We start from the raw sequence: 54598 nt of genomic DNA on the forward strand, positions 1-54598 counted from the left end.
GACCTGGTGCTGACCGTGATCGTGCCCGAGGTGGTGGTCCGCAGCCGCTGGCACCGGCCGCTGCACAGCCGTGCCGAGCAGCGACTGCGCTCCGCGCTGCGGCCGCTGCCCGCCGTGGTGGTCACCAGCGTCCCGGTACACCTGACCGAGTAGCGGCCGGCCGCCGCCGCGCCACGGCTGGGTCAGACCTCGTGTACCTCCAGCACCCGGGCCTGCGGTGCGGCGTCGCCGAGCGCGGCGCGCAGCGCCACCCGTTCCGGGTCGGCCAGGAAGGCGTCGTAGCCCGCGCGGGTGTCGAACCGGATCAGGTGCACCTCGGTACGCCCGTCGCCGGTGCGCAGCCGGCGCTCCACCCGCCCGCCGTGCCGGCCGAGCAGGCCGAGCACCGCGTCCTCGTACCGTTGGCCAACCTCGACGGCCGCGTCGGCGAGGTCGACCAGCGCGACGACGCGGAGCGCGGCGGCCGGGTCGGTGCGCAGCGACTTCCAGAAGTGGTGGTCGACGTGGCCCCCCGGGATGCCCTCCCGGCGGCCGGTGTCGAGGTAGCCGTGGCGGCGGTAGAACTCTGGCGCCTGGAACGAGAACGACGACACCGAGACCTCGGTGCACCCCCGCCGGCCGGCCTCCGCCTCGAACGCCCGCAGCAGCCGGCCGCCCCAGCCCTCGGCCCGGCGGTCCGCGCGCACCCAGATCATGTTGATCCCGGCGCAGCCGCCCCACGTCCAACCGGTCAGCCCCGCGACCAGTTCGCCGTCGACGTCGGTGACCCGGACGTTGAGCTCCGCCTCGTCGTCCGCGCCGGTGGCCCGGTTGTTGAACGCGGTCAGCTCCCGGTCCAGCCGGGCGGTCAACTCCGGGTCCGCCGTCGCGAGCACGGTCAGGGTGTCACCCGACCCGGCCCGCTCCCGCTGGGTGGCCGGTGCGACCCCGGCGGTCGGCGTGGCGCCGGTCGATGGTGTGGCGGTGGCGTCGTTCCCCGTCGTCATGCGGCGGAGTATGGCAGGCGGCGCTACTCGGCGATGCCGACCGCCTTGGCGCTGGCCGTCCAGAGCCGGGCGGCCAGTTGCGGGTCGGCGGCCTTGCGCAGTGGCCGGCGCGGCCGCCGGTCGAAGTAGTAGCCGCCGTCGATCAGCCGGGCCGGATCCTGGTTGGCCAGCCAGACCAGCGTCTCCGCCCCCTTCTCCGGGCTACGGAACGGCAGCATCCGCATGCCGAGCGCGACCAGCCGGCTGTCGTTGCCGAACCGGGTGCGCACCATGCCCGGGTGGAAGCAGTACGACAGCACCTGCGGCCAGCGCCGGGCCGCCTCGGCGGTGAACAGGATGTTCGCCTGCTTGCTGGTGCCGTACGCGGTCATCGAGCGGTAACGGCGCAGCGGGGCGTTCAGGTCGTCCGGGTCCAGGGTGCCGCTGCGGTGCGCGCCGGAGGCGGTGACCACCATCCGGCCGATCCGGTCCCGCAGCAGGTTGCTGAGCAGGAACGGGGCCAGGTGGTTGGCCTGGATCGACAGCTCGAAGCCGTCTACAGTGGTCAGCGGCTGGAGCGCGATCGCGCCGGCGTTGTTGGCCAGCACGTCGATCCGGTCGTACGCGGCCCGCAGCCGCTCGGCCAACCCGCGTACGTCGTCGAGCACCGCGAAGTCGGCGCGGAACAGCTCGGGCCGTTCCCCGCACGCCTCCCGTACCTGCTCGGCCGCCGACTGCAACCGGGCCGGGTCGCGCCCGACCAGTACCACCTGGTCACCGCGGCGCGCCAGATCCACCGCCGCCGCGAGGCCGATACCCGAACTGGCCCCGGTCACCACCACGAGTCGGCGCCCAGTGACATCTTCCACAGGTCCATTCACCCCGGTCATGGCGCGAGGTTACCGTGGCGTCACAACGCCCTTTGGGATCGTTAAGTTCTCGGATTCTCGTCAGCTGGCGTCGGCGTGCCCGCCGCACGCTGGAAGGAGCGCACCCATGGCCGCAGTCGGTCGCCCCCGCCGGTCCTGCCTCGCGGTACCCGGTTCCAGCGTCAAGATGCTCGGCAAGGCCCAGGGCCTCCCGGCCGACCAGGTCTTCCTCGACCTGGAGGACGCGGTCGCCCCGCTCGCCAAGCCGGACGCCCGGAAGAACATCGTGGCCGCGCTCAACGAGGGCGACTGGTCCGGCAAGACCCGGGTGGTCCGGGTCAACGACCTGACCACCCCATGGACCTACCGGGACGTCATCGACGTGGTCGAGGGCGCCGGTGCCAACCTGGACTGCATCATGCTGCCGAAGGTGCAGAACGCGGCACAGGTGCAGTGGCTCGACATGACGCTCACCCAGCTGGAGAAGACCCTCGGCCTGGAGGTCGGCCGGATCGGCATCGAGGCGCAGATCGAGAACGCCGCCGGCCTGGTCAACGTCGACGCGATCGCCGCCGCCTCGCCGCGGGTCGAGACGATCATCTTCGGGCCGGCCGACTTCATGGCCTCGATCAACATGAAGTCGCTGGTGGTCGGCGCGCTGATTCCGGACTACCCGGGCGACCCGTACCACTACATCCTGATGCGGATCCTGATGGCCGCGCGGATGCACGACAAGCAGGCCATCGACGGCCCGTTCCTGCAGATCCGCGACGTGGACGCGTTCCGCGAGGTGGCCAAGCGGTCGGCCGCGCTGGGCTTCGACGGCAAGTGGGTGCTGCACCCGGGTCAGATCGACGCCGCCAACGAGGTCTACTCGCCGGCCCAGGCCGACTACGACCACGCCGAGCTGATCCTCGACGCGTACGAGCACTACACCTCGGAGGCGGGCGGCAAGCTCGGCGCGGTGATGCTCGGCGACGAGATGATCGACGAGGCGTCCCGCAAGATGGCGCTGGTGATCGCCGCCAAGGGGCGGGCGGCCGGGATGAGCCGGACGTCCAGCTTCACCCCGCCCGCCGAATAGCACCGCCCGGTCCTCCGCCCCTGCCGCCCCGGCCGAGCCGGGGCGGCACGGTGCGTCTTCAGTAACTGCTGCTGTTGTCGGACTGCGTGATGGCGAAGACGATGGCCGCCACGTAGAAGAGGATCACCAGCACCAGCAGGCCGGTGAGGATCCAGCCGACGATGATGGCGGCCTTCGCCATGCCCTCGCCGCCCTCGCCGGTCTGCCGGATCTGCTTCTGGGCCACGTGCCCGAGGATGGCCCCGATCGGGGCGGTGATGCACGACCCGACGCCGACCAGGGAGAGCACCAGCGCGGCGATCGCCAGGCCGTTGGTCTTCTGCTGCGGCGGGTAGCCGTAGCCGTAGCCGTAGCCCGGATAGGCGGGCGGCGGGTAGCCGGCGGCGTACGGGTCACCGGGCTGGCCGGGCGACTTCATCCCGGCGTACGGGTCGCCGCCGGGGTGCGGCTCGGCGGCGGTGGGCTGGGTGGGCACGGGCTGACCGCTGATCGGCAGGGTCGGGTCGGCCGGTGGGCTCGACTGCTGGCCCGACCACGCCGGGTCGTTCCAGCCGCCGGACGGCGGGGGATAAGTCATGCGTCTTCTCCGTAGGGGTGCGGGTGCGCGGTCAGGGTAGCCAGCGACGCGCAAACCGCGTGGTCCCGCCACCGGGTGCCGCGTTGCCCGGCCGGGGATAACCGGGCAGGATCCTGACATGGTGATTGACGCGCGAGCGGCGGACCGCTCCGGCAGCCGACCGAGACGGGACGCGAGCCGCCCCGGGCTGGCCCGGCGCAGCCGGGCGGGCGTGGCCGCGGCCACCCCCGGACTGGACGAACCGGCGCCGCTGCCGGAGCCGGTGACCATGCGGCTCGACGGGAGGGTCGCCCTGGTGACCGGGGCGGGCAGCCCGGACGGCATCGGGTACGCGACCGCGCGCCGCCTCGCCGACCTGGGCGCCCGGGTGGCCATCGTCTCCACCACCCGGCGCATCCACGAACGGGCCAGCGAGCTGGGGGTGACCGGGTTCGTCGCCGACCTCACCGACGAGTCCGAGGTCGGCGCGCTCGCCGACGCCGTGGCCGAGCAGCTCGGCGACGTGGAGGTACTGGTCAACAACGCCGGCCTGGCCAGCCGGGCCAGCCCGGAGGTGCTGCGCCCGGTCGCCCAGCTCAGCTACGACGAGTGGCGGGGCGAGATCGACCGGAACCTGACCACCGCGTTCCTGTGCAGCCGGGCGTTCATCGGCGGGATGGCCGAGCGGGGCTGGGGGCGGATCGTGAACCTGGCGGCGACCGCCGGCCCGGTCAACGCGCTGCCGACCGAGGCGGCGTACGCGGCGGCGAAGGCGGGCGTGGTCGGGCTGACCCGGGCGCTGGCGATGGAGATGATCGCCGACGGGGTGACCGTGAACGCGGTCGCGCCCGGCACCATCTACACCGCGGCGTCCACCATGGCCGAGATCAAGCAGGGCCTCGGTACGCCGGTCGGCCGGCCGGGCACGCCGGACGAGGTGGCCGCCGCCATCGCCTTCCTCTGCTCGCCGGCCGCCTCCTACATCACCGGCCAGATGCTGGTGGTGGACGGCGGGAACAGCGTCCGCGAGGCGCAGTTCCGTCAGTAGTTGGTGCTGTCGACGCCGGCGAAGGCGACCAGCGCGATCCAGCCGCAGCAGACGAGCAGGCCGAGCCCGGTGAAGACGTAGCTGAGGATCAGCCCCCAGGTGGCCAGCTGGTCGCCCTCCTCGCCGCTGGTCCGCAGCTGTCGCTTGGCCAGGTGGCCGAGGACGATGCCGGCGGGCGAGAAGACGAACGCGAAGACCAGCGAGAGGATGGCCAGCACGTTCGTGCCCCGGGTCGGTCCGGGCGACGGCGGGCCGTACTGGCCGTAGGGCCCCTGCGGGGCGTACGGGGGTTGGTGTCCCCACTGCGGGGCGTGTGGGGGCTGGCCGGGCTGCTCGTACGACGGCTGCCCGTATGCCGGCTGCTGCTCGTAGGACGGCGGCCCGTACCCCGAGCGCGGCTCCTGCCCCGGCGGCGGCCCGTGTCCCGACGAGGGCTCCTGCCCCGGGAACGGCTCCTGTCCAGGGGGCGGTGGCTCCCAGGGCGACGGCGGTCGGTCCGGATCCGGCGGACCCGGCGGTGGCTGGCTCACGGGTGTCCTCCTCCTACCGGTGGCGGATCACGCCCCTCTTGCCGGACGCTACCGGTAGCGGTGAACCTTTTCACAGCGGTTGTGTGGACTGGTCACCTTGGCGTCGCCGGTCGCGCGGCCGATACTGACCGAGCGTTCAGTTACCCATGAGTAAGGCGCCGATTCCCCCGGAGGCTGAGATGGCTCGACTCGCCCAGACGCCCGGCCTGACCGACGAGCAGCGGTCGATCCTGGAAACCGTCCGGGAGTTCGCCGACAAGGAGATCATCCCGCACGCCCAGCGGCTGGAGCACGCCGACGAGTACCCCAGCGACATCCTCGACGGGATGCGTGAGATGGGGCTGTTCGGGCTCACCATCGCCGAGGAGTACGGCGGCCTGGGCGAGTCCCTGCTGACCTACGCCCTGGTGGTGGAGGAACTCTCCCGCGGCTGGATGTCGATCTCCGGCATCGTCAACACCCACTTCATCGTGGCGTACCTGATCTCCCAGCACGGCTCGGCCGAGCAGAAGGCCCGGCTGCTGCCGAAGATGGCCACCGGTGAGGTGCGCGGCGCCTTCTCGATGTCGGAACCGGAGTGCGGTTCGGACGTCTCGGCGATCAAGTCGAAGGCGGTCCGCGACGGCGACAACTACGTCATCAACGGCCAGAAGATGTGGCTGACCAACGGCGCCTACTCGTCCGTGGTGGCCACCCTGGTCAAGACCGACACCGGCGCCGACTCGGTCTACGGCAACATGAGCACCTTCCTGTTGGAGAAGGAGCCCGGCTTCGGCGAGACCGCGCCCGGCCTGACCATCCCCGGCAAGATCGACAAGATGGGCTACAAGGGCGTCGAGACCACCGAGATGGTGCTCGACGGGGTGACCGTGCCCGCCACCGCCGTGCTCGGTGGCGAGGAGAAGGTCGGCCGCGGCTTCTACCAGATGATGGACGGCATCGAGGTCGGCCGGGTCAACGTCGCCGCCCGCGCCTGCGGCATCTCCATCCGCGCCTTCGAGCTCGCCGTCGCGTACGCCCAGCAGCGCCGTACCTTCGGCCAGCCGCTCGCCAGGCACCAGGCCGTCGCCTTCAAGCTCGCCGAGATGGGTACGAAGATCGAGGCGGCGCACGCCCTGATGGTGAACGCCGCCCGGCTCAAGGACGCCGGCCAGCGCAACGACGTCGAGGCCGGCATGGCCAAGCTGCTCGCCTCCGAGTACTGCGCGGAGGTGGTGCAGGAGGCGTTCCGCATCCACGGCGGCTACGGCTACTCCAAGGAGTACGAGATCGAGCGGCTGATGCGGGAGGCCCCGTTCCTGCTGATCGGCGAGGGCACCTCGGAGATCCAGAAGACGATCATCTCCCGCGGCCTGCTCAAGGAGTACAAGCTCTGACCCGGGCGGCGGTCGTCCGACCGGCCCGCCCGGTCAGCTCAGCCGGGTGAGGCCGGCGGCGGCGCGCTCGACGATCAGGCAGCGGTCCTCGACGTAGTCGATGCCCGCCTCGGTGGCGATCCGCCGCGCCTCGGGCGAGACGATGCCGAGCTGCAGCCAGACCGCGGGTGCGCCGATCGCCACCGCCTCGCGGACCACCTCGACCGCGTCCGCGGCCGGCCGGAAGATGTCGACCAGGTCGACCGGGTGCGGGATGTCGGCCAGCGAGCCGTAGGCCCGCTCGCCGAAGAGTTCGTCCACCGTCGGGTTGACCGGAATGATCCGCCAGCCGTACCGCTGCATCTGCAACGGCACGCTGTGCGCGGCCTTGCGGGGGTCGCGGGACGCGCCCACGACGGCGATCACGGCGGAGTCGGCGAGGATCTGCTGAGCGGAGCGCACGCGCCGACTCTAACTCTGCCGGGCGGCCCACCGCCGCCGAGCGGCCGGCTCGCACGGCGCCTCACAGCAGGGTGAGCTGCTCGGTGACCGGGAGCGCCGGCGGCTCGGGCAGGTTACGGTTCTCGCCGCGTTCGGTTCGGTGCAGGCCGTGCCGGCGGGCGGCGATCCGCACCCGCGCGGTCAGCTCCCGCTGGTACGCCTGCGGGGCGTAGGCGCCGGAGCGGTAGAGCTCGCGGTAGCGGGGCACCAGGTGCGGGAACTCCCGCCCGAGCCAGCGCGCGTACCACTCGCGGGCGCCGGGACGCAGGTGCAGCGCCAGCGGGGTGACGCTGGACGCCCCCGCCGCGGCGATCGCGGACACGGTGGCCTCGATCGACTCGTCGCCGTCGCCGAGGCCGGGCAGGATCGGCGCCATCAGCACGCCCACCTTGAAGCCCGCGTCGGTGAGCGCCCGGACGGCGTCCAGCCGCCGGCGTGGGCTGGGTGTGCCGGGCTCGACGGTCCGCCAGAGCCGCTCGTCGACGAAGCCGACCGAATAGGAGACGCCGACCCGGGTCACCTCGGCGGCCTGCCGCAGCAGCGGGAGGTCGCGCAGGAGCAGCGTGCCCTTGGTGAGGATGGAGAACGGGTTGGCGAAGTCCCGCAGCGCCGCGATGATCTGCGGCATCAGCCGGTAGCGCCCCTCGGCCCGCTGGTAGCAGTCGACGTTGGTGCCCATCGCGATGTGCGCGCCCCGCCAGCGCGGCGCGGCCAGCTCCCGCCGGACCAGTTCCCCGGCGTTGACCTTGACGATCACCTTCCGGTCGAAGTCGGCTCCCGCGTCGAGGTCCAGGTAGGTGTGCGTGTTCCGCGCGAAGCAGTACACACACGCGTGCGAGCAGCCACGGTAGGGGTTGATGGTCCACTCGAACGGGACGCGGGAGGCGCCGGGGACCTTGTTGATGATGGACTTGGCGTGCACCTCGTAGAACGTCATCCCGGCGAAGCCCGGGGTGTCGAAGGTGCGGACGACCGCGCCGGGCAGCGCCAGCGGCAGGGGTGGCGTCGCTGGCGCTGCCCGCCCGGGAACGCCCTCGTCCGGGGGAGCGGAGAGGTTGTCCCAGCGCATGGGCCCCATTCGAACATGCGTACGAGTCGAGCGCAAGCGACCCGCCGTGTTCCCGGCCACCTCGACCACCGGCCCGGGCGGGGGTGGGTGGAGGATGGGGGCATGGAGAGGTCGACGTTCGTCTACGACGGGGACTGCGCGTTCTGCACCCGCTGCGCCGAGTTCATCGAACGGCGGATCCCGACCGGCGTCCGGGTGGTGCCCTGGCAGTTCGCCGACCTGGCCGCGCTCGGCCTGACCGAGGCCGAGTGCGAGGAGGCGGTGCAGTGGGTGGGCGCCGACGGGTCCCGCGCCGCCGGTCCGGACGCGATCGCCAAGCTGCTCGGCGACAGCGGGCCCCTCTGGCGGGTCGCCGGCGCCGGCCTGCGCTTCCCGCCGGTGCGCGCGGCCGCCTGGCCGGCGTACCGCTGGGTGGCCCGCAACCGGCACCGGATGCCCGGCGGCACGGCCGCCTGCTCCCTGCCGCAGGAGGCGCGGGAGCGGCTCTACGGCCCGGCCGGCCGTCCCGGCGCCTGATCGGCGCCCGGCCCGGCGGTCGGTCGCCCGGCCCGGCGGTCGGTCGCCCGGCCCGGCGGGTGGCCGCCAGGCCGCGTCCTACTGTCCAGCCGGCTCCGGCTCCGTGACCGCCGGTCCGGCGCGCGGTGGCGCCGGTGGGGCCGCCACGTCGACGGGTCCGGTGTCCGCCGGGCCGCGCCGGCGGCCGACGAGGCGGCGGGCCCAGACCAGCGGGCGGACCCGCTCCAGCGGCAGGAAGCTGGTCATCGCCGCCAGGTGCGGGGCGAACGAGATGGTGATGGTCGCGAACGTCACCAGGTGGAACGAGTAGAAGAAGCCGACCGTGTAGAGCCGCCGGCGCTCCCGGAGCAGGAAGATCGCCGGGCTGGCGAGTTCGAACGCGACGATGCCGAACTGGGCGACGATCAGCAGGTAGGGCACGCTGGCGATCAGGTCGGCCAGTTCCGTGCCGCGGCGGATGATCGCCCGGGCCAGCACCGAGCCGGTCAGCCAGTCCAGGCCGCCGAACCGCAGCTTGGCCCAGGCGGCGAGGAAGTACGTGCAGACCACCGCGATCTGGGTGACCCGCAACGCCCACCCACCGGCCTCGGTGCGGGTCGGGTCACCGTGCCGGGCCCGGCCGGCGGTGGGCAGCACCGCGAGCGCCACCAGCAGGCCGAACCGGTCGTGGTCGACCTTGCCGTAGCTCATCGCGACGATCATCCACTCGAAGTACAGCGCGAAGACCGCCCAGCCGAGCAGCCGGGGCGCCCGACCGGTGGCGGCGAGCAGGGCGAGCAGCAGCAGCGCCCAGAAGATGACGCCGACCACCGCCGGGGTCGGGGTGGGCAGCGGCAGCAGCCGTCCGACCAGCAGCGGCTGGTAGAGCTCGCCGGGCACCGCGACCCGGGTGCGCACCCAGGGGGTGAACAACACCAGGTCCGCGGCGACGAAGAGATAGATCAGCGTACGGAAGGCGGCCACCCGCCCCCGGGGGACCGGCTCGGTCAACCAGCGGGTCATCGGGGCGCCTGCCAGCTCACCACGGTCTCGTCGGTCCACCGGCCGGTGGGCCGGCCGTCCCGGATGCCGTGCCAGCGGATCACGATGCGGACCTCGACCAGCCGCGCCGCGTCCGGGTTGCGTTCGGCGTACGCGTCGGCCACCTCGGCGAGCAGCGCGGGGTCGGCGGCGTAGCGGTCCTGCTGGCCCTCGATCTCGGCCCGGCGGATGCCGGTGGCCTGCTCGCCCAGGCCGACCACCGCGCCGGTGGCGTCGACTCCCTCCACCCGGGTGTCCGGGGCGGGGGAGCTCGGCGGGTTGGACGTCGAGTACATCCGGAACGGCCCGAACGGGAAGTGGTCGTCGGTGCCCCAGACGGTGCCCGCCACCAGTACCGCCAGCCCGAGCGCGGTGGCGGCGAGTCGCGCCGCGCGGCCGCGGGTGGTCAGAGTCTCCATCGGGTCGTGACGATACGCCACGCGCGCCGGCTCGCGGGGTGCCTCCGGCGTCCGCTGCGCGGCGCGCCGGCGGAGCACGACGACGGCCGGGCCCCGTGGGTGGGGACCCGGCCGTCGTGGTGGTCGGTCAGTGCTTGTGCTCGGCCAGTTGCTTGCGGACGTCGTCCATGTCGAGGGCCTCGACCTGCTCGATCAGGTTCTCCAGCGCCGACTCGGGCAGCGCGCCCGGCTGCGCGAAGACGATCACACCGTCACGGATAGCCATGATCGTGGGGATGGACCGGATGTCGAACTTGGCGCCCAGTTCCTGCTGCGCCTCGGTGTCGACCTTGCCGAAGACGATGCCCGGGTGCTTCTCCGACGAGCGCTCGTAGACCGGGGCGAACCGCTTGCAGGGACCGCACCAGTCGGCCCAGAAGTCGACCAGGACGATGCCGTCGCCGCTGGTCACCTCGTCGAAGTTTGCCGTGGTCAGCTCTACGGTTGCCATGGGAGTCCTTCCGATCACCGCGAAATAGCTACGTCTGGTGGAACGAGGACGTACCCCGTCGGATTCCCGCCCGGGGGGTGCGGAAACGTGCCCGGGAAGGTGATCCTCGTCATCGACCGCCATCTGTCCGAACGGCGTCGTGCGGTCCGCATGTGCAGTACGCATTTGCGTGACCCCATGTGATGGGAGCGTTTCCAAGGAGATCGGCACGGTTCCGCAACACCGATCGGTAACTTCACGCTTGACAAGCGGGGATTCGGCCCCTGGAGATCGCTTACGGCTCGACCCTTAATTGCAGAGAGTAGTGTTACAAAAAGATAAATGTGACCTCCGTCTCTGTCCGCTGCGGGTGGCGTCCGGCAGAATCTTTCGCATCAGAGCGTGGGCGGCGGGTGCCGGGGAGGGCCCCGCCGCTCATTGCGTCTCCCCTCGGGTCGGCCGGTGTGACATTTCCCCACGGCCCACGCCCCGCTCATCTCCTTAACCCTCGATAAGGCATGCTGTGCCGAACTCCATCGCCGCCCGTCGAAGGGGACAAGGATGCAGTTCGGCCGCTACTACGAGGAGTTCGAGGTCGGCGCGGTCTACCGGCACTGGCCGGGCAAGACGGTCACCGAGTACGACGACCACCTCTTCTGCCTGCTCACCATGAACCACCACCCGCTGCACATGGACGCGCACTACGCCGAGACGGCGAGCCAGTTCAAGCGCAACGTGGTGGTGGGCAACTACATCTACTCCCTGCTCCTCGGCATGTCCGTGCCGGACGTCAGCGGCAAGGCGATCGCCAACCTCGAGGTCGAGTCGCTGCGGCACGTCGCGCCGACCTTCCACGGCGACACCATCTACGGCGAGACCACCGTGCTGGACAAGCGGGAGTCCTCCTCGAAGCCCGACCGGGGCGTGGTCGCGGTGGAGACCCGGGGCTACAACCAGGACGGCACGCTGGTCTGCGTCTTCCGCCGCCGGGTGATGGTCCCCAAGCGGGAGTACGCGGCCGGCGCGGTGCCCGAGGGCGTCGACCCGGAGCGCCCGAGCTTCCCCGAGCCGCGCTGACCCGGTTCCGCCGGTCGCACTTCGACGACGGGTCCGCGACGCGACGGGCCCCTTCCACCCCGGTTCCGGATGGAAGGGGCCCTTTTCCCGATCCGGGGCATATGCTGGCGCCGGAGGTCCCCATGAGCCACTCCCTCGCCGGAGAGCCGCCCTCTGCCGGTCGCCGTACCGCACCGCTGACCACCGCCGTCTACTCCGCCGCCGAGTGGGATCTGCTGACCGACCTGCCCGGCCGGGTCGTCGTGGCCGCCGCCGCGCCCGGTCCCGGGCGGCCCCGCCGGGGCGTCGCCGCCGGGCTGGCCGGCCTGGACGCGGTCGCCGCCGGCCGGGCCTTCGACAGCGACCTGGTCCGCGCGGTGGTGGCCGCGATCTATGCCCGGCACGACGGCGCACCCGAACCGACCGACCGGCTCACCGACCTGGTGGACCTGCTCGCCGCCTGCCGCGCCGCGGTCCGGGTGCTGCGCCGGCGCGCCGACCCGGCCGACTCGGCGGCGTACCGGCAGTGGGTGCAGTCGGTGGCCGCCCGGGTGTGCCGGGCGACGCCGGTCGGCGCACCGGGGCCGCCCGCCGGCGAGTCGCCCGCCGACCGCCGTTTCCTCGACCGCCTCGGCGGCGCGCTGGGGCTGCGCTGAGCCGCACCGGTCCCCGGGGTCACGCCGGCGCGCCGGCGCCCGGGCCGTACCCTCTCCAGACCGTGACCGATGAGCAGCTCGACGTCGGCGTGGGACCGTGGCGCGGAGACCCGCCGGACGACCCGCGCTACGACCCCGTCCTGCTCGCCGAGGGCGACCGGCGCAACGTGGTGGACCGTTACCGGTACTGGCGGCACGAGGCGGTGGTGGCGGACCTGGACCACCGCCGGCACGACTTCCACGTGGCCATCGAGAACTGGCAGCACGACTTCAACATCGGCACCGTGGTCCGCAACGCCAACGCCTTCCTCGCCGCCGAGGTGCACATCGTCGGCCGGCGCCGGTGGAACCGCCGGGGCGCCATGGTGACCGACCGCTACCAGCACGTCCGGCACCACCCGACGATCGAGGAGTTCGTCGCCTGGGCGGCCGGGCGGGAGCTGCCGGTGGTGGGCATCGACAACCTGCCCGGCTCCCGGCCGCTGGAGACCACGACGCTGCCGCGGCGCTGCGTACTGCTCTTCGGGCAGGAGGGACCGGGGCTCTCCGACCCGGCGCGGGCCGCCTGCGCCCAGCTCTTCTCGATCGCGCAGTACGGCTCCACCAGGTCGATCAACGCCGGGGTGGCCAGCGGGATCGCGATGCACGCCTGGGTCCGCGCCCACGCCGGCCCGGCACCGGACTGAGGCCCGGCACCGCCCGGGCGATCACCGGCCACCGAAACCGGCGCTCCGCTTGACGGACCGGCGGTGCGGGGCGACGGTGGAAAGGTGAGTGTCGCGGTGAGTTGTCCCAGGTGCGGTGGTCCGGTCCGGGCGCCGGACCTGATGCACACCGAATCGCGCTGCCTGAACTGCGGGCCGGTCCCGCCGCTGCACGTGCCCGAGCACATCGGAGCGGAGATCGTGGCCAGTGTGGTCGACCGGATCACCGCCGCGGCCGAGCCGCCGAAGCGGCCGGCCGTCCCGCTCTGGTGTCCGTGGCCGCTGCCGACCGGCTGGACGATGACCGGCGTGGCGTACGCCGGGGACGACCGCACCGGCGTCCGCGCCACCGCGGTCGCCTGCGCGGGGCCGTCGCCGCTCGCCGGCGGCCCCGCCGACCTGGTCTTCGTGGCCGAGGAGCCGGGCGTCGGCCTGGGCACCCGGCTCGCCGGCATGCCGGGCCCGGATCCGGGTCCACAACTGGCGGACGCGTTGACCGACCCCGGACCGGGTCATCCCGAGCACGTCGGACAGGCTCGGATCAGGGTGGGCGGTCACCCGACTCCACTGTGGTTGGTGAATTCACCGGCGGATCGAAGCGCGTACGCGGGCGAGGCTCGGGGAATGTGGCTGCATGCGATAGCCTGGCCGGCGAGTGCGGGGCACCTGCTCGCGGAGGACGTCGTGCTGCACGACCTGACCGAGTGGACGCCACCCGAACTCGTGTACGGCGCACCGTCTCCGTACCTGCACGGGAGGGCTTGACATGTCTCCCGGAATGACGGAGAACGGACGCAGATATTCACTGTACGACACCACACTGATACTCTGGGTGCCGCTGCGGTAATGGGACCCGGCGCCGCGCGAGAGGATGGCCCGCCATGGTCAAGAAGGTCCTCACCTGGGCCGGAATCGCATTCTTGATCTTCTTCGTCGCCTACCGGCCGAACTCCGCGGCGGATGTCTTCAAGTCGCTGGGCGGCGGCATCATGGACATCGCCCAGGGCTTCGGCGATTTCTTCACCAGCCTCGTCGCCTGACCGCCGATGGGCAGCCCCTCCGGTCCACCCTTCGACCCCGACGACCCCGACGACCGGGAGCGCCGGGAGCGCGACACGGAGCCGATCCCGCCGTACCGGCCCGACGACGGGCCGGGCTACGGCACCGGCCCGGGCCTCTCCGACGGCCCCTCCCTCTCCGACGACGCCGGCTACGGCGCCGGGGCGGGCTACGCCCGCGAGGGCCGCTCGGGCCGCGCCTGGGTCCGTGACCCCGAGGCCGGCTACCCGTCGATCTCCGAAGAGGAACTGGCCGGGCTGCGCGCCGACGCCGCCGGCATGACGCCCCGGCGGGTGCTGCCGCTGGAGGACGAGCCGAGTTCGCTGGTCGCCCGCTACCTCTTCCCCACCGAGCGCTACCGGGGCGAGTGGAAGCGGCACTGGATCCACCTCTCCACGCCGCTGCTGGTCGGCATCGCGGCCACCTTCGTGCTCGGCTACCTCTCCGGCTTCCTCGCCGGCCAGGACGTCGGCGCGCTCACCACCATCGCCGTGCTGCTCTGGTTCGCCGTGATGGGCTGGGTGGCCTGGAAGGTCGCCGACTGGTGGTACGACCGGTTCATCCTGACCAACAAGCGGGTCATGGTGGTCAACGGCATCATCACCCGCCAGGTGGCGATGATGCCGCTGGTCCGGGTCACCGACATGAAGTACGAGCAGACCCCGGCCGGCCGGGCGCTCAACTACGGCACCTTCGTGCTGGAGTCCGCCGGCCAGGAGCAGGCCCTCCGCGAGATCAAGAACCTGCCCAACCCGAACGAGCTCTACCTGCGTGTGGTCGAAGAGATGTACGAGCCGCAGGCGGTCGAGGCGCGGCTGGGCAAAGAGGCCGACGAGGCCAAGGCCGACGACGGGGCGTGAACGTTTTCGTCCGAACATCGGATGAACTGCACACCTTTGGGCGTCGACCCGACCCGTCCGGACATGGCAGCGTGCCAGGCAGGACAGGGCGCGGAGGTGGACGTGGCGAGCAGGGACCCGCTGGAGGAGGAGTTCCGCGACTTCGTCGCGGCCCGCTCCGGCCCCCTGCTGCGTACCGCGTACCTGCTCACCGGTGACTGGGCCACCGCCGAGGACCTGCTCCAGACCGCGCTGACCAAGACGTACCTGGCCTGGAAGCGGCTCGGCGGGATCGAGGCCATCGAGCCGTACGCCCGCCGGGTCATGGTGAACACCTCGACCAGCTGGTGGCGGCGGCGCTGGCACGGTGAGCGCCCCACCGAGGTGCTGCCCGAGCGGGCCGGGGTCGACGAGATCGAGCAGCAGCTCGACCGGGATCTGCTCTGGCGGCACCTGAAGGCCCTTCCCGCACGGCAGCGGGCGGTGCTGGTGCTGCGCTTCTACGAGGACATGTCCGAGGCGCAGACCGCCGCCCTGCTGGAGATCTCGCCCGGCACGGTGAAGAGCCAGACCTCCCGCGCGCTGAACACCCTGCGCCGCCGGCTGGGCGCCGAGGGAGCGCTCGGCCTGCCCGCCGAGACCGAACCGGCGCCGGCCCGGCCGCCCACCGCGCGCCGCGCCGCCGGCCGGGGCGCCACCGCCGCACCGACCCCCCGGCCGGGCGCCGCACCGGCCACCCCGGGCCCCGAACGCCCGCCCACCCCGGCCGCCCCCACGGCGGTGCCCGCCGGGGCGCCGCCCGAGGCGGCGGACGCCCCGACGTCGGAGGCGGACGCCGAGGTCGTCCCGGTGACCGTGCCGGCCCGCTCCGGCGTACCGGCGGGCACCGCCATGGAGGCTCGGTGACCGCCCGGTCGGGTCGCCGTGGCAACCAGACGGTCGGCCCGACGCGTCCACTCCACGTGCGGCAGGACGAGCTGGAACGAGCGGTGCGGGAGACGCTGTCCCGCCAGGTCGCCGTGCCCCACGCGCTCGCCGCCGACCCGGCCGGGCTGGCCATCCGCCGGGCCGACCGGATCCGCCGCCGGCGCACCGCCGCCGGGCTGGCCCTGGCCACGGTGGCCACCGCGCTGCTCACCACCGGAATGGCGCAGCTCGGTGAGGAGCAGGGGCCGCCCAGGACACCGACGGTGGTGCTCGGTGACCCGTACGCCTCCCCGCTGCCGGAACCGACGGCGGCCGTGACCGCGCCGGTCGGCCCGGATCGCGGCGAGGTGGATCTGATCATCGGAAGCACCATCGCCGGCGCGGACGGCAGCCGGATCCCGTTGCTCGACGTCGGCCCGGTCGAGCGGGCCCAGCGGGCACCGGACGGCGGCGGCTGGCTGGTGGTCGGCGCGCCCACCGTGGCCGGCCGGTCGCTCTGGCTGGTGCCGCCCCGGGGCACCGCGCAGGTGCTGCTCGCCGGCGCGGCACAGATCACCCTCAGCGACGACGGACGCCAGGTCGCCTGGCGGGAGGGCACGGATCTGGTCGCGGCCGGCATCGTCGGCGGACAGCTCGTCGCCACCGTCCGGACGGCGCTACCGGCCGGGGCGGAGCCGGTGCGGTTCGCCGGCGACCGCCTGCTGACCCGCCTCGACCCCACCCGGCCGGGACACCTCGTGTGGCGACCGGGCGGCGAGGCGCCGGTCCCGGCCGCCGACGACACCAGCACGTACGTCTACGGCAGCCTGCCCGACGGCCGGCTGGTCGCCCAGGTGTCCGCCGGCACGCCGCGCCGACCCTGCCTCGCCCTGCTGGATCCGACGCTCACGCCGGCGCGTACCGCCTGCGGGCCGAGCCTGGGCACCGACGGCCGCGGCGCGGTCTCCGCCGACGGCCGGTGGTTGGTGCTGAACGGGCGCGCCGCCGGCAAGGACGCCGCGCTCCTGGTCGACCTGACGGCGCTCGGGTCCGGGACGCTGACCGCGCTACCGGCCGGGCCGCCGCTGGCCGGGGCGGCCGCCTGGGCGGCGGACCAGACAGTGGTCTACGGTGACGCGGCGGGCGGCCTGGTGCGGGCCCGGGTGGACGCGGTGCTCGCCGGCGAGCGGGCCACCCCCGCCCCGGTGCCGGGGCTGCGGTCCGGGGAGCGCCTGGTGGTGGTCACCGGATGACCGGGGCGTCCCGGGCCGGGTAGCGTCGGGCGGTGAGTTCCCGCCCGCGGATCGACCTGCACACCCACTCCACCGCCAGTGACGGCACCCTCGGCCCCGCCGAGCTGGTGCGGGCGGCCGCCGACGCCGGGCTGGACGTCGTGGCGCTCACCGACCACGACACCACCGCCGGGTGGGACCCGGCGCTGCGGGCGCTGCCGGCCGGGCTCCGCCTGGTGCGCGGCGCCGAACTCTCCTGCCGTTGGTACGGCCCGGACTCGGCGGTGCCGCTGCACCTGCTGGCGTACCTGTTCGATCCGGACCACCCGGCGCTGACCGCGGAGCTGGCCCGGGTGCGGCTCGCCCGGCAGGTGCGCGGCGAGCGCATCGTGGCCATGCTGCGGGCCGACGGCGTTGACGTCAGCTGGCCGGAGATCCTCGCCGCTGCGGCCGGCGGCACGGTGGGCCGCCCGCACATCGCGCAGGCGCTGATCCGGGCCGGCCTGGTGGCGAGCACCACCGAGGCGTTCGGGCCGGACTGGCTGGGGGAGCGCTACCGGCTGCCCAAGGACGACATCGACGTCTTCCACGCGGTCCGGCTGGTCCGGGCGGCCGGCGGCGTGCCGGTTTTCGCCCATCCCCGAGCCAGCCGGCGGGGACGGATCGTGCCGGACGAGCTGATCGCAGAGCTGGCCGGGGTCGGCCTCGCCGGCCTGGAAGCCGACCACGAGGACCACTCGCCGGCCGAGCGGGCGCACGTCCGCGCGCTCGCCGCCGAGCTGGGCCTGCTGGTGACGGGGTCGTCCGATTTCCATGGCACGCACAAGACGGTCCGGCTCGGCGCGTTTTACACCGAACCCGAGGCGTACGAGCGGCTCGTCGCCGAGGCGTCCGGGGTGACCGAGGTCGCTTCCGGCTGATCCGCGTTTCCGCCTCCAGCGCCACGGCTACCTTGATCGCGTGGATGTCAAGCTGTTCGGCGAGGTCTTCGTGACCCTGCTGGTGATCGTCGACCCGCCGGGCATGATGCCCATCTTCCTCGCGCTGACCGGTCCGTTGCCGGCCCGGGACCGCAACCGGGCGGCCTGGCAGGCGGTGGCGCTGGCGCTCGGCGTGATCGTCGTCTTCGCGGTGGCCGGGCAGACCATCCTCGACTACCTGCACGTCGACCTGCCCGCGTTGCAGGCGGCCGGCGGCCTGCTGCTGATCCTGGTCGCGCTGGAGTTGCTGACCGGCAAGACCGACGACCCGAGCCAGCAGGTCACCTCGAACATCGCCCTGGTGCCGCTCGGCACGCCGCTGCTGGCCGGGCCGGGCGCGATCGTGGCGACCATGCTCTTCGTGCAGCAGGCCGACGGGGCCACGGACTACACCGCCGTGGCCGCCGGGATCGTGGCGGTGATGCTCGCGGTGTGGATCGTGCTCCGGTTCTCCGGCGGGATCGTCAAGATCCTGCGTCCGGGCGGGATCGAGGTGCTCACCCGGATCGCCGGCCTGCTGCTGGCCGCCATCGCGGTGCAGCTCATCGCGGACGCGGTGGCCGCCTTCGTGGCCCAGTACACCGGCGCGGCCTGACCGCCGTACCGGTTCTGTCGGCCTCGGGTGGCAGGATCCCGGTGTGCGACGAGCATCTTCAGCCGGTCGGCCCTCCGCCGCGGGGGGCCGGGCGCCCCGACCGCGTGACGCCCAGCCCGAGCAGCTCGGCTTCGACGGCATGCCGGAGCGGCTCTTCGTCTGCACGCCCAGCAAACTCGGCACGTACGCGGACTGCCCCCGGCGCTACCGCTACTCCTACGTCGACCGTCCGGCCCCGCCGAAGGGCCCACCCTGGGCGCACAACTCCCTCGGCGCCAGCGTGCACACCGCCCTGCGCAACTGGTACGCGCTGCCACCCGAGCGACGCCGGCCGGAGGCGCTGGCCGGGCTGCTCAAGGGCACCTGGGTCCGCGAGGGCTACCGTGACGACGAGCAGGAGCGGTCCGCCTACCGGCGGGCGCTGAGCTGGCTGGAGTCCTACGTGGCCACCCTCGACCCGGAGGTCGACCCGCTCGGCGTGGAACGGGTGGTCGCGGTGAAGACGGCGGTGCTGGCCTTCAACGGCCGGGCCGACCGGATCGACTCCCGCCCCGGGCCGGCCGGCCCCGAGCTGGTCATCGTCGACTACAAGACCGGCCGCACCGGGCTGGACGCCGACGACGCGCGCGGTTCGCAGGCGCTGGCCCTCTACGCGTACGCGGCCGAGCGGGTGTTCCGCCGGCCGTGCCGCCGGGTCGAGCTGCACCACCTGCCCACCGGCACGGTGGCCGGGCACGACCACACCGTAGAGTCGCTCGCCCGGCAGGTGTCCCGGGCCGAGGAGACCGCGCGCGACATCATGGCCGCCGAACGGGCCGTCGCCGACGGCGGCGACCCCGACGAGGCGTTCCCGACCACTCCGGGCCCCCGGTGCGGCTGGTGCGACTACCGGCGCAGCTGCCCGGCCGGCGCACAGGCCCCCGGCAAGGAGCCGTGGGCGGCCATCGAGCGGCCGAGCGACGCGCTCCCCGGTCAGGAGTGATCGTCTCAACGCGTCGACCGTCCCGGGTCGCACGAGGTGACTCCGCGGGTGCGGCCCGGCCGGCGGTCAGCCGGGCAGCGGAGTGGCGGTGAGCCGGGCGGCCCGTTCCTTGGCCGCCTGCTGCATCGGCCCCTCCCGGTAGCGGCGGGGCAGCGCGGTGAGGGCGAGGCGCAGCGCCCGTACCGTCAGGTCGGCCGAGAGCGCGGTGGTCGGCAGGCCGAGGCCGCCGTACATCCGCCGGGCCCAGGCCGGCAGCAGCGCCAGCGCGGTGCCGGCGATCCCGAAATACGCCCACCGGGGCGGGCCGAGGGTGAGGCCGACCCGGACCGGCAAGCTGAGCTTCCACGGCAGCGGCGGGGCGGTGAGGAACAGCGCGGTCTCCGCCGCCTCCCGGGTCATCCGCAGCTCCGGACGGATCCGCCGGTAGTACTCCGCCACCTCGGCGGCGGTGCCCGGCACGGTCCGTGGATCCAGGCCGACCAGGGCGGCCGCCCGCCGCTGCTCGGTGTAGTAGCCGTCCACCTCGTCGTCGGTCAGCGGCAGCCCGGCCCGGCGTGCGGTGTCGAGGAACGACTCGATCTCGGTGACGTGCACCCAGCGCAGCAGGTCGGGCTCGTCGATCCGGAACTGCTCCCCGGTGGCCGGGTCGGTGGCCCGCATCCGGGCGTGCAGCCGCCGCAGCCGCAACCCGGCCGCCTCGGCCTCGGCGGTGGTGCCGTAGATGGTGGTGGCCACGTAGGTGGCGGTGCGGACCAGGCGGCCCCAGGCGTCGGTGCGGTAGTTGCTGTTCTGCGCCACCCCGGCCATCGCCCGCGGGTGCAGCGCCTGCAGGTACAGCGAGCGCAGGCCCGCGACGAGCAGGATCGGCTCCTCGTGCACCTTCCAGGTGACCGAGCCGGGACCGAACAGGCCGACGTCATCCGAGTTCACCGAACCAGCGTGCCACGGCCGAGGGCTGGTCCGGCGGTCGTGGGTGCGCGGCCCTGGTCAGTCGTCGGCGGAGCGGCGAGCCTGGCAGGCCGGGCAGAGGCCCCAGAAGGTCACTTCCGCCTCGTCCACCTCGAAGCCGTTGTCGACGTTCGGGTCGAGGCAGGGGGCGGAGCCGACCGCGCAGTCGATGTCGGCGATCTCGCCACAGCCCCGGCAGACCACGTGGTGGTGGTTGTCGCCGACCCGGGCCTCGTACCGGGCGGGACTGCCGGCCGGCTCGATCCGGCGGGACAGGCCGGCCCGGGACAGCGCACCGAGGACGTCGTAGACGGCCTGGGTGGAGACCGAGTCGAGCCGCTCGCGCACCCGCCGGGTGATCTCGTCCACCTCGAGGTGGCCGCCGGCGGACAGCACCTCGAGCACGGCGAGGCGCGGCCGGGTCACCCGCAGGCCCCTCGACCGGAGCAGATCCTCGCCACTGGACATGTGCCAATGACAGCACGGGTGCGGAGGGTCGACAACCGAGCTCCGGGACGAGGTGGCCCCGACCACAGCCTGGTGACCGGCGTTGATCTTTCGGTGCAGCTCGATGGGAGCGCTGGCGAATCTTCGGTGAAGATCGTTGCCAGTCCGGTGAACCGGACCGGCCGGGGGCGCGTGTGACCCGGGTGAGAGTCCTGGGCGGGTCGACCGGCGCACCGTACGCTGGCATCCCGCGACCGCGAACTGCCCCGGAGGTTGTCGATGTTCCTGAAGGTGCTGGGTCTTCCAGTACACGTGCTGGTGGTGCACGCGGTCGTGTTGTTCGTGCCGCTGCTGGCGCTCTTCTCCGCCGCGTACGTGGCGCTGCCCCGGTTCCGGTCCCGGCTGGACTGGGCGGTCGGGGCCCTCGCCGTGATCGCGCCGCTGACCGCGTGGGTGGCCGTCCAGTCGGGGGAGCGGCTGACCGACCACCAGGTCGCGCGGGGCTTCCAGGGCGAGATCCTGGACAAGATCTACGAGCACTCCCGCTACGGGGACCTGCTGTTCCGGTACACCCTGCCGCTCGGCGTCGGCGCCCTCCTGCTGGTGGCGCTGACCAGTGGGCACCCCCGGGTACCGCGGCTGCCGAACTGGGCCGTCCCGGCGCTGTCGGTGGTGGTGATCGCCCTGGGGGTGGCCTCCCTGGTCTACGTCTACCTGACCGGGCACTCCGGGGCCGACGCCGTCTGGGGCAACACCTTCTGATCCGGCGGCGGCTGCTCCTGCCGGTGCGCTCGGCGGGGAACCGGGCATCCGGGTCGTCGGCGGCGGTCGCTCAGAAGAGGATGCGCGAGCAGAGCAGGCAGCACAGCACCACCAGCACCACCCCGGCCACCACGCCCACACCCCAGGTGACCCGCTGCGCCCGCTGCTCCGCCGCATCGAGGCCGACCATGTCCTGCGGCGGCAGGGGCCGGGGCGGTGGCGGCTGCAGGTGCACCGGCGGTCGCCAACCGGCCGGGGGCGGCACGGTCGGCGGGGGTCCGGCGTACCCGCCCGCCGGTCGGCCGGGCGCCGCCGGCGGCGGGGGGTGGGCCGTTCCGGTCGGCGTGGCCGGAGCGGGCTGCCCGGTCGTCGGTGCTGGCGGCGCCCAGGCGGACCCGTCCGGCGGTGGCGGGGTCCGGGCCGGCTCGGTCGGCACGACAGGGGGCTGGTTCGGCGATCCCTCGGCGCCGGCGTCGGGTCGCCGCCACTGGTCGTCCGGGGAGCTGCCGGAGCTGGGGGTCGTCACGCCGTCCGACGCTACCAACGCACCCGCCCCGCGGCCGGCCGGACGCGGCCGGTCCGGCCGGCTCGGTGCCGGTCGGCCGAGGCGCGGCTGCGTTAGTCTTGCCGCTCGTGAGCACCGAGGACCCCGGGACGCCGGTACGCGGCGACGACGACCGCACGGTCGACCTGAGCGACGACTTCGTGGTGCTGCCTGAGCAGACCGCCGACGACACCGACCGGGGCTGGGGCGAGCGGGCCGGCGGGAACGACGACTGGCTGCTCGCCGAGCGCCCGCCGCACTGGGACTGACCCGCTCGGCGGAGCGCCGACCGCACCACCGGCCTGGCCGGCAGATATCGACCGGCACGGCGACGGCGTTCGTCGGAGATCCACACCGATCCGGCGATGACGGGGTGTCGTCGTCGCCTGACGACCGCCACCTCGGCGCTACGGAGTCGATCAAAGCGCGGCGCCGGTCATTCGCGTACCACGATGGCGAAGCGGCTGCCCTCCGGCTGGCTGACCGCGCGGCGCGCCTGATCGGGCGGGAGCGCGAGGTAGAGCGCCGCCCCGGCGTCGAGGGCGTCCGCACCGACCACGTCGAGCACGAGCGCCCGGGCGGCCAGCAGGGTGCCGGAGCCGTCCGTACCCGGCGGCAGGGCGAGCAGGTCGACCCGGGACCCCGGGCGCAGCACCGCGAGCACGGCCGGCTCGGCCAGCCGGACCGGCACGCCGACCGCCCCGCTCGGCAGGGGCAGCGGCGCCGGCCGCCCGTCCCGGCCGGCAGCCGGCTCACCACCCCCGGGACCGGTCCCGCCATCCGTGCCGTCGAGCGCCCCGGCCTGCTCTCCGGCCCCGGGAGCGGCGGACCGGTCGCCCACCGCGCCAGGCCGGTCTCCGCCGCCCAGGTCCGGGCCGGCGGGACGACCGGTGCCGGACGGTCCGCCGCTGGCCGGCCCGCCGCCGGGCGCGCCGGACGACGGCCCGGTGAGCGGTGGACGGGAGCCGGCCGGGCCGGGCGGGCAGCCGGCCGGGGTGTGCAGGACGGCCGCCGCCACGCCGAGCAGCGCGACGGCCAGGCCGGCCCGGAGCAGGGTCGTGCGCCGGGGCAGCCGGGGTCGGCGCAGCGGACGCAGCGCTCTCGCCGAGACCGCGTCGCCGGTCGCCATGGCCGCCTCCTCCCGCCTGGAGCGGGTGCCGGCCCCGGCACCCGTGGGCAGGAGGCTAGGCGGCAGGGCGCGGATCCGTCGGTCCCCCGCCGGCGGCCTGTGGACAACTCAGCGGCCTGTGGACAACGCCCTCACGGCAGCGATTTCTGCTAAGGCACCGTGGCCGCCGGATCGGCGCCCGGTGCCGGCGGCGTCGCCTCAGGAGGCGGTGCTGCTCGCGGCGGGGGCCTTGCTGGTCGACCCGCCGTTGGACGAGCCGGAGGAGTTGGACGCCGCCGAGGAGCCGTTCGACGCCGAGCCGCTCGACCCGTTCGACGAACCGGAGGTGCCGGTCGAGGACGTGTCGCTCTTCGCCGGCTTGCTGGCGCCGCTGCTGGCCGTCTCCGAGCCGGACGAGCGGGAGTCGGTGCGGTAGAAGCCGGAGCCCTTGAAGACGATGCCGACGGAGTTGAAGACCTTCCGCAGCCGCCCCTCACACGCCGGGCACTCGGTCAGCGGCTCGTCAGAGAAGGACTGCACCGCCTCGAGCTGGTGGCCGCACGCGGTGCAGGCGTACTGGTACGTGGGCACGTTCTCCTCCGGAATCTGGCACGGCCGGTTGGCACTCGACGTATTCGAGTGCCAATGGTGCGTCATGTGCCCCGGGTTCGTCCAGCGGAAGTGTGGGGCGCGACACCTGGCGCGATGCCCGACGCGCCGTCCAGCGTACGCAGGCCCTCGGCGGGGGTGACCACCGCGCGTACCGGGCGGTCGTGCGGCTCGGCGGGGACCGCCTCGACCAGCTCGCCGTCGTGCAGCGGCACCACGGTGAGCGCGGTCGCCGGCACCCGGGCCAGCGCCCGGTCGTACGAGCCGCCGCCGCGGCCCAGCCGCAGCCCCCGACGGTCCACCGCCAGGGCCGGCACCACCAGCAGTTCCGCCCCGGCCACCGCGCTCCGGCCCAGCCGCGGCCCGACCGGCTCCCGCATCCCCCGGCCCGCCGCGACCAGCCCGTCCGGGCCGGTCCAGGCCGCCCAGTCCAGGTCGAGGTCCGCGCGCAGCACCGGCAGCAGCAGCTCGCCCCCGGCGGGCAGCGCCGCGGCGAGCACCTCGGGCAGCTCCGGCCCGCCCGGCTCGCTGCCCACCGGCACGTACGCGGTCATCCGGCGCGGGCGCAGCCGGCGTACCAGAGCGGCGAGCTCGGCCTGGACGCGCGCCGCGGCGGCGGCCCGCCGCGCGGCGGGCAGCGCCCGGCGGCGGGCGAGCAGCGCGGCGCGGGCGTCCCGCTTGACCACATGTGCCACATCGGCCGCTTGCGCTTCATCAGAAAAATCCGGCACGCAACACTCCTGACGCAACGCCTTCCGCCTGGTCGCTCTGTGTCAGCATCGCAGCATCGGCGGAACTTCCGGGGGGACCGAGTGACGCTACGTGGGCGGTTGACCGCAGCCTTCCTGGCGGTGGTGCTCGGCCCGGTGCTGCTCGGAGCGTTCTTCGTCGCCTCGACCGTAGCGGCCGTCGACCGCAGCCGCTCCACCGAGCGCCTCGCCGTGGCGGCGGCGACCGTGCGTACCGCTGTCGACGCCCTCTGCCAGCAGTTGCGCGCCGCCGCCGACGCGGTCGCCCTCACCCCCGACCACGCCGGCGCCGCCGGCCAGGTGGTCAGCCGGGGCCTCGCCGCCGCCGTGCGGGTCACCGACCAGGCCGGCCGAATCACCTACGCGACGCCGGGCTCGCCGCCGGCCCCGTGGCGGGACTGCGCGGCCGCCACCCCGGCGTTCGGGCCGGTGTCGGCCCTCGCCGTGCGGGTCGACGTGCGCGACCCGGCCGGCGCCGGGTTGGGCGCGGTCGCCGCGGCGCAGCCGGTGGACCCGGCCTTCGTGGCCCGGCTGGCGGCGGTGACCGGCGTGGCGGTCACCCTGCTCGACGGGGCCGCGGCGCCCGCCCGGGTCGCGCACACCACCGAGGCCACCGGGGTACGCGACGCCGTGCTGGCCGCCGCCGGCACGGTCGACGGCGAGGCGGTCACCGAGACCGCCGACGGCCGGTACGTCCGGCGGGTCGGCCCGACCTCCGGGCAGCCGCTGCCGCTGGTGCTCTCCGTGCCCAGCGACCAGCCGCCGGGCCTGCGGGCCGCGCTGGTCGGCGCGGTGCTGCTGGCCGCCCTGCTGGCGGTGGCCGTCGCCTGGCGGCTGGCCCGGGTGACCACCCGACCGCTGGTGGAGCTGGCCGGCGCGGTGGACCGGGTGGCCGGCGGCGACCTGGGCACCCGGGTCCCGGTGCGCAGCCGCGACGAGATCGGCCGGCTGGCCGGCGCCTTCAACCGGATGACCCGGGAGACCGGCAGCTACGTGGCGGCGCTGACCAGCAGCCGGGACCAGCTGCGCGGGCACCTGGCGGTGCTCGGCGACACCCTGGCCAGCACCCACGACCTGCAACGCATCCTGCGGGTCATCCTGCACAGCGCGATCGCGGCGACCGGCGCCCGGGCCGGCGCCGTGCTGCTGCTGGACTCCGGTGGGGTGCTCGTGGCGCAGTGCACCGAAGGGCTGGACGGGCGCCTGCCGGCGGACGACCCGCCCGGTTCGGCGCCGTTGCGGGTGCCGGTGGGCGCCGGGGTGGTGGGCACGGTCGCGGCGACCGGTGAGGCCCGGCGGGGCCGGATCGAGCCGTCCGAGGTCCCGGCGGGGGAGCCGCGCTGCCAGACGTACGTCGCGGTGCCGTTCGCCGCGCCCGGCGCCGCACCGCCCGACCCGGCCGGACGTGGCGCGGAGAGCGCGGCCCGCCCCGGCGACCCGGCGGCGCGCCCCGGGGCCGACCCGCCGCCGGAGGCCGGCGCGCTCGGCGTGCTCGCCCTCTACGACCGGCTCGGCGCTGACGAGTTCGACGACGACGACCTGCGTACCCTGCGCACCTTCGCCGGGCACGCGGCGGTGGCGGTGGACAACGTGCGGGTGCACGAGGAGGCGCAACGGCTCTCCCTCACCGACCCGCTGACCGGCCTGTGGAACTACCGCTATCTGCGCGAGTCGATGCGCCGGGAGGTGGAGCGGGCCAACCGGTTCGGCCGGATGCTCAGCGTCCTCGCCCTCGACCTGGACCGGTTCAAGCAGGTCAACGACACGTACGGGCACCCGGCCGGGGACGCCGTGCTGGCCGAGTTCGCCCGCCGGGTGCGCGGCGAGATCCGCGAGGTGGACCTCGCCTTCCGGCAGGGCGGTGAGGAGTTCGTGGTGCTGCTGCCGGAGACCGACGCGCGCGGCGCGGCGATCGTGGCGGACCGGCTGGGCGCGGCGATCCGGGACACGCCGATCGCCGTGCACGGCCACGGCGGCACCCCGGTGACGCTCCGGGTCACCGTGTCCATCGGCATCGCCGTCTACCCCGACCACGGCGCCACCGGCCAGCAGGTGCTGGACGCCGCCGACGACGCCCTCTACACCGCCAAGGACGCCGGCCGGGACACCTGGCGGGTGGTCAGCGCGCGCCGTACGCCGCCGGTGCGGGAGATCCCGGTCCCGGCGGCGGCGGTCAGCCCGGCGGACGGGTTCCCCCGGGCCGGCACCGGTCCGGCCCCGCCGGTCGGCGGGACGGCGCCCGGCGAGCCCGAGCCGTGCGGGGCCGCGCCGGACGGCGCCCGGGCCGGCCCGGCCGGCGGCGCGTCTTCCGGGCCACACCCGCCACGGCAGACCCGTGGCCGATAGTCTCGCGACATGTCGGAGCACTCAGCGAAGCCCTCCACGGCGACCGCCGCGACCGGTCGTCCCCGCGCGGTCAAGGCCGTCATCCCGGCCGCCGGTCTGGCCACCCGGTTCCTGCCGGCCACCAAGGCGGTGCCCAAGGAGCTGCTGCCGGTCGTCGACCGGCCGGTGTTGCAGTACATCGTCGAGGAGGCCACCCAGGCCGGCATCACCGACGTCCTGCTGATCACCGGCCGGGGCAAAACGTCGATGGTGGACCACTTCGACCGCCGCCCCGACCTGGAGGCCCGGCTGGAGAAGAAGCCCGACATCCTGGCCGCGGTGCAGCGCCCCAGCGAGCTGGCCGACATCTACACCGTCCGGCAGCCCGAGCAGCTCGGCCTCGGCCACGCCGTCGGGTACGCCGAGTCGCACGTCGGCGACCAGCCCTTCGCGGTGCTGCTCGGCGACGAGTTCGTGAAGCTCGACCAGCCGCTGCTGCCGGCCATGTTGGAGCTGCAGGCCCGCACCGGCGGCGTGGTGCTGGCCTTCTTCGAGGTCGACCCGGCCGAGACGAAGCGGTACGGGATCGCCTCGGTCGAGCCCGCCGAGGCGGAGCTGACCGACATCGGCGAGGTCGTGAAGGTCACCGGAATGGTGGAGAAGCCCCAGCCGGAGGACGCGCCGAGCAACCTCGCGGTCCTCGGCCGCTACGTGCTCCCCGGCCGGATCTTCGACGCGATCCGGCGTACCGAGCCGGGCAGCGGCGGGGAGATCCAGCTGACCGACGCCATGGAGATCCTGCGCAACGAGGGCGTCCCGGTGCACGCGATCGTCTACCGGGGCACCCGCTACGACACCGGCATGCCGCTGGGCTACCTGCAGACGGTGGTGCAGATCGCCGCCGAGCGGGAGGACCTCGGCGCCGAGTTCCGCAAGTGGCTGGTCGAGTTCGTCAACGCCGACACGGCGGGCGGATCTGGTACATGACGGCGACGGCCGACGCCGAGGCGGCCGCCAACGAGTTGACGCCGCTCGCCGACTACCTGGGCAGTGTGCTGCGCAGGTTACGCGCGCTGCCTCCGCTCGACCTCGACCTCACCCAGGCGCACGGCAACGTCCTCGCCGAGGACGTCGTCGCGCCGCACGCCTTCCCGGCCTTCGACCAGGCGGCCGTGGACGGCTACGCGGCCCGCTGGGAGGACATCGCCGGTGGCGGGCGGGGCGTCGGCTACGTACCCGCCCAGGCCGGGTCGCCCGGCGGCCGGAACGTGCGGCTCAACGTGGTGGGCGACCTCGGCGCGGCCAGCTGGCGGCCGGTCCGGCTCACCCCGGGCTCGTGTTTCTCGGTCGCCGCCGGTGCGCCGCTGCCCATCGCGGCCGACGTGGTGGTCCCGGTGGAGTGGACCGACCAGGGCATGGCCGCCGTGGAGATCTTCCGCGTCCCCAAGCGGGGGTACGGGGTGCGCCGCGCCGGCGAGGAACTGCCCGCCGGCACCCTGCTCGCCCGGGCCGGCACCTACGTCTCGCCGGCCCTGGTCGCGGTCTTCGCGGCCACCGGCATCGGCCATGTGGTGGTCCGGCCCAGCCCCCGGGTGGTCATCGTGGCCACCGGCGACGAACTGGTCGACGTCGGCCGGGGCAGCCAGCCGGGGCAGGTGGTGGACGCCAACTCGCACGCGCTGACCGCCGCCGCGGCCGAGGCGGGCTCGCTGGCGTACCGGGTGGGCATCTGCGACGACGACCCGGAGGGGCTGCGCGGGCTGCTGGAGGACCAGACCCTGCGCGCCGACCTGATCATCACCACCGGCGGCACCGGCACCGGGCCCGGCGACATGGTCCGCCGGATCCTCTCCCGCCGGGAGGGCGGCCGGGCCGGGCCGGTCACCTTCACCGAGGTCGCCCTCTACCCGGGCACCGCGCTCGGCTTCGGCACCGTGGGCGCCGAGGAGGTGCCGGTGGTCTGCCTGCCCGGCGACCCGGGCGCGGCGCTGATCGGTTTCGAGGTGCTGGCCCGCCCCGCGATCAACCTGCTGGCCGGCGCGGAACCGGTGTTCCGGCCCAGCGTCCGGGCGCACCTGCTGGAAACCATCTCCTCCCCGGCCGGGCTGCGCGAGTTCCGGCCGGCGCACGTCGCCGAACGGCGCGGCGGCGGCTACACGGTGCAGCCGCTCAGCGGCGGGCCGTTCACCCTCTCCGGCCTGGCCGAGGCGAACGGGCTGATGGTGCTCGGCGAGCGCGTCACCACCGCGGCCGCCGGATCCACCGTGGACGTGCTGTTGCTGGATCGACGTCGGTGAGCCTGCGGCGTGCCCTTCCGAGGCCCGTGGTCGCGGGCGTAGGGTCCGCCCGGTGAGTTTCTTCAACGCCGGCCGGGCACCCGGCTGGCCGGTGGTGCTGGTGGACGGTCCCGTGCTGCTGCGCCCGTACCGGCGCTCGGACGCGGCCGCCTGGTCGGAGGTGCGCCGCGCCAACCAGGCCTGGCTGTCGCCCTGGGAGTCCTCGCTGCCCGGCAGTTGGGACGAGCTGAACTCGCCGGCCGCGTTCCGCTGGGTCTACCGGGACCAGCGACGCTCGGCGCGGACCGGCGAGGGGATGCCGTTCGCCGTCTGCCTGCGCGAGGGCGGGCGGGAGCGGCTGGTCGGCCACCTCAACCTGGGCAGTATCGTCCGGCGGGCGTTCTGCTCCGGCTACGTCGGCTACTGGGTGGACTCCAGAGTGGCCGGTCGCGGGGTCATCCCCACCGCGCTGGCGCTCGCCGTCGACCACGCGTTCGGCCCTGGCGGGCTGCACCGGGTCGAGGTGAACATCCGGCCGGAGAACCGGCCGTCCCGGCGGGTGGTGGAGAAGCTGGGCTTCCGCGAGGAGGCGTATCACGTGCGCTACATGCACATCGACGGCGCCTGGCGTGACCACATCGGATACGCGATGACCAGCGAGGAGGTCGCCGCCGAGGGCGGGCTGCTGGCCCGCTGGCGGCGGATCCGCGCCGGCGCGGGGTGAGCCGTCCCACGCACGGGATCGGCGCGGCGCGTCAGCATCCGGGCAGGTGGACCGTAACCTCAAGTAACTGCAAGCTGTGGCAAGCGCTGTCCGCCCGTACGATCCGCGCACCCGAGACCGATCGGCGGAAGATCCTGCGGTCGGCCAGCGGTTGCTCCGAACTCGGTGACGGGAGGGGTGAGGGTGCCGACGTCGGTGCTCCTCGCCGTCCTCGCCGCCGCCGGCCTGCTCGCCCTCGCGCCGGCGCTGGTCCGCCGGTACGACGCCACCGAGCGGCTGGTGGCGGAGCGGGCGCAGTCGACGGCGCGGGTGCTCCAGCGCCGCCGGCGGCGCCGTACTGTCCCGGGGCGGCGGCCGGTCAACCCGTCCCGTGCCCTCGTCGTCACCCTCAGTGAGAACGCCGCCACGGGCGGGCTGAGCGCCCCGGTCTCCGCCCCGCCGGCGCCCCGCCGGTCGAACCGGCTGCGCGCCGTCTCGCCCGCCACGAACCGGTCCCGCCGCCGGCCCCCACCGCGCCGGCAGCACACCCCGGCCGTCTACCGCCGCCGGCGGGTGCTCGCCGCGCTGCTGCTGCTCAACTTCGTCGAGCTGATCGGCGTGATCGTGGTCAGCCCCGGCTTCTGGATCAGCTTCTCGGTGACCGCCACCCTGCTCGTCGCGTACGTCGTACACCTGCGCAGCCGGGCCATCGCCGACCGCCGGCGGCGGCGGGCGCGGGCCCGGGAAGCGGCCTGGCTGGCCGCCCGGCAGGCCGAGGTGCGGCGGGAACAGGCCCGCCGGGCGGCGGCCCGTCGGGAGGCGCAGCGCCGGCTGGCCGCCCAGCGCGAGGTGGTACGCCGCGCCGCGATGGGTCTGGACCGCCCGGCCGACCTGCCGGCGGCGGCCAGCGGCGGCTCGGTCTCCTACCGGCGGGCCGGTGGCCTGCGCGGCCGCCCCTACCAGTCCGGCCGCGGCTCCCACTCGGCCTGACCGGTTCGTCCCCTTCTGGGGGTGGCAGGCCGGCTGCGTCGGTCGGTCGCCGGTCGCAGTATCGGCGATCTGGGGGTGTCCCGGCGCCGGGACACCCCCAGATCCGCGATTCGGAGTCGATCAAGGGCGCGGCGCGCCGGGGGCGATTCGCGGTGCGGGCCGGCGACCTGTTAGCCTTGTCGCCGGCCCGCCCGGTGTCAGCCGGGTGGGACCTCGCCGGTCCGCCGGCGGAGGGGCTGTGGCGCAGACCGGTAGCGCACCTCGTTCGCATCGAGGGGGTCAGGGGTTCAAATCCCCTCAGCTCCACCCAGTTCAAAGGCCGTTTCCGCTCGCCGGAGACGGCCTTTCTCGATCTTGTACAGCAGCGAAGTACAGCAGTGCCGAAGGTACGTGCGCAGGTAGGCGTCCCTCGATGATCGCCTCGCAGTACGTGTACTTCGCGCTGAGCTCCGAGCGGGTTTCGACCGCCGAGATCACGGCGAGGTTCGGCCTCGAGCCAGACGAGATTGCCGTTCGTGGTAGGCGCGTGGCCAGCCCGCCCAGGCCCGCCAGCCACCGGTGGAAGATCACCTGTCGCAAGCCCGGGTTGACGACAGCGAACGGCTCGGGCGGGTGCTCCATGACCTCTGGCGCGCCTTGGGCGTCTCGTTTCCGTACGGTGGCGCTCGCATGAACGAACCACGTCGCCGGACCTGATGTCATTCCCGCACCAGGAGTGGACGGACCTGGCAGGACGAAGCGCCTAGGACTTACAAGCGACAGGTCATCGATGCACGGCGTAGCGGGGTACCGTCGAGAGCGTTGGCTTGCTGGGTTGCGGCCGGGTGAGCCTGCTTGAACCCTTCAGCTTGGAGCGGCGCTATGGCCCCATCCGTCGACCCTCGCTTCGGCGTAGCTTTGCGTGAGTTCCGGGAGCGGCGTGGTCTGTCGCTTCGGTCTCTCGGGCAGCTCGCCCATCGGAGTAAGAGCCATCTGCACGAGCTGGAGACGGGGCTCAAGGCTCCGACGGTCGACACGGCGCGCCACCTGGACCGGATTCTCGACGCGGGAGGCGTGCTTGCGCGCTTGGTCGATGCGCCGATTGACCATGCGGCCGAGGCTGGGGAGCTGCTGGCGAGAGTTGTCGCCAGCGACGTCAGTAGGGAAATGCTCGACCGGATCGAGCAAGGTGTTGATGACCTTGCCAGTGCCTATCCAACGATGGCACCGGCTGACCTTTTGCCGTTGGTGCGGCGGCACCTCGCCTATGTCGGGCGGTTGCTGGACGGACGGGTCACGCTCGCTCAACGACGACGGTTGTTGGTCGCAGGTGGCTGGTTGGCGGTGCTGCGGGCCACCGTTCACATCGACCTGCGGCAGCGGCAGGCAGCGGCTGCTCATCTGCGGGCGGCCCGTGATCTTGCCGAACACGCTGAGCACGCCGAGATTCAGGCCTGGTGTCTGGAAACCCGGGCCTGGGACGTTCTGACTCAAGGTGACTATCGGACGGCACTCGATCTTTCCCATCAAGCTCAGCGGGTCGCCCCGAAGGGCAGCTCTGCATGCATCCAGGCGACTGCTCAGGAGGCTCGTGCGTGGGCGCGGATGGGGGACGTCGGTGCGACCCGGCGAGCGTTGGACCGGGTAGAGCGGCTGACGGCGAATCTGCCCGTTCCTGAGCGAGCCGAGCACCACTATCGCTACGACCCGGCCAAGGCCGCCGCGTACACAGCCACGACTTTGGCATGGGCGGGTGACCCCGGTGCCGAGCAGGTAGCGCGGGCGGTACTGGCCGACCTGGACCCGGACGGCGATGGCGGAGCGCGGCCCCGCCGGTCCGCGTCGGCTCGTCTCGACCTTGGTCTTGCCTTGGTCACCGCCGGGCAGCCGGACGAGGCGGTCGTTCTCGGGACGCAGGCCGTGGCGTCCGGGCGCGTGGTGCCGTCGAACTGGTGGCGGGCTGCCGAGTTGCTGGCGAAGGTGGAGCAGACAGGGGTGCCAGAGGCCGCGACATTGCGCGACCTGTGCACCGAGTACGCCCCTGGACGCCGACCACCAGCGGACAGCACGGTTGGCTAGCGGACAGTCACCTTCTGGATCGATGGCGCCCGCGGCTTGAGGCTGGTCCTCAGTGCACTCGGGCGCGGGATTGTGCATCACCAGGTGGCACTTCCGCGCCCTCGACACGGAGGGCCGGACACGTGACGTTGACTGTCGGATTTCTACGTCTGATCGTTAGCCGGTACCTACCGCCGCCGCCAACTGCCCCTGGCATCGGACAGCGCATCCAGGCACAGCAGCACTCGTCAGCGGACGATGGGTCGCCCGCTCGTGACACGGGGACGCGCTTCGGCGAGCACGGCGAATGACCGCCCACATGCCGGTGCCACCTCTCTGGAAATGCGGCTGCTGTGGCGCACCCTGGCCATGCCGTACCCAGCACCGGGAGCTGCACGCGGATGTCGACGAGGCTCCGGTGCCCCGGACACAACGCGTCTCGTACGAGGAGTACCTGGTCGCCGTCGCCCTCACCCTCGCCCGCCGGCATCGGCCAGCCTGGTCCTGGCGGAAATGGCGGCGAATCTGCCGGTGTGGAGCTGTTCTGCCCTGCCGTGCCCGGCATCGCATCCCGATCAACCGTGGCCACTGGCCGGGCGAGGAGGCGCTGTGAAGGACGACCAGGAGCAGGTGATCCTGTCGGTGCACGTGCGAGGCCTCGATGGCCTCTGCATCGGCTGTCGCGTCTGGTGGTCCCAGCTGACGCCGTACCCGTGCTGGCAGGTGGAGTGGGCGACCAGCCGGCAGGCCCGGACGATCACCGCCCGGTTCTTGGACGGTGTGCGATGATCGTCCACGGCCCGGTCATGCCGATCTGGAGTTGCGGCGGCTGCGGCCTGCCGTGGCCCTGCCCGACGCGGCGGCGGGAGCTGCGGGCGGAGTACGCGGACGCTCCGGTGTCGCTGGCCCTCTACCTCGGCTCCTACCTCGTCCAGGCCGCCGAAGACATGACCTGGACGCCAGCCGGGGTGCTGCACCGCCGCTTTCTCGGCTGGGTCAGGGCGGCCGATCCGTCGATGCCAGCAGTGTGAGGTCGACCCCCAGTAACAGGTATGACCTGGGGAAAGCCCGCCGACAAGATCGGGGCCGTCACGGTTAATTGGCGCCGGGACCCCGGCGGTCGGTGACCGGCCGCCGGGGTTTGCCCGGTCAGGACTCGAAGGTCCTGCGGCGGTAGGCGAGAAGCAGGGCGGCGCCAGCAGCGACGGCGACGGTGCCGAGGCCCGTCAGGGCGGGTATCAGCCCGCTACCGCCGCTACCGCCGGTCACTGGTAGCTGTGTGCGGCTTGGGGTCGGAGCCCCGGTCGGAGCTACGGTCGGCTGGCCGGTCGGGCCGTCTGTGGGGCTTCCGGTGGGCTGGCCGGTCGGGCCGTCTGTGGGGCTTCCGGTGGGCTGGCCGGTCGGGCCGTCTGTGGGGCTTCCGGTGGGCTGGCCGGTCGGGGTGCCGGTGGGCGTGCCCGTCGGGGTGCCCGTCGGGGTGCCGGTTGGTGTGCTCGTCGGAGTGGTTGTCGGGGTTCCGGTGGGTTGGAGGCAGACCGGGGCGTTGATGGTGTTGGTGTCGAGGGTGACGGCGCCGGTCTGGGCTAGGGCGCGGCCTTGGAGGGTTGCGCCGGTGTTCATGGTGATCGAGGTCTGGGCCAGGATGTTGCCCACGAATCGGGTGCCTGTGCCGATCGTGGCCGAGCTGCCCACCTGCCAGTAGACGTTGCAGGGTGAGGCGCCGTTGATGAACACGACGCTGCTGTTGGCCGCCGTGATGAGAGTGGACTCGATCTGGAAGATGAACACAGCCGCCGGGTCGTTCTGGGAGTTCAGGGTCAGGGTGTCGGTCAGTTGGGCGGCACCGATGCGGTACACCCCGGGGGTGAGCGTGGATCCGCCGAGTTCGGCGGGGAGGCTGGTGAACGGGGTCCGGCCTGCGGCGTTGTTGTAGGCGGTGGTCAGGTCGTTCTTGGCTTGTAGGGCGACGCCGTCGGCGAGGTGGATCTCGCCGGCGACGGTGCCCGGGGGGAAGCCGGTGGCGGTGTTGCCGGGGTGGACACCGAGGTTTTGCGCGAGAAAGCTGTCGCCGATGTTGGTGACGGTGGAGCCGGCCAGCACGGAGAAGTTCGCCGCTGTCCCCAGGCCGACCGGCGCTGGCTGAGCGCTGGCGCCGGTTCCACTGAGCATCAGGACGGCGGTGGCGGTGCCGGCAGCGGTGACGGCCGCCAGTGCCGGCAGCACGGCGCGTCGACGATGACGGATTCGAGTGAATGTCACGATGTGGACCTCTCATGGTGTGTCTCCGGCAGTCGCTGTCACGACAGCGACGCCGAGTCACGCCGATGTGCAGATATATAGGTAACCGGACTTTCGCACATATAGCTCCCAAATGGCGTCAAACCGAAGAAGCTCCTGCCTGGTCATCGGCGAGTGAGCGCTTCCGCGGTCGTCGGCACTCCGTAGCCGACCTTCGGTTCGGGCTCGCCCGCTCCACCGAGCGCGGACGAAGGCCGACGGGACGGGCGGGAGTGACGGGCGAGCGAACGCGGGCGAGTGGTGCGCGCAACATCATCAGAAACCGATTCGCCACAACTGAGAGCGAACAACGGCGGCGAGCGTTGGCAATGGTTGCAACTCCTGCCCTGCTCATGGCGTCGATCGGTCCGACTCGCGTACCAGGGACTGGGCGGGGCACCGCAGCGGGCCGGGTTACACGGTGCGGGGCAACCGCCTGGTGGGACCGGAGACGCTCGCGGAGATCGTCCGGGTGTTCGCGGACAGCCGGGACCTCGACCTGGCGGAGCGGCTCGTGCTGGCCATCGAGGCCGGCGGAGCGCGGCGGCGGTACCACCGTGACGCAGACCCGCGGCCGGCCCGATTCCGCTGTTCGGTGGTCGATGAGGTGGCAGGCTGAGGCTTGTGGACAGGGAGCGGGTGACCGGCTGGCTTCGGGCCTACGAGCGGGCGTGGCGGACACCGGGGACGGAGCCGCTCGCCACGATCTTCACCGAGGACGCGAGCTACCAGCAGGACCCGTACCGGACCCCGGTCGTCGGCCTGCCGGCCATCGCCCGGATGTGGGAGGCCGAGCGCGCCGGCCCGGACGAGGTGTTCCACATGACGAGCGAGATCGTCGCGGTCGAGGGCGACACGGCGGTGGCGCGGCTGGAGGTCCGCTATGGCGACCCGGTCCACCAGGAGTACCGCGACCTGTGGGTCATGCGTTTCGCCGAGGACGGGCGCTGCAGCTCGTTCGAGGAGTGGCCGTTCTGGCCGGCGCAGCCGACCACCGCCAATCCTGGGGACGGCTGACGGGAGCGTGCGACGGAGTGAGCCGGTCGGCGCAGCTGGATGTCCCCAGCGCAATAGCTGGCGGCGGGACGGGGCGCGATCCTGCTACCGCGCCCCGCCCTGCCGGCGCCGGCTCAGCCCCAGTTCTGGGGTGCGGGCTGGCGGGTCGTGGCGTTCAACCGGTTGAAGAAGTTGGTGGTGGCGACCCAGAGCACCACCGCGGCCAGCTGCTTCTCGTCGAAGTGGCGCGCGGCCTCCGCCCAGACCTCGTCGGAGACCGGGTCGGCCCGATCGGCGAGCCGGGTCGCGGCCTCGGCGAGCGCGAGCGCCGCCCGCTCGGCGTCGGTGAAGTACGGCGTCTCCCGCCAGGCGGCCACCGCGAACAGCCGCTCCTCGCTCTCGCCGGCCTTCCGGGCACTACGCGCGCCGGAGTCGACGCAGGCGCTGCACCCGTTGATCTGGCTGGCGCGCAGGTGGACAAGCTCCAGCGTGCTGGTGTCGACGCCGGCGGAATGCGCCGCCTTGTAGAGCAGGTTGATCGCCTGCACCGCGTCCGGGAGCAGCCCTGCGGGGTTCGGCATACGGGCCTGCACGGTCATCTCGTCCGGTCCTTCCTGTTACGCTCGCCGGCGTTCGTCGCCGGGTCGCTCTCGTCCGTCACCGAGATGTCGACAGCGGGACGAGCGGCGTGACAGATGTGACAGCGGTCACGCCAAGGCCGGAAATGCCGGCCGGAATGGCGGGGCGATGAGCGACACCGAACTGCTGGCCCAACGCTTCGAGGAGCAGCGTCCGCGCCTGCGCGCGGTCGCCCGACGGATGCTCGGCTCCCCGGCCGAGGCGGAGGACGCGGTCCAGGACACCTGGCTGCGGCTCAGCCGGGCCGATGTCGAGGGCATCGACAACCTGCCGGGCTGGCTCACCACCACCGTCGGCCGGGTCTGCCTCGACCGGCTGGGTTCGAGCGCCACCCGGCACGAACAGCCCGCGGACGTGGTTGCCGATGAACCGGGCACGGCCGGTCCGGGGGAGGTCGATCCGGAGCGGGCGGCGCTGCTGACCGAGTCGGTCGGCCGGGCGCTGGACGTCGTGCTGCGCACCCTCGGTCCCACCGAACGGCTGGTCTTCGTGCTGCACGACATGTTCGCGGTCTCGTTCGACGAACTCGCGCCGGTCGTGGACCGCAGCCCGGCCGCAGTACGGCAGATCGCCAGCCGGGCCCGCCGCCGGGTGCAGAGTGGACCACCGGCGCCGGAGACGGACCCGGCCCGGCAGCGCGGCATCGTCGAGGCGTTCCTCGCCGCGTCCCGTGAGGGGCGCTTCGACGACCTGCTCACCCTGCTCGACCCGCATGTCGTCCTGCGCTCCGACCCGGCAGCCGTCGAGCGGGGCGGGGCCGGCGCGGCGCACGGCTCCGCCGTCGTGGCCGCCTTCTTCTCCGGACGGGCGCAGGGCGCCGTGCCGGCGTTCGTCGACGGCGCGCCGGGGGCGGCGGTGGTCGTCGGCGGCCAGGTCCGCATCGTGCTCAGCTTCGTGGTCACCGACCGGATCATCGGCATCGAGGTGGTCGCCGATCCCGAGCAGATCGCCGCCCTCGACCTGGTCGTCGGCTGACTCCCGTGGGACGAGGGGCGGCGGACCGGCGGCGGGCGTGAGTAGGGCCGTCTCCCGGTGGGAAACGGCCCTACTCCGATCGGCCCCGCCGCCCGATCCCGTCGGCCGGACGGCGCTACCCGGTCCGACTCCACCCGCCGGGCCACGCAGTCGGGCGCCGGTACGAAGTCAGCCGGAGAAATCCTCCCGTACGTCCCGGGCGTCCTCCTGGACGTGCTCCCCGGGCTGCCTGCCCCGGATCCGGTCCCGCTGCATCACCCGTTCCGCCTGTGCGCGTTCGTCCTGGTTCATGTCGCCCAGCTGGGCCTTGGCGGGGCCGGCCACCTGCTCGACCCGGTCGTTCGCCCGTTCGAAGCTCATGTCGCCTCCCTGTCGATCCGGGCGGATGCGCGGTCTCCGCCCTTGAACCCGGGTCCCCGCCCGTCGGTGGGGAAAACCCGCCGCGGGCGGCGAACCGCGGTCAGCGGATCAGCTCCACTTCAGCCGGGCGAGTTCCCGCTTGAACTCGTTGAGCGTGAACGAGCCGCCCTCACGGGGCATCAACCGCAGCGAGTAGGTCACCTCGCCGGCCTCCCACCACACCGTCCACCACCGTCCCTCCTGGCCGGTGACGGCCCCGGCGCGCGAGCCGATCCGTACCGTGGCGACGGCCTCGGGCCGGGACACCGCAGCCGTCGGCAGCGCGCTCAGCAGCAGCCCGGAGCCGTTGGGGCCGTTGTAGCCGCGGTGCCAACCCTCGTCGGTGGACATCCAGTGCGACGGGTACGGGCTCCACCGCTGGTCGGCGGTCGCGTCGGGCAGGTCGCGTTCGTGGTAAACGGGGTGCGGAGTACCGCTGGCGGCGTCGCGCAGCGCCCGGTCGCCGAGCGGCTCGCGCAGCGACACCACCAGCGGTACGGCGCTACCGCTGGCGGCGCAGTCGACCGACTCGATGACGCGGCCGCGCACCGCGACGACGACTTGGGCGGCGTCCTGCTCGGTGACGGTGGCGCGCGGTTCGTACAACTCCTTGCACCGCGCGTCGCCGGGCCCGGTGTACACGGTGACCTCGGTGCCGTCGCGGGCCACCAGGGCCGACACCCACGGCACCACGCCTGCCGCGTCGGGCGTGGCCGCCGCGGTGGTGGGCTGCCCGGGCGTCCCCTCGGCGTCGGCGTGCTGGCCGCAGCCACCGGTGAGCCCCAGCACGACGGTGGCCACCACCGCCGCCGGCACGGCGACGCCTCGGCCGCGGCCGGCGCGCCCACCCGCCGACCGCTGCCCGGCCGCCGGACGGCCGGTGTGCCCGTCGGTGTACTCGTCGTCGATGCCCATCGCGGCATTCGCCTCCTGTCCGGACGGGAACGGGTGACATCGCGCCGGCTCCGTCCCGCCCGGCGTGGCGCAGGCCGCCGGCTCGGCGCGGAACCGACCTGGTCACGGCGACCGCCTGCCGGACCCGGGTCCAGCGGGTGCGGCTCCGGCGGCGACGTGCGGCGGGCGGGAACGCCGGCACACCCGGCCTGCGTCGCGGTCGCGGCCGGCCGCTGACGCCGGGGGCCGAGCGGGGCCGGCCCTCCAGGTCGGACGCTCGGACTACGGCTTCCAGGAGCCGGCGGCCTCGAACCGGTGCTGGTACTCCAGCGCGCCGTTCTTGTCGGCCACGTCGAACACCACGGTGCCCGTCCGCTTGCTGCCGGCCCGCAGGTTGTTGCCCGAGCTGAGCGTGTCGCCGCAGCCGGACAGGGCGCTGGCCAGGCCGTTGACCGTGGTGCCGTCGGCGGCCACCCACTCGAAGTAGAACGGGTTGATCGAGCCCTTGCCCTTGGTCACGGTGGCCGTCACGTGCGCGATCAGGTAGAGGCCCTTGTCGGGCTTCGGGGCGTACGGGCGGCAGCCCTTGGTCGCGGTGGTGAACTTCGTGACGGTGATCTCGACAGTGCCCTCGTTGTCCGAGAGGACCAGCGTGTCACCGGGCTTCATGTTGAAGGTCTCCCCGTCGGTCTCGCCACCGGCGGAGGCGCTCGGCGCGCCGCTGGGCAGCCCCGGCGCGGCGGTGGTGAGCGGGGTGGGCAGCGCCTCGGCCACCTCGTCGGCGGCCTTGTCCGCGCCGGCGATGACCGCGGCGATGCCGCCGACGCAGCAGAGCAGGGTCAGCACGACCGCCGCGATCGCGATGATCAGGACGGTCTTCTTCTTGCCGCCGTTCGGGGCGACCGGCTGCGGAGCGCCGAGCGGGTAGCCGGGCGCACCGGGCGCGGGCATCCCGTAGGCGCCGGGGACGCCCGAGGTGGGCGGCTGCGGCGCGCCGGAGACCGGCGGCGCCCACGGCTGCCCGGGAACCGGCGGCTGGGGCGTACCCGGGACCGGCGCCTGCGGCGCCGCCCACGGCTCGCCGGAGACCGGCGGCTGCGGGGCGCCGGACACCGGGGGCTGCGGAGCGGCCCACGGGTCGCTCCCGGCGGAGACGGGTGGCTGCGGGGCGCCGGACACCGGGGGCAGCGGGGCCCACGGGTCGCCGGGCTGCGGCGCGGCGGGCGGGGGCGGCGGGTAGCCGCCCTGGTCGGTGGGGAACTGCGGCATCGGGGCCGTCGGCGGGTACGGCTGCTGCTGCTCCGGGTTCTGCTGGTGGGGATCCTGCGGCCCGTAAGGGGGCTGGGGGTGGCTCACCGTACTCCTAGGCACCTGACGACGATCGAGAACTGCCTGACGCTACCGTGCGCAAACAACCCCGCATCCTTCCGTGCCCGGTGCCCGCCGGTGGTCCCCTGTTCGGGTCGATGATCCGCCCTGCCGGTCAGCGGTCAGGGCAACAGGACCGCCGCCGTCCGGACCAGCCCGCCGTCCACGGTGAACCGGCCGGTGATCCGGGCCGGAGCGGCCACCGGTGCGGTGTCGACGCGGGCCGGCGCGATGCGGGCGGTGAACGTCCCCGCCTCCGGGTCGAGCGTGACCAGGGCGTCGTGGAAGTCCAGCCAGGTACCGACGACCGGGTGCCAGACCTTGTAGACGGTCTCCTTCGCACTGAACAGCACCGCCGGCCAGGAGGTCCCGGCGGGCAGCCGGGCGCACCGGTCGTCCTCCTCGGGCAGGCAGATCAGCCGCCGTACGCCCGGATTGAGCTCGCGGTGCTGCTCGGCGTCGATGCCCACGGAGCGCACCTCGGTGGCGCGCGCGGCCGCGGCGGCGCAGTAGCCGCGGGTGTGCGTGATGGTGCCGACCACCCCGGCCGGCCAGACCGGCGACCGGTCGGCGGCCGACGGCACGGCGGCGGGGGAGAGGCCGAGCGCGGCCATCGCCCGCCGGGCGCAGACCCGCCCGGCGGTGAAGTCGCGGCGGCGGGTCTCCACCGCCCGCTCGCCGAGGCAGTCCCGCTCGGCCGGCAGCAGCTGGCCGGTCCAGTCGGCCGGGCATGCCACCGCCACGGCCACCGCGACCGGCAGCAGGTCACGCACCGCGGCCATCCGCTGTACGCTGCCGGCGTGCCGGCCGGACCGACGCCCGGACCGCGAACTGCCCCACCCTCGCCACGACTCGGCAACCTACCGCACCGTGTAACGCGGCGGCAGTCGCCGGCGCTACACGCAGTACCGACTGGGGAGCATCCGGTGTCCGTCCGCACTGTACGGAGGTCGGCGAGCCGCGCGTCGTCGTTCTCGGACCGGAAAGGGCCATGTCGCCATGAACGGTGGTGCATCTGACCCGGGCAACGACCACCTGCCGGTGGTGCCCGCCTGGACCTGCGAGACCTGCGGCGGCGAGTGGCCGTGCGCCGCGAAGCAGCGCCGCCTGCTGGAGGAGTTCCGGGGTGAGCGTCCCGCCCTCGCCGTCTATCTCGGGTCCTGCCTCGCCGCCGCGACGCAGGACCTGCGGGGAGTTCCGGAGCGGATCCTGCAGCGCAGGTTCACCGGCTGGCTGCCGCGCCAGTCGAGACCCTGGTGACGCGGACGGGCCCGGCCGCGCCGGCGCCCGTGCCGCGCCTTGATCGTCCACGCCGATCGAGATAGGTCAATGTCGGGCAATCAAACACAAAAGCGACGGATCACCGACTGTCGGATGTAAACCATGTGTCCGGCGGCGCATCCGTCGGAAATCTGACCCAAGTCGACCCGTTGTGCCGGTGGTGCGCGGTGGTTAAGCTCTTCATGCGCGCCCCAATCGCCCGCTTCCCCCGTGGCAGGCGATCGGGGCGCGCATCTATGTGCGTGGCGTGTTTCCAGTGGTCACCGGCGGTGTCGGCGGTCAGATCCAGCGACCGTCCAGCCACATCCGCGCCGACCACTCCGCGTACGTCATCAGCTTCCCGACGAAGATCGGGTAGAAGTACGCGAAGCAGAGTGCGACCAGCAGCACGTACCCGCCGGCGATCACGCCGCCCACCAATCGGCGGTCCCGGCTGGCCTCGGGGTCGACGGCCACCCGCTCACCCGGCGGGCCGGCCGGCGACACGATCGCGCCGAGCACGTAGACCACGGCCAGCACCAGGAACGGCAGCGCCGGCGCGGTGTAGAAGGAGAACATCGTCCGGCCGTCGAGGGCGAACCAGAACCAGGGCAGCAGCCCGGCGGCCACGCAGAGCAGGATCGCCCCGGCTCGCCAGTCCCGCCGGGCCGCCCCCAGCCAGGCCAGCGCCACCAGCGCGGGCAGGAACGACCACCAGAGCAGCGGCGTGCCGAGCAGCAGGATCTCCGACGCGCAGCTCGGCGCCCCGCAGGCCCCGTCGCCCGACCAGTAGAAGGCCACCGGCCGGCCCAGCAGCAGCCACTGCCACGGCCACGACTGGTACTTGTGCGGGTCGTCCAGGCCGGTGTGGAAGCCGTACGCGGCCTTGTGGTACTGGAACAGGTTGTGCAACGCCCCGATCACCGGGGTGTCGCTGAGCGGGGCGTTCGGGTAGCGCTCGGCCAGCCGGTAGTAGCCGTCGTCGCTGAGGAACCAGCCCGTCCAGGTGGCCAGGTAGGTGGCGACCATCAGCACCCCGGCCAGCACCAGCCAGGGCAGCTCGTCGAGCAGGGTGTCCCGCCACGGCCGGCGTACCCCGGCGGAGCGGCGCACGCCGACCTCCCAGAGCAGCACCAGCAGCGCGAACGCGGGCAGGAAGTACAGCGCGCTCCACTTCACCGCGCAGGCGCAGCCGAACAGCACGCCGGCCGCCAGCCGCCACCAGGGCCAGTCCCGCCAGCCGGTGTCGGGCCGCCCGGCCCGGCCCGGTCGGGACGGGTCCAGGCCGACGTCCAGCGCCCGGGCCCAGCGGCGGCGCCGCGCGTCCCGGTCGAGCACCAGCGCGCCGAACGCCGCCAGCACGAAGAAGAGCAGGAAGATGTCGAGCAACGCGGTGCGGGACAGCACCAGGTGGAAGCCGTCCAGGGCGAGCAGCAAACCGGCGGCGCAGCCCAGCGCGGTGGACCGGAACAGCCGCCGGCCGATCCGCACCAGCAGCAGCACCGACAGGGTGCCGACGACCGCCGCGGAGAAGCGCCAGCCGAACTCCGGCGCGGTGGTGACCAGGTGCCCGGGGACGGAGATGTTGTGCTCGGCGTCGGAGTAGCCGAAGGCCCACTCGCCCAGCCCGATCAGCCACTTGCCCAGCGGCGGGTGGACCACGTACGACGGCCCGCCGTCCTTGTAGTTCCACTCGACGCCCTTGTCGACCAGCCCCCAGCCGTCCCGGGCGTAGTAGATCTCGTCGAAGATCTTGCCGTTCGGGCCGCTGAGCCCGACGAAGCGGAGGATCGCCGCGATCGCCACGACCACGGCGGTGGCCAGCCAGGACCGCCCGTCCAGCCGGGCGTCGACGGTGGCCAGCCGGCGGCGCACCACGCCGGGGACGCCGCCGGCCTCCTGCGACGCCCGCCCGGGGGCGTCGCCGGCCGCCGTGCGCTCCGCCTCGGTCCGACCCGCGCTCTGTGCTGTCGACGCACTCGTCACCCGGCGATCGTAGGCTCCGAAGGTGCCCGGTGGCGCCCGTCGTCTCCGATACCGGTACGGCCGTCGATGAAGGAGCATCAATCGTGGGTGAAATGTCCGACACCGGGCGCCTGGTCCTGCTCGGCGCGCCGCTCGGCAACCCCGCCGACGCCTCCGCCCGGTTCCGCGAGGTGCTCGGCGCCGCCGACGTGGTCGCCGCCGAGGACACCCGCCGGCTCACCCGGCTGGCCCGCGACCTCGACGTCACCGTGCCCGGCCGGATCGTCTCCTACTTCGAGGGCAACGAGGAACGACGCACCCCGGAACTGGTTGACGTGCTCACCGCCGGCTACCTGGTCGCCCTGGTCACCGACGGCGGCATGCCGAGCGTCTCCGACCCCGGCTACCGGCTGGTCCGGGCCGCCCTGGACGCCGGCGTCCCGGTGACCGCCGCACCCGGGCCCAGCGCGGTGACCACCGCGCTGGCGCTGTCCGGGCTGCCCAGCGACCGGTTCTGTTTCGAGGGCTTCCTGCCCCGCACGCCGGCCGCCCGCCGGTCCCGGCTGCGCGCGCTCGCCGCCGAGCCGCGCACGCTGGTGCTGTTCGAGGCGCCGCACCGGATCGCCGGCGCGCTGGCCGACCTGGCCGCGGCGTTCGGCGCCGACCGGCCGGCCGCGCTCTGCCGAGAGCTGACCAAGACGTACGAGGAGGTGGTCCGCCGCCCGCTCGGCGAGCTGGCCCGGTGGGCCGTCGAGAAGGAGCCCCGGGGTGAGATCACTCTGGTGGTGGCGGGCGCCCCCGAGGTGGCGCCGGAACGCCCCGACGACGACGCGCTGCGCGCGGCGGTGGCCGCCCGGGAGGCTGCCGGCCTGACCCGCCGGGACGCGATCACCGAGGTGGCCGCCGAGTTCGGCCTGCGCCGCCGGGAGGTCTACACGGTGGTGCACGCGTAGCGCCGGTGCCGACGGTCGCGGCCCGGCCGCGTCGACACCGGTGGCCGAGAGCGGCCAGGGCAGGTCCACCCCGCGTACCGCCGGCAGCGCCACCCGTGGCCGGGCCGGAGCGGCTACCAGGCGGCCACCAGAAAGCCCGCGGTGATCAGCGCGGGGCCGGCTGCGGCGGCGGCCACCGCCCAGCGGCGGTGCCGGGGGGCGGCGAGCCGGGTGGCCCCGGTCCACCGGGCGGTCCCGGCCGCGCAGCCGGCCACCGCGAGCAGGCCCAGCAGCCAGCGCAGCTGGGCCCCGACGCCGTGGTCGGCGTACGCGGTGCCGCCGTCCGGGCCGGTCATCCGGGCGGGCAGGGTGGACCCCGGCGTGGTGCGTCCGGCCGGCACCCCGCTGACCCGGACGCCGTGCGCGACGTAGCGCCCCTCGACGGCGGTGAAGATGCCCCGGCAGCGCTGGCCCAACCCGTCACCGGCGCAGTCGAGCACCACCACGGTCCCCGGCGTGGCGTGCCCGACCGCGACCCAGAACGGTCCGGCGCTGACCCAGGCGAAGAACGCCGCCGCCAGGCTCAGGCCCACCAGCACGGCCAGCCCGCGCGGCGGGTCGGGTGGGCGCGGGGTCCGGTCGGCCCGCCGGGTCCGGCTTCCGCCGTCGCCGGCCGGCCGGGTCCGGTCCGGCTGCGGGTCCCGCCGGATCGGGGTGCCGTCCCAGTGCACCTCCTCGATCGGCGCCCAGAACTCGTCGTCGCCGGTACTCCCGGCGGAGAGCGGGCCGCGCCGGCGCCGCACTCCGTGCGGCTGCCGGACCGGGACCCGGCGCGGGACGGCGTCCACCGGCGCCCCGGTGGTGGGTTCGACCTCGACGGGCGGTCCGGTCGCCGGGTCGTCGGCGGTGGGAGCCGCCGGGGTGGCCTCCGGCCGGGGATGTGGCGCGACGGCACCGGCCCGTGGCGGCCCGACCGAGTCCCGGCGGGCGTCCCCGACGGCCGGGCCGGATGGACGATCGTCGCGGTCGTGGGTCGCTCGGCTGCCAGTCACGACGTTCATTGGACAACGGGGTCGGAGGGCGTATTGGCAGTTCACGGCGCGTGTCGGGGACAAATCGGACCAATGGTCGAGGCGGCTCGGCCGGACTGCCGACCAGCGAGGCCCTATTGGTTCGCGACCGCGCCGCCCGGGTCACTAGGCTTGCTGCTCATGAGTCACGTTCTCGCGGCGGTAGCCTGGCCGTACGCCAACGGCCCGCGCCACATCGGCCACGTCTCCGGTTTCGGCGTTCCCTCCGACGTCTTCAGCCGGTACATGCGGATGGCCGGCCACGACGTGCTCATGGTCTCCGGTACGGACGAGCACGGCACCCCGATCCAGGTGCAGGCGGACGCCGAGGGGGTCACCCCGCGCGAGCTGGCCGACCGGTACAACCGGGTGATCGTGGAGGACCTGCACGGCCTAGGCCTCTCCTACGACCTGTTCACCCGCACCACCACCGGCAACCACTACGTGGTCGTGCAGGAACTGTTCGAGGGGATGTACCGCAACGGCTACATCGTGCCCAAGACCACCATGGGAGCGATCTCCCCGTCCACCGGCCGGACTCTGCCCGACCGCTACATCGAAGGCACCTGCCCGATCTGCGGCTACGCCAGCGCCCGCGGCGACCAGTGCGACAACTGTGGCAACCAGCTCGACCCGATCGACCTGATCAATCCCCGCTCGAAGATCAACGGCGAGACGCCGGAGTTCGTGGAAACCGAGCACTTCTTCCTCGACCTGCCGGCCCTGGCCGACGTGCTGCGGCAGTGGCTGGACACCCGCGAGGGGTGGCGGCCGAACGTGCTGCGCTTCTCCCGGAACCTGCTCGACGACCTCCAGCCCCGGGCCATCACCCGGGACCTGGAGTGGGGCGTGCCGATTCCGCTGGACGGCTGGCGGGACCGCCCGGACAAGCGGATCTACGTCTGGTTCGACGCGGTGATCGGCTACCTGTCCGCCTCCATCGAGTGGGCCCGCCGCTCCGGCGATCCGGAGGCGTGGCGGAAGTGGTGGTCCGCCGACGGCGAAGGCAAGGACGCCCGCGCCTACTACTTCATGGGCAAGGACAACATCGTCTTCCACTCGGTGATCTGGCCCGCGCTGCTCGCCGGCTACTCCGGCGAGGGGTCACGCGACGGCGAGCCGGGCCAGCTCGGGCGGCTCAACCTGCCCACCGAGGTGGTCTCCAGCGAGTACCTGACCATGGAGGGGCGCAAGTTCTCCTCGTCCCGCCGCGTGGTCATCTACGTCCGGGACTTCCTGGAGCGCTACGACGCCGACGCGCTGCGCTACTTCATCGCCGCCGCCGGCCCGGAGAGCAACGACACCGACTTCACCTGGGCCGAGTTCCTCCGCCGCAACAACGACGAACTGGTCGCCGGCTGGGGCAACCTGGTCAACCGGTCCATCTCGATGGCGGCGAAGAACTTCGGCGCGATCCCGCCGGTCGACCCGGCCGGGCTCGCCGAGGCCGACGAGGCGCTGCTCGCGGTGGCCCGGGCCGGCTTCGCCACGGTCGGCGACCTGATCGCCCGGCACCGGCAGAAGCAGGCCATCGGCGAGGCGATGCGGGTGGTCGCCGAGGCCAACAGGTACCTCTCCGAGCAGGCCCCGTGGAAGCTGAAGGACGAGGCGGACAAGCCGCGGATGGGCACCATCCTGCACGTCGCCCTCCAGGTGGTCAGCGACGCCAACACGCTGCTCACCCCGTTCCTGCCGCACTCGGCGCAGAAGGTGCACGAGCTGCTCGGCGGCACCGGGGTGCACGCCCCGATGCCGGTCATCGAGGAGGTCGAGGACCTCGACGGTGGGCCGGCGTACCCGGTGCTGACCGGGGACTACACGGTCGGCGCGCGCTGGGAGTCGGTGCCGCTGGCGGTGGGCCGGCCGCTGGCCGCCCCGAAGCCGGTCTTCCGCAAGCTCGACCCGTCGATCGTGGACGAGGAGCTGGCCCGGCTCGGCGGCTGAGCCCGCGTACCCGCCGCGGCCCCGGGGGAATTCCCCCGGGGCCGGGCCGCGTACCAGGTCAGTCAGGCGCGGGCCATCGCCGGCGCGCCGATGAACTCCATGATCGCCTTGTTCACCTCGGTCGGGTGCGTCCACGGGGTGCCGTGCGGCGCCCCCGTCAGGGTGACCAGCTTGCCGTCGCGCAGCATCGGCGCGAGGCGCTGGCCGGTCACCGGGTAGGGCAGCACGTTGTCCTTGTCGCCCTGGATGATCAACACCGGGACGTCGATGTTGGGCACGTCGTTGCGGAAGTCGGTCTGCCAGGCGTCCACGGAGTCGTGGGTGCCCTTCGCCGAGGCCCGCGCGCCGATCTCCCAGTGCGCCCGGTACGCCTCCTCGCTGACCACCTTGCCCTTGTTCTCGTCCCAGTTGAAGAAGTTGTTGCAGAACTGGGTGAGGAAGGCGAAGCGATCGTCGATGATCGCCTCCTGGAAGCCCTCGAAGATGCTCTTCTCCACGCCCTCCGGGTCGTCCGCCGTCTTCAGCAGGAACGGCGCCAGCGGGGCCATCAGCACCGCCCGGTCCACCCGGTTCGAGCCGTACACCCCGAGGTAACGGGTCACCTCGCCGGTGCCCATCGAGTGGCCGACCAGGATCGCGTTGCGCAGGTTCAGCTCGGTCATCAGCACGTCGAGGTCGGCGGCGAAGGTGTCGTAGTCGTAGCCGAAGCTGGGCTGCGCCGAGTTGCCGAAGCCACGCCGGTCGTAGGTGATCACCCGGTAGCCGGCCGCGAGCAGCGGGCCGCTCATCTTCTCCCAGGTCGCCCCGTTGAATGGGAAGCCGTGGATCAGGACGACCGGCTGACCGCTGCCGTGGTCCTCGTAGTACAGGTCGATCGGGGCGGAATTCTCCGTACCCACCGTGATGAAGGGCATGCTCACTCCTGGACTCGGGCTCGTCGTCAGCTCGGCGCATTCCCGCACGTGGGGCCGGTATTCCGGTCAGAGCTGGTAGGGCAGGTCCACCACCCGGTCGTCGGTGACCTCGGTGGCCGGCGCCCAGGTCTCGTAGACGCCCCGTTCCTGGCACTGCGCCCCGGTCGCGACCACCGCGTCCGGGTCCGGCCGGCGCAGCCGGACCCGCAGCCAGCCGGCCTCCTCCCGGAGCACCAGGCAGTCCGCCCCCCGCCACCGCGCGTGGCGCAGCCGCCGGGCCACCGCGTCCACCGGGTAGCGGGCGGCCCGGGTCACCGCCAGCACCCGGAAGCCGCCGGGCAGGTCGGCCACCGCCTCGTACTCGCCGCCGCCGTACGCGCCGACGAGCTGGGTCGAGCGGGGCACCTCACCGGTCGGCAGGTATTCCTGGTCGGGGGAGAGCCCGGGCACCGCGGCGAGCAGGTGCCGCCACTGCGGGCCCACCATCCGCAGCCAGCCCCGCTGCTCCGCCTGATAGCTGTAGAGGACCACCTCCACCCCATCGGCCGGGTAGGCGAGCAGGGTGGCGTTCGCCGGCATCGGCAGGTCGGCGAAGTCCCGGGTGACGAACTCCGGGACGAGCTGGCTGCCGCTCGGCACGAACCCGGTGCCCAGCACCGGCGGGCCCAGCCGGTCCCGGGGCGGCAGCGCGGTCAGCCCCCGGTGTGCCGCGCCGACCGGCGTCGCGTAGTCGCCCGGGTCGGCCGCCCGCCAGCGCAGCACGTAGGTCACGTCGCCCGGCCCACTGTCCCCATCGGTACGCAGCACCGCGGTGGTCGCCGCGCTGCGCAGGTGCGCCACGTCGTGCTCCCGGTAGCAGAACCCGTGCGGCAGCCAGCCCCGCAGGTAGCCGGCGAGCTGCCCCGGGGAGAGCACCTTCACCATCCGGGTGCCCCGTCGGATCACCGCCGAGGCGCGCACCGCGGCGAGCACCGGGTGGCCGGCCGCGGCCGGCTGCTGGCTCAACTGCTGCACCTGCGCCCAGCCGCGCTCCCGGTGCGCCGGCAGCATCAGCGGCGCCTCCGGCTCGTCGGCCGGCGCCGGCGCCCCGTACACCGCGCTCACCTCGGTGACGTGCACGAACCGGCGCCACGGCAGCGCGCTGCCCGGCCGCGGTGACCGCTCGAAGCCGGCCACCTCGTCGGCGCTGAACAACTCGTACGCCGCGCCGCGGGCGATCTCCTCGGCCGGGTACACCGCGCCGCCGTACGCCACCCGCAGCCCGGCCCGCTGGCCGGCGTCCCCACCGGCCTGAGGCAGGACACTCATGCCGGCACTCCGCTGCGCTCCGTGCCGTCATGAGGCACGTCCGCGCTGAGTCGATGATTCGCTCGCTGACGCTCGCTCATGCCGGCACTCCGCTGCGCTCCGTGCCGTCATGAGGCACGTCCGCGCTGAGTCGATGATTCGCTCGCTGACGCTCGCTCATGCCGGCACTCCGCTGCGCTCCGTGCCGTCATGAGGCACGTCCGCGCTGAGTCGATGATTCGCTCGCTGACGCTCGCTCATGCCGGCACTCCGCTGCGCTCCGTGCCGTCATGAGGCACGTCCGCGCTGAGTCGATGATTCGCTCGCTGACGCTCGCTCATGCCGGCACTCCGCTGCGCTCCGTGCCGTCATGAGGCACGTCCGCGCTGAGTCGATGATTCGCTCGCTGACGCTCGCTCATCCCGTCACCTCCCCGCCACGGTCCGCTCACTCACCCGGCGACCGTAGAGTCGCCCCGGGTAGCCGAGGTGAACATCAGGTGGCGGTCGGATGGCCCCGGCCGGTGTGTGATCCTTTGGTTGATGACCGAGCCAACCGAAGAGACGACCGGGCGCGCCGAATCCCGCCGCGCCCGGGCCGCCCGCCGCGCCGGGGAGTTCCCGCCCCCGCCCGAGCCGCTGCCCGGCCCGGTGCTGGACAGCCACACCCACCTCGACATCACCGTCAGCGAGGCCGGCGTACCCGGCGGCGGGCCCGCCGACGACCCGGTCGCCGCGGCCGTCGCGGTCGCCGCCGCCGTCGGCGTCGACCGGCTGGTCCAGGTCGGCGTGGACGTCGACTCCTCCCGCTGGGGCGCGGAGACCGCCGAGCGGCACCCGGCGGTGCTGGCCACCGTGGCGCTGCACCCCAACGAGGCACCCCGGCTGGCCGACCTGGACGAGGCGCTGCGCGAGATCGAGGCGCTGGCCGCCCGGGACCGGGTCCGCGGCGTCGGCGAGACCGGGATGGACTTCTACCGCACCGGCGACGAGGGCCGCGCCGCCCAGGAGGAGAGCTTCCGGGCGCACATCGCGATCGCCAAGCGGTACGGCAAGGCGCTGGTCATCCACGACCGGGACGCGCACGCCGACGTGCTGCGCATCCTCGACGACGAAGGCGCGCCGGACACCGTGGTGCTGCACTGCTTCTCCGGCGATGCCGACTTCGCCGCCGAGTGCGTCCGCCGCGGCTACCTGCTCAGCTTCGCCGGCACGGTCACCTTCGGCAGCGCCGGCGCGTTGCGCGAGGCCGCCGCGCTCACCCCGCTGGACCAGATCCTGGTGGAGACCGACGCTCCGTACCTCACCCCGATGCCGCACCGGGGCCGCCCCAACGCCTCGTACCTCATCCCGCTGACCGTCCGGTCGCTCGCCGCCACCACCGGCGCCGACTTGGACGAGCTCTGCGCGGCCATCTCCGCCACCGGCGACCGGGTCTTCGGCCCGTGGTGAGCCCGGCCGGCGCCGAGCCGCCGCGCGGGCCGGGCGGCCTGCTCGGCCCGGCGGAAATCCGGGACCTCGCCGCCCGGCTGGGCGTCGCGCCCACCAAGAAGCTGGGCCAGAACTTCGTGCACGACCCGAACACCGTCCGCCGGATCGTCACCGCCGCCGGGCTCACCCCGCAGGACGTGGCGCTGGAGGTCGGCCCCGGCCTCGGCTCGCTCACCCTGGCCCTGCTCCCGGTCGCCGCGCACGTGCACGCCGTCGAGATCGATCCGGTGCTGGCCGGGGCCCTGCCGGAGACCGCCGCGCGGCACGCCGGCCCGGACGCCGGCCGGCTCACCGTGCACCAGGCCGACGCGCTGCGTGTCGGCGCCGCCGAACTGGCCGACCCGGCGCCGACCGCGCTGGTGGCGAACCTGCCCTACAACGTGGCCGTGCCGGTGGTGCTGCACCTGCTCGCCGAGCTGCCCAGCCTGCGGCACGGCCTGGTGATGGTGCAGAAGGAGGTGGCCGACCGGCTGGTCGCCGGTCCCGGCTCCAAGGTGTACGGCGTGCCGTCGGTCAAGCTCGCCTGGTACTCCCGGGCCCGCGCCGCCGGCCGGGTGCCGCCGAACGTGTTCTGGCCGGTGCCGAACGTCGACTCCGGGCTGGTCGCCTTCACCCGCCGCGAGCCGCCCCGGCCGGACATACCCCGGGAGCGGGTCTTCGCCGTGGTGGACGCGGCCTTCGCGCAGCGCCGCAAGACCCTGCGTGCCGCGCTGGCCGGCTGGGCCGGCGGCGCCGACCGGGCCGCCGCCGCGCTCACCGCGGCCGGGGTCGACCCCGGCGCACGCGGGGAGTCACTCACCGTGGAGCAGTTCGCCGCCATCGCCGCGTCGGCTCCGGCCGCCGCGCCCGCCGCCCAGTAGGCTGGCGCCGGGTCCGCCGAGGGCCGGTGCACGTGTACCCGTACCCCCTGGTCGGCGGCCGGCGCGAGCCCGGCCGCCACTGCGCCGAGGAGCAGATCGTGGAGAAGCCGTTCGAGGTCCGCCCGCGCGTCCGGGACGACGTCCCGTGACCGAGGCGTGGCGACCGGAGGACGAGGACCCGCAGCGGCGGGGCGCCAGCGGGCCGGTCCGGGTCCGGGTGCCCGCCAAGGTCAACCTGCACCTCGGGGTGGGTCCACTGCGCCGGGACGGCTACCACGAACTGAACACCGTCTACCACGCCATCTCGATCCACGACGAGCTGACCGCCCGCCGGGGCGACACGCTCACCCTCACCATGGAGGGCGAGGGCACCGGCGAGTTGGCCCTGGACGACTCCAACCTGGTGATCCGGGCGGCCCACGCGCTCGCCGGGTACGCCGGCGTCCTCCCGCACGCCCGGCTGCACCTGCGCAAGCAGATCCCGCTCGCCGGCGGGCTGGCCGGCGGCAGCGCCGACGCCGCCGCCGCGCTGGTCGCCTGCGACGCGCTCTGGGGCACCGGGCTGTCCCGCGACGAACTCGCCGGCATCGCCGCCGACCTCGGTTCCGACGTGCCGTTCCTGATCCACGGCGGCACCGCGCTGGGCACCGGCCGGGGCGAGGCGGTCAGCCCGGTGCTGGCCCGCCCCACCTCCTGGCACTGGGTGGTGGCCATCGCCGACGGCGGGCTCTCCACCCCGGCCGCGTACGCCGAACTCGACCGGCTCCGCGCGGCCGGCGCCGCCCGCCCCCCGCTGGGCAGCACCGACGCGCTGCTCGCCGCGCTGCGCCAGCGCGACCCGCGGGTGCTCGCCGCCGCCCTCGGCAACGACCTCCAGGACGCCGCGCTGGCCATGCGCCCGTCGCTGGCCGCCACCCTGAAGGCCGGCGAGGCGGCCGGCGCGCTCGCCGGCATCGTCTCCGGCTCCGGGCCGACCTGCGTCTTCCTCGCCACCGACGAGGCGCACGCCGGGCGGATCGCCGCTGACCTGGCGGCGGCCGGGGTGTGCCGGGAGGCCCGGGTGGCCCACGGACCGGTCGCCGGGGCGCGCGTCGTCTGAACCGGCCACCGCCACCCCGGCCGTCGTCGCACCCGTCCCGGCCGACCGCCGCCCGGCTGCCCGCTCGGCGGGACGGAACAAGCGGGCGCGGGCACCGGTTCACCGACAGGGGCCCGGCGCCCGGCCGGCCGGCCAGGCCGCCCGCGTACCCTCAACTGTCACAGGCGTCCCGCACCCGGGACGCCTTGATCATGGGAGGTGGGTAGTGGCCAACATCGTCAACCTGGACCGGGTGTCCAAGGGCTACGGCGCCGCCGGGCCGCTGCTCACCGACGTCTCGCTCGGCCTGGACGACGCCGACCGGATCGGCGTCGTCGGGCTCAACGGCGCCGGCAAGTCCACCCTGCTGCGGCTGCTCACCAAGCAGGAGGAACCGGACGACGGGCGGGTCACCCACCGCCGCGACCTACGGGTCGCCTGGCTGCCGCAGAGCCTCCAGCTCGCCCCCGACGCCACCGTGCGGGACGTCGTGCTCGGCACCGCCTGGCTCGGCGAGAGCATGGGCGCCGAGCACGAGTGGGCCGGCGACGCCGGCGTCCGCGCCATCCTCGACGGGCTCGGCATGCCGCACCTCGGCCTGGAGCAGCCGGTCGGCCCGATGTCCGGCGGCGAACGCCGCCGGGTGGCCCTGGCCGCGCTGCTGGTGCGCGACTCCGACCTGCTCATTCTCGACGAGCCCACCAACCACCTCGACGTCGGCGGCGTCGACTGGCTGGCCCGGCACCTGCTCGGCCGCAAGGGCGCCCTCGTCGTGGTCACCCACGACCGCTGGTTCCTCGACGCCGTCTGCACCACCACCTGGGAGGTCGCCGACCAGGCCGTCCGCTCCTACGACGGCGGCTTCGCCGCCTGGACCCTGGCCCGGGCAGAGCGGGAGCGGGTCGCCGCCGCCACCGAGGCCCGCCGGCAGAACCTGCTCCGCAAGGAGATCGCCTGGCTGCGTCGCGGCGCGCCGGCCCGCACCTCCAAGCCGCGGTTCCGCATCGAGGCCGCCAACGCGCTGATCGCCGACGTCCCACCGCCGCGCGACACCATGTCGCTGCAACGGCTCGCCACCGCCCGGCTCGGCAAGCAGGTGTACGACCTGGAGCAGGTCACCCTGCACGCCGGCCCGAAGACCATCCTCGACGGCGTCACCTGGCAGGTCGGGCCCGGCGACCGGATCGCCATCCTCGGCGCCAACGGCGCCGGCAAGACCACCCTGCTCCGGATGCTCGCCGGCGTCACCCGCCCCGACGGCGGCCGGTTCGCCACCGGCTCCACCGTGCGGCCGGCGTTCCTCTCCCAGGAACTCGCCGAACTTCCCAGCCAGCTGCGGGTG

Annotated in this window: 62 protein-coding genes, 1 tRNA gene and 2 pseudogenes (2 of these 65 cut by a window edge); 40 read left to right on the top strand and 25 right to left on the bottom strand. The window is 73.9% G+C overall.

From position 1 onward, the window contains the following. Positions 1–153 carry the 3' end of an APC family permease gene (locus tag FHX32_RS12980; RefSeq protein WP_486481035.1) on the top strand. 2058 nt of this gene lie to the left of the window's left edge, so the window shows 153 of its 2211 coding nt (coding positions 2059–2211); its start codon lies beyond the left edge, outside the window; it ends in the stop codon at positions 151–153. Between the two features lie 29 nt (positions 154–182). Here the strand turns inward: FHX32_RS12980 and FHX32_RS12985 are convergent, their stop codons facing one another. Continuing rightward, the gene (locus tag FHX32_RS12985) at positions 183–986 is read right to left on the bottom strand and encodes a GNAT family N-acetyltransferase (protein WP_167181343.1); all 804 of its coding nucleotides are present in this window, start codon (positions 984–986) and stop codon (positions 183–185) included. A 23-nt stretch (positions 987–1009) separates the two neighbouring features. Then, the gene (locus FHX32_RS12990; protein WP_167181345.1) at positions 1010–1834 is read right to left on the bottom strand and encodes an SDR family NAD(P)-dependent oxidoreductase; all 825 of its coding nucleotides are present in this window, start codon (positions 1832–1834) and stop codon (positions 1010–1012) included. A 127-nt stretch (positions 1835–1961) separates the two neighbouring features. On the opposite strand from FHX32_RS12990, the gene FHX32_RS12995 reads away from it, so the two are divergent. Beyond that, on the top strand, positions 1962–2918 hold the full coding sequence (locus tag FHX32_RS12995; RefSeq protein WP_167181347.1) for an HpcH/HpaI aldolase/citrate lyase family protein: 957 nt from the start codon (positions 1962–1964) through the stop codon (positions 2916–2918). A 58-nt stretch (positions 2919–2976) separates the two neighbouring features. Here FHX32_RS12995 and FHX32_RS13000 read toward each other — a convergent pair whose 3' ends face one another. Next, on the bottom strand, positions 2977–3495 hold the full coding sequence (locus FHX32_RS13000; RefSeq protein ID WP_167181349.1) for a DUF4190 domain-containing protein: 519 nt from the start codon (positions 3493–3495) through the stop codon (positions 2977–2979). A gap of 187 nt (positions 3496–3682) precedes the next feature. On the opposite strand from FHX32_RS13000, the gene FHX32_RS13005 reads away from it, so the two are divergent. Continuing rightward, positions 3683–4522, top strand: a complete 840-nt coding sequence (locus FHX32_RS13005; RefSeq protein WP_486481105.1) for an SDR family NAD(P)-dependent oxidoreductase — start codon at positions 3683–3685, stop codon at positions 4520–4522. Here FHX32_RS13005 and FHX32_RS13010 read toward each other — a convergent pair. After that, entirely contained in the window at positions 4516–5052 is a 537-nt protein-coding gene (locus tag FHX32_RS13010; RefSeq protein ID WP_167181354.1) for a DUF4190 domain-containing protein, read from the bottom strand. The genes FHX32_RS13005 and FHX32_RS13010 overlap by 7 nt on opposite strands. A gap of 179 nt (positions 5053–5231) precedes the next feature. Here FHX32_RS13010 and FHX32_RS13015 point away from each other — a divergent pair, with 179 nt between their 5' ends. After that, positions 5232–6428 (top strand): acyl-CoA dehydrogenase family protein, encoded by a 1197-nt coding sequence (locus FHX32_RS13015; RefSeq protein ID WP_167181356.1) that lies wholly within the window; start codon positions 5232–5234, stop codon positions 6426–6428. 33 nt (positions 6429–6461) lie between these two features. Here FHX32_RS13015 and FHX32_RS13020 read toward each other — a convergent pair whose 3' ends face one another. Both FHX32_RS13020 and FHX32_RS13025 read right to left on the bottom strand, forming a co-directional pair. After that, a complete protein-coding gene (locus FHX32_RS13020; RefSeq protein ID WP_167181358.1) occupies positions 6462–6869 on the bottom strand; it encodes a CoA-binding protein in 408 nt (135 codons plus the stop codon). A gap of 61 nt (positions 6870–6930) precedes the next feature. Next, complete coding sequence (locus FHX32_RS13025; protein WP_167181360.1) at positions 6931–7977, bottom strand: Rv2578c family radical SAM protein; 1047 nt, start codon at positions 7975–7977, stop codon at positions 6931–6933. Positions 7978–8079: 102 nt separating this feature from the next. On the opposite strand from FHX32_RS13025, the gene FHX32_RS13030 reads away from it, so the two are divergent. Next, entirely contained in the window at positions 8080–8493 is a 414-nt protein-coding gene (locus tag FHX32_RS13030) for a thiol-disulfide oxidoreductase DCC family protein (protein WP_167181362.1), read from the top strand. Between the two features lie 78 nt (positions 8494–8571). On the opposite strand, the gene FHX32_RS13035 is transcribed toward FHX32_RS13030, so the two are convergent. The 3 genes from FHX32_RS13035 to trxA all read right to left on the bottom strand — a co-directional run bounded on the left by FHX32_RS13035 (position 8572) and on the right by trxA (position 10422). Beyond that, positions 8572–9495: an HTTM domain-containing protein gene (locus FHX32_RS13035; protein ID WP_167181364.1), complete on the bottom strand. Its 924-nt coding sequence runs from the start codon at positions 9493–9495 to the stop codon at positions 8572–8574. Then, the gene (locus tag FHX32_RS13040) at positions 9492–9932 is read right to left on the bottom strand and encodes a hypothetical protein (protein ID WP_167181366.1); all 441 of its coding nucleotides are present in this window, start codon (positions 9930–9932) and stop codon (positions 9492–9494) included. The genes FHX32_RS13035 and FHX32_RS13040 overlap by 4 nt, the downstream gene beginning before the upstream one ends. Positions 9933–10059: 127 nt before the next feature. Further along, complete coding sequence (gene trxA, locus FHX32_RS13045) at positions 10060–10422, bottom strand: thioredoxin (RefSeq protein WP_088997255.1); 363 nt, start codon at positions 10420–10422, stop codon at positions 10060–10062. A 540-nt stretch (positions 10423–10962) separates the two neighbouring features. On the opposite strand from trxA, the gene FHX32_RS13050 reads away from it, so the two are divergent. The 11 genes from FHX32_RS13050 (at position 10963) to FHX32_RS13100 (ending at position 19410) form a co-directional block, all read left to right on the top strand. Next, complete coding sequence (locus FHX32_RS13050; protein ID WP_167181368.1) at positions 10963–11478, top strand: MaoC family dehydratase; 516 nt, start codon at positions 10963–10965, stop codon at positions 11476–11478. A gap of 101 nt (positions 11479–11579) precedes the next feature. Continuing rightward, the gene (locus tag FHX32_RS13055; protein ID WP_208418067.1) at positions 11580–12113 is read left to right on the top strand and encodes a hypothetical protein; all 534 of its coding nucleotides are present in this window, start codon (positions 11580–11582) and stop codon (positions 12111–12113) included. A 62-nt stretch (positions 12114–12175) separates the two neighbouring features. Continuing rightward, positions 12176–12799 carry a TrmH family RNA methyltransferase gene (locus FHX32_RS13060; RefSeq protein ID WP_167181372.1) on the top strand — a complete coding sequence of 208 codons (624 nt, stop codon included), beginning with the start codon at positions 12176–12178 and terminating at the stop codon, positions 12797–12799. A gap of 96 nt (positions 12800–12895) precedes the next feature. Continuing rightward, positions 12896–13582 (top strand): DUF6758 family protein, encoded by a 687-nt coding sequence (locus FHX32_RS13065; RefSeq protein ID WP_486481036.1) that lies wholly within the window; start codon positions 12896–12898, stop codon positions 13580–13582. Positions 13583–13698: 116 nt separating this feature from the next. Further along, positions 13699–13857 carry a hypothetical protein gene (locus tag FHX32_RS13070; protein WP_007455302.1) on the top strand — a complete coding sequence of 53 codons (159 nt, stop codon included), beginning with the start codon at positions 13699–13701 and terminating at the stop codon, positions 13855–13857. A 6-nt stretch (positions 13858–13863) separates the two neighbouring features. Beyond that, a complete protein-coding gene (locus FHX32_RS13075; RefSeq protein ID WP_167181374.1) occupies positions 13864–14736 on the top strand; it encodes a PH domain-containing protein in 873 nt (290 codons plus the stop codon). A 102-nt stretch (positions 14737–14838) separates the two neighbouring features. Beyond that, positions 14839–15621 carry a SigE family RNA polymerase sigma factor gene (locus FHX32_RS13080; RefSeq protein WP_486481037.1) on the top strand — a complete coding sequence of 261 codons (783 nt, stop codon included), beginning with the start codon at positions 14839–14841 and terminating at the stop codon, positions 15619–15621. Further along, a complete protein-coding gene (locus FHX32_RS13085; protein WP_167181376.1) occupies positions 15618–16874 on the top strand; it encodes a hypothetical protein in 1257 nt (418 codons plus the stop codon). Before FHX32_RS13080 ends, FHX32_RS13085 begins: the two co-directional genes overlap by 4 nt. A 32-nt stretch (positions 16875–16906) precedes the next feature. Beyond that, positions 16907–17773, top strand: a complete 867-nt coding sequence (locus FHX32_RS13090; protein ID WP_167181378.1) for a PHP domain-containing protein — start codon at positions 16907–16909, stop codon at positions 17771–17773. Between the two features lie 40 nt (positions 17774–17813). Then, positions 17814–18428, top strand: coding sequence for a MarC family protein (locus FHX32_RS13095; RefSeq protein ID WP_167181380.1), 615 nt, complete (start codon positions 17814–17816; stop codon positions 18426–18428). Positions 18429–18567: 139 nt separating this feature from the next. Continuing rightward, positions 18568–19410: a PD-(D/E)XK nuclease family protein gene (locus FHX32_RS13100; RefSeq protein ID WP_208418068.1), complete on the top strand. Its 843-nt coding sequence runs from the start codon at positions 18568–18570 to the stop codon at positions 19408–19410. 66 nt (positions 19411–19476) lie between these two features. Here the strand turns inward: FHX32_RS13100 and FHX32_RS13105 are convergent, their stop codons facing one another. Further along, on the bottom strand, positions 19477–20340 hold the full coding sequence (locus FHX32_RS13105) for an oxygenase MpaB family protein (protein ID WP_167181384.1): 864 nt from the start codon (positions 20338–20340) through the stop codon (positions 19477–19479). 57 nt (positions 20341–20397) lie between these two features. Further along, positions 20398–20826, bottom strand: a complete 429-nt coding sequence (locus tag FHX32_RS13110) for a Fur family transcriptional regulator (RefSeq protein ID WP_167181386.1) — start codon at positions 20824–20826, stop codon at positions 20398–20400. 258 nt (positions 20827–21084) lie between these two features. Here FHX32_RS13110 and FHX32_RS13115 point away from each other — a divergent pair, with 258 nt between their 5' ends. Next, a complete protein-coding gene (locus tag FHX32_RS13115) occupies positions 21085–21567 on the top strand; it encodes a DUF2231 domain-containing protein (RefSeq protein ID WP_167181388.1) in 483 nt (160 codons plus the stop codon). A gap of 70 nt (positions 21568–21637) precedes the next feature. Here FHX32_RS13115 and FHX32_RS13120 read toward each other — a convergent pair whose 3' ends face one another. Further along, positions 21638–22093, bottom strand: a complete 456-nt coding sequence (locus FHX32_RS13120) for a hypothetical protein (protein WP_167181390.1) — start codon at positions 22091–22093, stop codon at positions 21638–21640. A 107-nt stretch (positions 22094–22200) separates the two neighbouring features. Between FHX32_RS13120 and FHX32_RS13125 the strand changes: the two genes are divergently transcribed. After that, positions 22201–22380, top strand: coding sequence for a hypothetical protein (locus FHX32_RS13125; RefSeq protein ID WP_167181392.1), 180 nt, complete (start codon positions 22201–22203; stop codon positions 22378–22380). Positions 22381–22547: 167 nt separating this feature from the next. Here the strand turns inward: FHX32_RS13125 and FHX32_RS35070 are convergent, their stop codons facing one another. Then, entirely contained in the window at positions 22548–23240 is a 693-nt protein-coding gene (locus tag FHX32_RS35070; RefSeq protein WP_486481038.1) for a hypothetical protein, read from the bottom strand. A gap of 208 nt (positions 23241–23448) precedes the next feature. Here FHX32_RS35070 and FHX32_RS35075 point away from each other — a divergent pair, with 208 nt between their 5' ends. Continuing rightward, on the top strand, positions 23449–23655 hold the full coding sequence (locus FHX32_RS35075) for a hypothetical protein (RefSeq protein WP_486481112.1): 207 nt from the start codon (positions 23449–23451) through the stop codon (positions 23653–23655). 62 nt (positions 23656–23717) lie between these two features. Here the strand turns inward: FHX32_RS35075 and FHX32_RS35080 are convergent. Then, positions 23718–23876, bottom strand: a pseudogene (locus tag FHX32_RS35080) (FmdB family zinc ribbon protein); the annotation flags it as partial. Then, complete coding sequence (locus FHX32_RS13140; RefSeq protein ID WP_486481039.1) at positions 23873–24523, bottom strand: 5-formyltetrahydrofolate cyclo-ligase; 651 nt, start codon at positions 24521–24523, stop codon at positions 23873–23875. The pseudogene FHX32_RS35080 and the gene FHX32_RS13140, both read right to left, overlap by 4 nt. 117 nt (positions 24524–24640) lie before the next feature. Here FHX32_RS13140 and FHX32_RS13145 point away from each other — a divergent pair, with 117 nt between their 5' ends. From FHX32_RS13145 to FHX32_RS13190, 10 genes are all read left to right on the top strand, one after another. Further along, positions 24641–26923, top strand: a complete 2283-nt coding sequence (locus FHX32_RS13145) for a GGDEF domain-containing protein (RefSeq protein ID WP_486481040.1) — start codon at positions 24641–24643, stop codon at positions 26921–26923. Positions 26924–26932: 9 nt separating this feature from the next. Further along, positions 26933–27889 (top strand): UTP--glucose-1-phosphate uridylyltransferase, encoded by a 957-nt coding sequence (locus tag FHX32_RS13150; protein ID WP_167181400.1) that lies wholly within the window; start codon positions 26933–26935, stop codon positions 27887–27889. Beyond that, positions 27886–29199, top strand: a complete 1314-nt coding sequence (locus FHX32_RS13155; protein WP_167181402.1) for a molybdopterin molybdotransferase MoeA — start codon at positions 27886–27888, stop codon at positions 29197–29199. The genes FHX32_RS13150 and FHX32_RS13155 overlap by 4 nt, the downstream gene beginning before the upstream one ends. A gap of 94 nt (positions 29200–29293) precedes the next feature. Then, on the top strand, positions 29294–29902 hold the full coding sequence (locus tag FHX32_RS13160) for a GNAT family N-acetyltransferase (protein WP_486481106.1): 609 nt from the start codon (positions 29294–29296) through the stop codon (positions 29900–29902). Between the two features lie 177 nt (positions 29903–30079). Further along, positions 30080–30871, top strand: a complete 792-nt coding sequence (gene sepX, locus FHX32_RS13165) for a divisome protein SepX/GlpR (protein WP_486481041.1) — start codon at positions 30080–30082, stop codon at positions 30869–30871. Between the two features lie 232 nt (positions 30872–31103). Beyond that, positions 31104–31177, top strand: a tRNA-Ala gene (locus tag FHX32_RS13170). Between the two features lie 106 nt (positions 31178–31283). Next, positions 31284–31544, top strand: a complete 261-nt coding sequence (locus tag FHX32_RS13175; RefSeq protein WP_167181408.1) for a DUF4279 domain-containing protein — start codon at positions 31284–31286, stop codon at positions 31542–31544. A 188-nt stretch (positions 31545–31732) separates the two neighbouring features. Then, positions 31733–32929 carry a helix-turn-helix transcriptional regulator gene (locus FHX32_RS13180; RefSeq protein ID WP_167181410.1) on the top strand — a complete coding sequence of 399 codons (1197 nt, stop codon included), beginning with the start codon at positions 31733–31735 and terminating at the stop codon, positions 32927–32929. Positions 32930–33277: 348 nt separating this feature from the next. Further along, positions 33278–33697, top strand: a complete 420-nt coding sequence (locus tag FHX32_RS34495; protein WP_486481107.1) for a hypothetical protein — start codon at positions 33278–33280, stop codon at positions 33695–33697. Next, a complete protein-coding gene (locus tag FHX32_RS13190) occupies positions 33694–33939 on the top strand; it encodes a hypothetical protein (protein ID WP_167181415.1) in 246 nt (81 codons plus the stop codon). Before FHX32_RS34495 ends, FHX32_RS13190 begins: the two co-directional genes overlap by 4 nt. Positions 33940–34057: 118 nt before the next feature. Here FHX32_RS13190 and FHX32_RS13195 read toward each other — a convergent pair whose 3' ends face one another. Continuing rightward, a complete protein-coding gene (locus FHX32_RS13195; RefSeq protein ID WP_486481042.1) occupies positions 34058–35008 on the bottom strand; it encodes an ice-binding family protein in 951 nt (316 codons plus the stop codon). 565 nt (positions 35009–35573) lie between these two features. On the opposite strand from FHX32_RS13195, the pseudogene FHX32_RS13200 reads away from it, so the two are divergent. Both FHX32_RS13200 and FHX32_RS13205 read left to right on the top strand, forming a co-directional pair. Then, positions 35574–35804 (top strand): annotated as a pseudogene (locus FHX32_RS13200) (DUF1028 domain-containing protein); the annotation flags it as partial. Between the two features lie 5 nt (positions 35805–35809). Next, positions 35810–36202: a nuclear transport factor 2 family protein gene (locus tag FHX32_RS13205; RefSeq protein WP_167181417.1), complete on the top strand. Its 393-nt coding sequence runs from the start codon at positions 35810–35812 to the stop codon at positions 36200–36202. A gap of 113 nt (positions 36203–36315) precedes the next feature. Here the strand turns inward: FHX32_RS13205 and FHX32_RS13210 are convergent, their stop codons facing one another. Beyond that, complete coding sequence (locus FHX32_RS13210; RefSeq protein ID WP_486481043.1) at positions 36316–36780, bottom strand: carboxymuconolactone decarboxylase family protein; 465 nt, start codon at positions 36778–36780, stop codon at positions 36316–36318. A gap of 148 nt (positions 36781–36928) precedes the next feature. Here FHX32_RS13210 and FHX32_RS13215 point away from each other — a divergent pair, with 148 nt between their 5' ends. Next, positions 36929–37795 carry a sigma-70 family RNA polymerase sigma factor gene (locus FHX32_RS13215; protein ID WP_167181419.1) on the top strand — a complete coding sequence of 289 codons (867 nt, stop codon included), beginning with the start codon at positions 36929–36931 and terminating at the stop codon, positions 37793–37795. Positions 37796–37963: 168 nt separating this feature from the next. Here FHX32_RS13215 and FHX32_RS13220 read toward each other — a convergent pair whose 3' ends face one another. The 4 genes from FHX32_RS13220 to FHX32_RS13235 form a co-directional block, all read right to left on the bottom strand. Continuing rightward, positions 37964–38155, bottom strand: coding sequence for a general stress protein CsbD (locus tag FHX32_RS13220; protein WP_167181421.1), 192 nt, complete (start codon positions 38153–38155; stop codon positions 37964–37966). Positions 38156–38263: 108 nt separating this feature from the next. Beyond that, the gene (locus tag FHX32_RS13225; protein WP_167181423.1) at positions 38264–39109 is read right to left on the bottom strand and encodes a hypothetical protein; all 846 of its coding nucleotides are present in this window, start codon (positions 39107–39109) and stop codon (positions 38264–38266) included. Between the two features lie 261 nt (positions 39110–39370). Then, positions 39371–40444 carry a DUF4352 domain-containing protein gene (locus FHX32_RS13230; protein ID WP_167181425.1) on the bottom strand — a complete coding sequence of 358 codons (1074 nt, stop codon included), beginning with the start codon at positions 40442–40444 and terminating at the stop codon, positions 39371–39373. Between the two features lie 134 nt (positions 40445–40578). Continuing rightward, positions 40579–41229: a 4'-phosphopantetheinyl transferase superfamily protein gene (locus FHX32_RS13235; protein WP_167182695.1), complete on the bottom strand. Its 651-nt coding sequence runs from the start codon at positions 41227–41229 to the stop codon at positions 40579–40581. Between the two features lie 226 nt (positions 41230–41455). Between FHX32_RS13235 and FHX32_RS13240 the strand changes: the two genes are divergently transcribed. Then, complete coding sequence (locus FHX32_RS13240) at positions 41456–41716, top strand: hypothetical protein (RefSeq protein WP_167181427.1); 261 nt, start codon at positions 41456–41458, stop codon at positions 41714–41716. A gap of 300 nt (positions 41717–42016) precedes the next feature. Here FHX32_RS13240 and FHX32_RS13245 read toward each other — a convergent pair whose 3' ends face one another. Further along, on the bottom strand, positions 42017–43702 hold the full coding sequence (locus FHX32_RS13245) for a dolichyl-phosphate-mannose--protein mannosyltransferase (protein ID WP_486481044.1): 1686 nt from the start codon (positions 43700–43702) through the stop codon (positions 42017–42019). Between the two features lie 92 nt (positions 43703–43794). Here FHX32_RS13245 and rsmI point away from each other — a divergent pair, with 92 nt between their 5' ends. Beyond that, positions 43795–44634: a 16S rRNA (cytidine(1402)-2'-O)-methyltransferase gene (rsmI, locus tag FHX32_RS13250; protein ID WP_208418713.1), complete on the top strand. Its 840-nt coding sequence runs from the start codon at positions 43795–43797 to the stop codon at positions 44632–44634. 113 nt (positions 44635–44747) lie between these two features. On the opposite strand, the gene FHX32_RS13255 is transcribed toward rsmI, so the two are convergent. Next, the gene (locus FHX32_RS13255; RefSeq protein ID WP_208418074.1) at positions 44748–45674 is read right to left on the bottom strand and encodes a hypothetical protein; all 927 of its coding nucleotides are present in this window, start codon (positions 45672–45674) and stop codon (positions 44748–44750) included. A 150-nt stretch (positions 45675–45824) separates the two neighbouring features. On the opposite strand from FHX32_RS13255, the gene metG reads away from it, so the two are divergent. Further along, positions 45825–47627: a methionine--tRNA ligase gene (metG, locus tag FHX32_RS13260; RefSeq protein ID WP_167181433.1), complete on the top strand. Its 1803-nt coding sequence runs from the start codon at positions 45825–45827 to the stop codon at positions 47625–47627. A 62-nt stretch (positions 47628–47689) separates the two neighbouring features. Here the strand turns inward: metG and FHX32_RS13265 are convergent, their stop codons facing one another. Beyond that, positions 47690–48541: an alpha/beta fold hydrolase gene (locus FHX32_RS13265; RefSeq protein ID WP_167181435.1), complete on the bottom strand. Its 852-nt coding sequence runs from the start codon at positions 48539–48541 to the stop codon at positions 47690–47692. 66 nt (positions 48542–48607) lie between these two features. After that, a complete protein-coding gene (locus FHX32_RS13270) occupies positions 48608–49849 on the bottom strand; it encodes a hypothetical protein (RefSeq protein WP_167181437.1) in 1242 nt (413 codons plus the stop codon). Between the two features lie 521 nt (positions 49850–50370). On the opposite strand from FHX32_RS13270, the gene FHX32_RS13275 reads away from it, so the two are divergent. The 5 genes from FHX32_RS13275 to FHX32_RS13290 all read left to right on the top strand — a co-directional run. Continuing rightward, a complete protein-coding gene (locus tag FHX32_RS13275; RefSeq protein ID WP_208418075.1) occupies positions 50371–51279 on the top strand; it encodes a TatD family hydrolase in 909 nt (302 codons plus the stop codon). Further along, positions 51276–52178: a 16S rRNA (adenine(1518)-N(6)/adenine(1519)-N(6))-dimethyltransferase RsmA gene (gene rsmA / locus FHX32_RS13280; RefSeq protein WP_167182701.1), complete on the top strand. Its 903-nt coding sequence runs from the start codon at positions 51276–51278 to the stop codon at positions 52176–52178. The genes FHX32_RS13275 and rsmA overlap by 4 nt, the downstream gene beginning before the upstream one ends. A 26-nt stretch (positions 52179–52204) precedes the next feature. Next, positions 52205–52327: a hypothetical protein gene (locus FHX32_RS35085; protein WP_255562332.1), complete on the top strand. Its 123-nt coding sequence runs from the start codon at positions 52205–52207 to the stop codon at positions 52325–52327. Then, a complete protein-coding gene (locus tag FHX32_RS13285; RefSeq protein ID WP_167181441.1) occupies positions 52324–53277 on the top strand; it encodes a 4-(cytidine 5'-diphospho)-2-C-methyl-D-erythritol kinase in 954 nt (317 codons plus the stop codon). Before FHX32_RS35085 ends, FHX32_RS13285 begins: the two co-directional genes overlap by 4 nt. Positions 53278–53482: 205 nt before the next feature. Then, on the top strand, positions 53483–54598 hold the 5' portion of the coding sequence (locus tag FHX32_RS13290) for an ABC-F family ATP-binding cassette domain-containing protein (RefSeq protein ID WP_167181443.1). 684 nt of this gene lie beyond the right edge of the window; the window shows 1116 of its 1800 coding nt (coding positions 1–1116); it begins with the start codon at positions 53483–53485; its stop codon lies beyond the right edge, outside the window.

The sequence above is a fragment of the Micromonospora sp. CNZ280 genome (assembly GCF_011759515.1).

Coding starts and splice junctions, on each gene's coding strand:
- FHX32_RS13000 (WP_167181349.1), bottom strand. CDS start 3,495: ATGACTTATCCCCCGCCGTCCGGCGGCTGGAACGACCCGGCGTGGTCG.
- FHX32_RS13180 (WP_167181410.1), top strand. CDS start 31,733: ATGGCCCCATCCGTCGACCCTCGCTTCGGCGTAGCTTTGCGTGAGTTC.
- FHX32_RS13255 (WP_208418074.1), bottom strand. CDS start 45,674: ATGAACGTCGTGACTGGCAGCCGAGCGACCCACGACCGCGACGATCGT.
- FHX32_RS13015 (WP_167181356.1), top strand. CDS start 5,232: ATGGCTCGACTCGCCCAGACGCCCGGCCTGACCGACGAGCAGCGGTCG.
- FHX32_RS13115 (WP_167181388.1), top strand. CDS start 21,085: ATGTTCCTGAAGGTGCTGGGTCTTCCAGTACACGTGCTGGTGGTGCAC.
- FHX32_RS13035 (WP_167181364.1), bottom strand. CDS start 9,495: ATGACCCGCTGGTTGACCGAGCCGGTCCCCCGGGGGCGGGTGGCCGCC.
- FHX32_RS13025 (WP_167181360.1), bottom strand. CDS start 7,977: ATGCGCTGGGACAACCTCTCCGCTCCCCCGGACGAGGGCGTTCCCGGG.
- FHX32_RS12985 (WP_167181343.1), bottom strand. CDS start 986: ATGACGACGGGGAACGACGCCACCGCCACACCATCGACCGGCGCCACG.
- FHX32_RS13040 (WP_167181366.1), bottom strand. CDS start 9,932: ATGGAGACTCTGACCACCCGCGGCCGCGCGGCGCGACTCGCCGCCACC.
- FHX32_RS13225 (WP_167181423.1), bottom strand. CDS start 39,109: ATGGGCATCGACGACGAGTACACCGACGGGCACACCGGCCGTCCGGCG.
- FHX32_RS13075 (WP_167181374.1), top strand. CDS start 13,864: ATGGGCAGCCCCTCCGGTCCACCCTTCGACCCCGACGACCCCGACGAC.
- FHX32_RS13055 (WP_208418067.1), top strand. CDS start 11,580: ATGCTGGCGCCGGAGGTCCCCATGAGCCACTCCCTCGCCGGAGAGCCG.
- FHX32_RS13150 (WP_167181400.1), top strand. CDS start 26,933: ATGTCGGAGCACTCAGCGAAGCCCTCCACGGCGACCGCCGCGACCGGT.
- FHX32_RS13220 (WP_167181421.1), bottom strand. CDS start 38,155: ATGAGCTTCGAACGGGCGAACGACCGGGTCGAGCAGGTGGCCGGCCCC.
- FHX32_RS12995 (WP_167181347.1), top strand. CDS start 1,962: ATGGCCGCAGTCGGTCGCCCCCGCCGGTCCTGCCTCGCGGTACCCGGT.
- FHX32_RS34495 (WP_486481107.1), top strand. CDS start 33,278: ATGCCGTACCCAGCACCGGGAGCTGCACGCGGATGTCGACGAGGCTCC.
- rsmI (WP_208418713.1), top strand. CDS start 43,795: ATGTCCGACACCGGGCGCCTGGTCCTGCTCGGCGCGCCGCTCGGCAAC.
- FHX32_RS35070 (WP_486481038.1), bottom strand. CDS start 23,240: ATGGCGACCGGCGACGCGGTCTCGGCGAGAGCGCTGCGTCCGCTGCGC.
- FHX32_RS13070 (WP_007455302.1), top strand. CDS start 13,699: ATGGTCAAGAAGGTCCTCACCTGGGCCGGAATCGCATTCTTGATCTTC.
- FHX32_RS13275 (WP_208418075.1), top strand. CDS start 50,371: ATGACCGAGCCAACCGAAGAGACGACCGGGCGCGCCGAATCCCGCCGC.
- FHX32_RS13100 (WP_208418068.1), top strand. CDS start 18,568: ATGCCGGAGCGGCTCTTCGTCTGCACGCCCAGCAAACTCGGCACGTAC.
- metG (WP_167181433.1), top strand. CDS start 45,825: ATGAGTCACGTTCTCGCGGCGGTAGCCTGGCCGTACGCCAACGGCCCG.
- FHX32_RS13265 (WP_167181435.1), bottom strand. CDS start 48,541: ATGCCCTTCATCACGGTGGGTACGGAGAATTCCGCCCCGATCGACCTG.
- trxA (WP_088997255.1), bottom strand. CDS start 10,422: ATGGCAACCGTAGAGCTGACCACGGCAAACTTCGACGAGGTGACCAGC.
- FHX32_RS13050 (WP_167181368.1), top strand. CDS start 10,963: ATGCAGTTCGGCCGCTACTACGAGGAGTTCGAGGTCGGCGCGGTCTAC.
- FHX32_RS13215 (WP_167181419.1), top strand. CDS start 36,929: ATGAGCGACACCGAACTGCTGGCCCAACGCTTCGAGGAGCAGCGTCCG.
- FHX32_RS13240 (WP_167181427.1), top strand. CDS start 41,456: ATGAACGGTGGTGCATCTGACCCGGGCAACGACCACCTGCCGGTGGTG.
- FHX32_RS13270 (WP_167181437.1), bottom strand. CDS start 49,849: ATGAGTGTCCTGCCTCAGGCCGGTGGGGACGCCGGCCAGCGGGCCGGG.
- FHX32_RS13155 (WP_167181402.1), top strand. CDS start 27,886: ATGACGGCGACGGCCGACGCCGAGGCGGCCGCCAACGAGTTGACGCCG.
- FHX32_RS13210 (WP_486481043.1), bottom strand. CDS start 36,780: ATGACCGTGCAGGCCCGTATGCCGAACCCCGCAGGGCTGCTCCCGGAC.
- FHX32_RS13175 (WP_167181408.1), top strand. CDS start 31,284: ATGATCGCCTCGCAGTACGTGTACTTCGCGCTGAGCTCCGAGCGGGTT.
- FHX32_RS13110 (WP_167181386.1), bottom strand. CDS start 20,826: ATGTCCAGTGGCGAGGATCTGCTCCGGTCGAGGGGCCTGCGGGTGACC.
- FHX32_RS13030 (WP_167181362.1), top strand. CDS start 8,080: ATGGAGAGGTCGACGTTCGTCTACGACGGGGACTGCGCGTTCTGCACC.
- FHX32_RS13190 (WP_167181415.1), top strand. CDS start 33,694: ATGATCGTCCACGGCCCGGTCATGCCGATCTGGAGTTGCGGCGGCTGC.